Origin of the sequence: Lysinibacillus alkalisoli, assembly GCF_014643595.1 — a bacterium.
Taxonomy (GTDB): Bacteria; Bacillota; Bacilli; order Bacillales_A; family Planococcaceae; genus Metalysinibacillus; species Metalysinibacillus alkalisoli.
Genome location: NZ_BMJT01000014.1, coordinates 1 through 45,985 on the forward strand (window position 1 = coordinate 1; position 45,985 = coordinate 45,985).

Sequence of the window (45,985 nt, forward strand, 5' to 3'; positions counted from 1 at the left end):
CGTTTTATTGATTAACGTTTTGCTTGTTCAGTTTTCAAAGGTCATGGTGTTGCTTGCGACAACTTTTATATAATAACATGTTACCATTATTGTTGTCAACATTTTTTAAAATTCTTTTTTATTAAGTAACTACTCAATAATACTCTATTTAACTTTGTTAGTCAAATCTTTTTTATTGGTTAGTTGTTTTAAAGACAATTAATAATTTACCATGTTATTAAACATAATGCAATACTTTTTTAATGAATAAAATGAAAAAAAGCAAATACCTTAGAAAAGGTATTTGCTTATATATAAGAAGTTACTTTGTTGTATGACGCATTGTTGGGAATAATAATACATCACGAATGGATTGCGAATTTGTTAATAACATAATTAAACGGTCAATACCAATACCTAAACCACCTGTTGGCGGCATACCATACTCTAATGCTTCAATAAAATCATTATCCATTTCATGAGCTTCATCGTTGCCTGCTTCTTTTTCTTGCATCTGTGCTTCAAAACGCTCTCTTTGGTCAATTGGATCATTAAGCTCTGTAAATGCATTGGCATGTTCACGACGCACAATAAATAACTCAAAACGATCTGTGAAACGCTCGTCTTCTGGATTTTTCTTAGCTAACGGTGAAATTTCAACTGGGTGACCAAAGATAAACGTTGGTTGTAGTAATGTTTCTTCAACAATTTGCTCAAAGAATTCATTAATGACATGACCAACACCCGTATGAGATGGTGCTAACTCGACATTATGTTCTTTAGCTAAAGCTTTGGCTTCTTCGATTGTCATCGGTGTAAAGAAATCTACTCCAGTAGCTTCTTTAACTGCATCCACCATATGTTGACGTTTCCAGCCTGGTGCTAAATGAATAGTATCCTCACCATAAATCACATCTGTTGTACCTAAAACCTCTTGTGCAACATGAGCAATTAAATTTTCTGTTAAGTTCATAATATCATTGTAATCAGCGTAAGCTTCATATAACTCAATCATTGTAAATTCAGGATTATGACGCGTGGATACTCCCTCATTACGGAAGACGCGTCCAATCTCGTAAACTTTCTCTAATCCACCGACAATTAAACGTTTTAAATGCAACTCAATTGCTATACGCATATATAGTTCCATATCTAAAGCGTTATGATGTGTAATAAATGGGCGCGCTGCTGCACCACCTGCAATTGTATGTAGCATAGGTGTTTCAACCTCTAAGAATCCTTGACCATCTAAATAACGACGAATGGCACGTATAATTTGTGAGCGTTGGATAAATGTTGTTTTACTATCTTCATTTGTCATTAAATCTAAATAACGCTGACGGTAACGTTGTTCAATATCTTGTAGGCCATGGAATTTCTCTGGCATTGGTCGCAAAGCTTTTGTTAGAAATGTAAATTGTGTTGCCTTAACAGATAATTCACCAACATTTGTACGGAATACGTTACCTGTCACACCTACAATATCACCAAGGTCTGCTTGTTTGAATAGTTCGTAAGCTTCTTCACCTATAGCATCTTTACGCACATAAATTTGAATTTGCCCTTTTAAGTCTTGAATATGAGCAAAACCAGCTTTACCTTTACCACGTTTTGTCATAATACGTCCTGCAATTGTCACTTCTTGTGGCGTTTCTTCTAGTTGTTCCTTTGTTAACTCTGCGAATTGTTCGCGAATGTCTTGTGATGAATGTGTACGCTCAAATTTTGCGCCAAACGGATCCAAACCATTTTCACGAATCGTTGTCATCTTCTGACGTCTCACCAATAGTTGGTCGTTTAATTCTTCATTGTTTGACACGTTTCTTCACTCCTTATATTTTTACCGCTCTTGCAGTCCATAATGTACTCATTGTACACAATTTCTTGTGGACGTTCACGTTTTTTATAATTTTCCACATCTTATATGAAAAATGCCATCATTTTTAAAATGATAGCATCTCTTTTAGATAATTAATTGCGAAGGCCCTTCGCTTTGATGTTGCTCATAATCATAAACAAGTTGGTGTAACAAATTTGTTAGTTCTCGTGCGGACTCGGTTTGATTAATCGCATTACGCGCTTTACCATTACCACGTACACCTTTTAAATACCAAGAAGCATGTTTACGCATTTCACGTACAGCAACGACTTCACCTTTTAGTGCCATTAAACGTTCAAAATGGAGTAAACAAACATCAATCTTCTCACGCACAGAAGGCTCTGCAATCAGCTCACCTGTTTCTAAATATTTCACGGTACGATACATCATCCATGGATTACCTAATGCTGCGCGACCAATCATCACAGCGTCTACTCCTGTCTCATCTAACATGCGTTTAGCATCCTGCGGCGTTTCGACATCACCATTTCCGATAAATGGAATTTTTAATTCTTGCTTCACTTGACGTAAAATATCCCAGTTCGCTTTACCTTCATACATTTGTACACGTGTACGACCATGCATAGCAATCGCTGATACACCTGCTCTTTCAGCCGCTAATGCGTTTTCTACAGCAAATACATGCTCATCATCCCAGCCAATACGCATTTTTACACTGACAGGTTTATTTACCGCATCTACAACCGCTGCTACCATCTCATAAATTTTGTTAGGGTCAAGTAATAAACGAGCCCCCGCTTCACATTTAATAATTTTATTTACAGGACACCCCATATTAATATCAATGATATCGGCTGTTGTATTTTGGTCTACATATTTAGCTGCCTCTACTAAGGTTTCCTTATCGCCACCAAAAATCTGTAAGGATAAAGGATTTTCGCGTTCATCAATATAAAGCATATTTAGTGTTTTTTCGTTTTTATAGACGATACCTTTATCGCTAATCATCTCTGCATAAACTAAACCTGCACCGAATTCTTTCACGGTTAAACGGAAAGCCGAATTACAAATACCTGCCATCGGTGCTAATACAACACGATTATCCATAACGATATCGCCAATTTGAAACGGTTTTTGTTCCATTGTTATTGCCTCCTTTTCTTTTATGTTAGCCATGATGCCACACTTTGCTGTTGCTTAACGTGGCGCACGCCTTCTTCTTGTATGTGTAGCCCGTCAAATTGTTGACGAGCTTTATCAATTTGAGGTGATTGTGTCATAATGACATCCATTAATGGTACTAATACAAAGGCACGCTCGTACATACGTGGATGTGGCACAATCAATGTCTCTGTTTCAATATTTTCGTGATTATACAGTAAAATGTCAAGGTCGATTACTCGAGGACCCCACCGAATGTTACGCACACGCCCTAACTCCTGTTCAATATTTTGACATACTTCGAGTAAAGTTTGCGGACGTAAAGTAGTTTGTAAATGTACAGCAATATTAAGAAAATCGGCTTGGTTTGTATAACCCACTGCTGTAGTTTCATATACAGCTGATACTGTACAAAGTGAAATCGCATCATGCCATGCTAACATCTCAAGTGCAGCACGCAAATTTTGTTCACGCTCTCCCATATTCGTGCCTATCGATAAATATACGTCATTCATCCAAATTCACCTCTCGTTATCGATACAGCTACCTCTTTATAATGCCCAGCGATTGGAGGGTCTGGTTTGATGACTTCGACTTGTACACCTTTAACGAGTGAGAAGCGTGTTAAAATTGTCGTCGCAATAGTATGGGCTAACGCCTCAATTAATTTATAAGGTTGTCCTTCTACAATGGCTTGGCATGCTTCATATACTTCAGCATAGTTAACGGTATGATGCAATGCATCACTCTCTCCTGCTACCTGTAAATCGACTGCCATTGCCACAGTGACTCTAAACCGTTGCCCTATCATGTTTTCTGCTGCTAGTACACCATGATAACCATAAAATTGCATATCTCTTACATGAATATAATCCACTGTTAATCCTCCTCGTACACTTGCTTTCCTGTTAATACGTCTGTCATATGAATAGCTCTTTGCATGGGCGCAATATCATGTAACCGCATCATGTGGCAACCTTGTTGTATGCCATACACTACAGTTGCCATCGTTCCTTCTAAACGTTCTTCAGTTGGTAATGCAAGTACATTGCCAATCATTGATTTACGTGATGTCGCTAATAAGACAGGATACCCCATCTCTACCAAGGAAGATAAACATTGCATCATTTGAATATTTTGGGTTGTTGTCTTTCCAAAGCCAATGCCTGGGTCTACTAAAATATGGTGATGAGGTACACCTGCATTCACTGCAATATCAATACTTTGCATAAGATCAGCTTTTACATCATGCCAAAAATCTTCATAATGTGTGTGATTGCGATTATGCATTAAAATAATTGGCACCTGATATTTTGCAGCAATATGCGCCATATTCTCGTCTGCCTTAGTCCCCCAAATATCATTAATCATGTGAGCACCTGCTTGAATTGCTGCCTCTGCCACATTAGCCTTGTACGTATCGATAGATAGAATAACGGGTAAGGTACACAGTGCCTTAATAACAGGGACAACACGTGCAATTTCTTCCTCTTCCGAAATTTGTGCATGACCTGGTCTTGTAGACTCACCACCAATATCAATAATCTTTGCGCCTTCAGCCATCATTTTTTTTGCTTGTTTGACAGCTTGGTCAATGGTCGTAAACTGACCACCATCTGAAAAGGAATCAGGTGTAACATTTAAAATCCCCATAATAAAAGTTTCTTTTGTGTAATCTAATGTCACCCCATTAATAGTTAAAGGTGTAGGATAATGCTCTAACATTGCTGTCGCTCCTTCTTTACTTGTTCAAAAGCATTAAATAATTGTTGATAAACTTTGCCCTCTCGACCAACATAATTGTTATTCTCTAGTTGTTTAATAGGCACAAGTCCTTGTATAGCTGTTGTTATAAAAATTTCATCTGCCTCTAAAAGAGCTGTAGGCTTAAATTCGCCTTCTATTACCGTTGTCATTTGCAGAATCAATTGGCGCATAATGCCACCTAAAGCTCCTGTCGCAAGAGACGGTGTATAAACTTGACCATCTTTCACCCAAAAAATATTGGATGTGACGCCTTCTACTACATCGCCATTATGATTTACAAACACACCTTCATCTTGTTGTAATGATGGCAACTCAAAGCGAGCTAGAACATTATTACCATAGTGATGTGACTTAAAGCGCTGTTGTTGTTCAGGTTGATTACGTACAGTTTGTAAAAATGTCAGTGTTTTTTCGCTATGAGCTGGCGCTAACATTAAAGGTTTACGAAATAAAATAACATTTGGTTCGTCATACCGTTGGGGCTTTAAACCAATATCATGCTCTCCAGCTGAAACATTTAAACGAAAATAGCCATCCCCCTCTTCTCGCTGATTCAGCTCTTTAACAATGTCTTTAAGTTGCTCCATGGTGTAGGGCATTGCAATGCGATATGTGGCCAATGCCTGTTGTAGACGAGCATAATGTTCTTGTAAAAATAAAGGTTGCCCTTGATATGTTCGGAATGTCTCAAAAAAACCTAAGCCATATAAAAAACCATGGTCAAAGGGCGAAATACGTAAATCGGAGGCTAGTTGATAATCACCATTGATAAAGCACCACATTACTATTACTCCTTCACATATGTTGTAATAAAATTTTGTAACAATTGTTTACCATGCGTTGTCATAATGGATTCAGGGTGATATTGTACACCTTCAATCGCATATTCTTTATGGCGAATACTCATAATCTCACCTGAAGCTGTTTGTGCCGTCACTTCTAAACATGCTGGTAGTGTAGTCGGCTCGACAATTAAAGAATGGTAACGCGTTACGTTAAAAGGGGAAGGTACTGCTTGATATAATGTATCACCTGTATGAGTAATGGCAGAAACTTTACCATGCATTAACTGTGTGGCTTGTACTACATCACCACCAAAAGCTTGTGCAATAGTTTGATGCCCTAAGCACACACCTAAAATGGGGATTTTCCCTTTAAAATGCGTCACCACTTCTAAGCTAATACCAGCCTCATTAGGTGTACATGGCCCTGGTGAAATGACTAACATATGTGGCTTGATTTCTTCAATTTCTTCAATAGTAATCTCGTCATTCCGCTTCACTTGGATTTCTTGCCCTAACTCACCAAAATACTGTACTAAATTAAAGGTAAATGAATCATAATTATCGATTAGTAAAATCATTGTTGTCCCTCCGCTAATGCCTTTGCTTGCCACATCGCACGCGCTTTATTTAATGATTCCTCATATTCACTAATCGGGTCTGAGTCAATAACAATACCAGCGCCTGCTTGAATATGTGCGATTTTATTTTTAATATACGCTGTACGAATGACAATATTAAATACCATATCACCAGTAAAACCTAACCATCCTATAGAGCCTGTATATAAACCACGTTGATATGTCTCTAACTCTTCAATAATTTCCATTGTACGAATTTTAGGAGTCCCTGTAATCGTCCCCCCTGGGAACATGGCACGTAATATTGCTGTATTACTTACTTGATCTTCTACTGTCCCACGCACATTAGATACTAAATGCATCACATGTGAATAACGTTCAATCACCATAAGCTCATCCACTTCAACAGAGCCATATTGAGCTACCTTACCTAAATCATTACGTTCTAAATCAACGAGCATAATATGTTCTGCACACTCTTTTTCATTCGTTAATAGCTCTTGTTCTAATGCTTGATCTTCGGTAACAGTCGCTCCTCTTAAACGTGTACCACCAATTGGTCTTGTAGCGATTTTATTATTTTGTCGCTCAATCAATAATTCTGGTGAACCTGATACAACAGCAAAGTCTTCGTGTTGAATATAGGCCATATAAGGTGACGGATTTAATGCACGTAAAGCCTCATACAATACAATGGGCTCAACAGCTAAAGGACGAGACTGACGCACAGATAAATTTACTTGAAACACATCACCTGCCTGAATATAAGCTTGTACTTGCTTCACAGCACTTGCAAACTCTTCACGTGTACATGATACTGTAGGCGGGACATCATCAATAACAGCATAAGAGGCCTGTGCCGTTATAAACTTTCGCTGTGCCAAGCCTGTAGTAGCCGCCTGTTGCCATTGCTCTTTTGTTGATTGTAATGGCTGTAATCCCATAAGATAAACGCGTTGTTGTGCTTTATCATAAATAGCCCACTCATCAAATAAATAGAAAAAAATGCGTGGCGTCTGTAAATCATTGGTTGTTAATGAGGGTAACTTTTCTATCTCGCGTGCATAATCATATGAGATAAAGCCAATAGCGCCTCCTTGAAATAATGGGAGATCAGGCAGTGCCTCGAAACGATATCTCGCGACTATTTCTTCTGCTAAAGCTAGGGCGTCACCTATTACATGTTCTACCTGACCACTACGCCATGTGATGAGTAAACCCTCATCAGTGGCTTGCATTACAGCTAATGGATTTCTTGCTGCAATATGCATATCGCCCGCTCTGCCACTCTCTAAAAAAATATGTTGTGTATCCTTTTTAGTTTGTTCTTTATAGCTATAAAAAAAGGCGTCTTCCGCCATCTGAAATGATGTCGTAAATAATTGTGTCAAGATACTTCCTCCTAAAATCAAATCTCTTTCATCTTAACTTGAAGTACCCTTCACTGTCACGATTCTTATATTAATTTTCACTAACCTTTATTCTATGAGTAAAAAAATGCCCCAGCTCTTAATTAAGAGTGGGACATCTGTAAAATTAATGATTAATCGAATTGGTAAAGAGGTGTGGATAGGTAACGTTCACCGTTTGATGGCACAACTGCTAAAACATTAGTCCCCTTACCTAAGCGTTTAGCTGTTTCAATCGCTGCATAAATGGCTGCTCCCGACGAAATACCACATAAAATACCTTCTTCACGTGCTGTTTTACGCGCTAACTCAAAAGCCGTTTCGTTTTCTACAGGGAATATAGATGTATAAATATCCGTATCTAATACTTTCGGCACAAAACCTGCGCCAATGCCTTGAATTTTATGCGGGCCTGGTTCTCCACCTGATAACACAGCTGAATCTTTTGGCTCTACAGCAATAATCTCAATATTGGGATAGTGTTGTTTAAGCACTTCACCTGCACCTGTAATTGTACCACCTGTACCAATACCTGCTACAAATGCATCTAATTGTACACCCTCAAAAGCTTCTACAATTTCAGGGCCTGTTGTTAAACGATGCACCTCAGCATTTGCAGGGTTATTAAATTGTTGAGGTAAGAAATAGCCTTTCTCTTGTGCCAATTCTTCAGCCTTAGCAATTGCACCTTTCATTCCTGCTGGGCCTGGTGTTAAGACTAAATCAGCGCCATAAGCACGCAATAAATTACGGCGCTCTAAGCTCATCGTCTCTGGCATAACTAAAATGGCTTTATAGCCCTTTGCTGCAGCAATCATCGCTAAACCAATTCCTGTATTACCACTTGTTGGTTCAATAATTGTTCCACCTGCTTGTAATGTACCATCCTTTTCAGCCGCTTCAATCATTGCTAAAGCTAAACGGTCTTTAACTGAGCTACCTGGGTTAAAATACTCTAATTTCACATAAACATTTCCTTCTTTTTCTGTTGTAGCATGTTGTAATTTAACAATGGGTGTATGGCCTACTAACTGTGCAACTGAATCATATAATTTACTCATTTTGCATTGGCTCCTTTTAATTCATACTATTTTAATAGGTTTAAATATTTTAATTTTATCAATGTCATACCGTACTGTCAACTAGCAGCCTTATAAAATAAGAGTTGTAGCGAACTACAACTCTTATCCTTTGCCCTATTTATTCTCGCCATAAAACCATTCTACTTTAAATTCTTTCCAAAATGATTCTGGTGCTACAGTTTGTGTCAACTGTTCCATGCCTAATTCTACTTTGATATGGTCTTTAACTTCTTCAAATGTAAATGATTGACCTGGAATAACTTCTAACACTTGTAAAATACCATAATTGCCATTATCCATTTGAATGGGTTCACTTAAAGATTTTGTTTTAATACTATCCAAAGCATTTAGTAAGTTTTTATCCATGCCTGGTTGGTCTACAGAGACAAAACCAATATCGCCACCTAAACTAGCTGACGCTACGTCAATCGACATCTCACGCGCTAAAACAGAAAAATCAGCACCACCTTTTAATTCTTTAATGGCATTCTCTGCTTTAGCTTTACTATCTACGACAATTAAGTTTGTGCGATAGCTTGTTGGGACTTCAAATAAAGAAGTATTATCTTTATAGTACTTTTCCACTTCTTTATCTTTAATAATAATATCTTTCGTTAGTACTTTGCTGAGCAATAAGTTGGTATACACTTTGTTGCGCAATTGTTCCACAGATGAAGTTTTCATTAAATTGCTAAATTCTTCTGGTGTAGAACGCATAAGTGCCAATTCTAAGTCTATTTCTTCCTTTGAAACTTCGATCTTGTACTTTTTAGCAGCTTTTTTCATAACCGTATCATTCACTAAATCACGTAATGTTTCTTTGCCATAGTTTTCTTCCATTGCAGCCATCCATTGTTGTCTCGATATTTCTGTTTTGTCTATAGTTGCTACAATTTCTTTCTCAGCTGAAGGAGCTGAGCTATTAGGTAGGAGCCAAGCGATAAACCAGAGAATATTACCTAGCAAAAGAACACCAGCTATAATGAGCGCTGGCTTAGCTTTTACTCTTAAATCCGAGAGCGACTTTTTTGGCTTGTTAGTCATGCAATAAAGCCTCTAACTCTTCTTTTGAGAAGTCATACGTTTGCAAACAGAAATGACATTGTGCCTCAGCACCACCATCTTCTGTTATCATCGCTTGAATTTCATCATTACCTAGACCTGCGATGGCATCGCTAAAACGTTCTTTTGAACACTGACATGTAAATGCTACAGGCATACGATCCAAGATTGTGACATTATCCTCGTCTACTACCGCTTGTACAATCTCCTCTGGTGTTAAACCTTTTTCAATCATTTTCGAAACAGGCTCTATTTGATTTAGTCGTTGCTCAATAAATGCAATTACTTCTTCCTCGCACCCTGGCATCAATTGCAAGATGAAACCACCTGCTGCTAAAACCGTATTATCCGGATTGACAAGCACACCTAATCCAACAGATGAAGGCACTTGCTCAGATGTTGCAAAATAATACGTAAAGTCCTCAGCAATTTCACCTGAAACAATCTCGGTTTGACCACTAAACATCTCACGCAATCCTAAATCTTTTACAATCGTTAATGTACCTGTTGAACCAACACCTGCACGTACATCTAATTTGCCTTGTGTATTCAAGTCAAAATGTACATGTGGGTTTGTTACGAATCCACGTACCTCACCTTTAGCATTACTATCAATAATCATCGGGCCAATAGGGCCATCACCTTCAATTTTTATCGTGATTTTTTCTTCGCCCTTTAACATAGCGCCCATCATTACACCTGCAGTCATAGAACGACCGAGTGCCGCTGAGACAACTGGCCATGTGTTATGGCGTCTTTGTGCTTCTGCCACAGTGTCTGTTGAGCGCACCGCCATAATGCGCACCATTCCATCAAAGGCTACGCCTCTTACTAAATAATCATTCGACATTTTTATTCCTCATTTCTGATTTCGTTCATAAATTATATTAAGCCCTTTTAACGTTAATGTCTCGTCTACGACATCAATCGTTGTTGTATCATGGGCAATTAAACTTGCAAGACCACCCGTTGCAATCACAAGTGCTGGCTTAACATAATCTTTTGCTAGTTGTTTTACTATGCCCTCTACTTGCGCAAGTAAACCATAATACACACCCGACTGCATGGCATCCACAGTTGTTTGTCCGATAGGCTGGCGAGGTTTGACAAACTCAATACGTGGTAACCGCGCTGCATGTTCATATAATGCTTGCATGGCAATTGTCACACCTGAGGTAATAATACCACCTAAATAATGGCCATGTTCATTGATATAACAATAAGTTGTTGCTGTTCCAAAATCAATAATAATACACGGTGTTTTTTGATATATGTGTAAAGCAGCTACGGCATTCACAATACGATCTGCGCCTACTTCTCTTGGATTCTCATATTTAATATTTAATCCTGTTTTAACACCTGGCCCTACAATTAAAGGTGTAATATGAAATAATCGCTTACATACCATTGTCATAGTATGCATAATCGGTGGTACCACTGAGCTAATAATCGCTCCCGTTACTTGTTGTATATCAAATTGTGCTGTCATAAAAAAAGTTTGAATCCCTGCTGCATACTCATCTGTTGTTTTATTCACATCTGTTTGCATACGCCAATAATGCACTATATGTTGCCCGTCATAAAGACCAATTTTAATATTTGTATTTCCAATATCCATAACAAGTCGCATACTATCACCTCACATGAGAAAAGCATACCATAAAAGGCAATTATTTTTGCACAAAAAAACTACTGATAAGGTTTAGTCTTATCAGTAGTTTGAGAAATTATTTTCGTTCTTCTTGAAAACCTGTACGTTCATCTGAGCCAACAACATCTTCCTTTTGTAAGTCTTCCGTTGTGGGATCTGCTTTCGTATTTGTTACATGAGCTTCAACAGAAGGCGTGCCTTCTTTTTCAACACGTACTTGTGATGATTCTACACTTGTTGTTTCTTCTTCTGGCTTTACAGAAGGCTCTGCGATACGTACTGGTAATTTTCCAGTATCACGCAGACTTTCAATTTGCTCAGCATCAAGTGTCTCAACTTCAAGTAAAGTAGTCGCAATTAAGTCAAGTAACTCACGATTTTCTGTAAGGATTTGACGAGTACGCTCATATTGCTCAACAATGATGCTTTGCATTTCTTTATCAATTTCAAATGCAATAGACTCTGAGTATGATTGTTCTGAACGCCCGCCACCTAAGAAGTTACCTTGACTCGATTTAAATTGTAGTGGCCCAATCGCATCACTCATACCATATTCCGTTACCATTGAGCGAGCAATAGCCGTTGCACGTTCAAAGTCATTATGCGCACCTGTTGATACTTCACCAAAAACAATATCCTCAGAAACTCGTCCACCTAATAAACCGGCGATTTTATCAAGTAATTCTGGTTTCGTCATAAAGTAACGATCTTCTTTAGGTAACATTACTGCATAACCACCCGCTTGCCCACGAGGCACAATCGTTACCTTATGCACTTTTTCAGCCTGATCTAGCATTAAGCCCACAACTACGTGACCTGCTTCATGGAAAGCAACGATATTACGTTCTTTTTCAGAAATCACACGACTTGTTTTTGCTGGACCAGCAATTACGCGGTCAGTTGCTTCATCTAGGTCAAACATATCGATTTTCTTTTTATTACGACGAGTTGCAACTAATGCTGCTTCGTTTAATAAGTTTTCTAAATCCGCTCCAGAGAAGCCTGGTGTACGCTGTGCCACTGATTTTAAATCAACAGAATCAGCTAATGGCTTATTACGAGCATGTACTTTAAGTACTTCTTCACGCCCTTTAACATCTGGACGGCCAATTGTAATTTGACGGTCAAAACGGCCTGGACGTAATAATGCTGGGTCTAACATATCTGGTCGGTTTGTTGCTGCAATAATAATAATACCTTCATTATCGCCAAAACCATCCATCTCAACTAGTAGTTGGTTTAACGTATTTTCACGTTCTTCACCACCACCACCGATAGAAACACCACGGCGACCACCCACTGCATCAATCTCATCAATGAAAATGATACATGGCGAATTCTTTTTAGCAGTTTCAAATAAGTCACGTACACGAGAGGCACCAACACCTACTAACATTTCAATAAAGTCTGAACCTGAAATTGAGAAGAAAGGTACATTAGCTTCACCAGCTACTGCACGTGCAAATAATGTTTTACCTGTACCAGGAGGCCCTACTAAAAGTAAACCTTTTGGTACGCGTGCACCCATCTCTGTGAATTTACGATGATCTTTTAAGAAATCAACCACTTCGACAAGTTCTTGTTTCTCTTCTTCCGCACCTGCTACATCATTAAAGCGCACTTTTTTCTTGTCGCTCTCGTATAACTTAGCTTTACTCTTACCAAATGATGACATACGATTGCCGCCACCTTGAGATTGACTAAGTAAGAAGAAGAATAAGAAGATAATTACGATAAATGGAATAATGCCCATTAAAAATTGTAACCATCCACCTGTTTCTGGTGCAGGTAAATAGGCAATCTTTGTATTATCTTCAACTGCTTTATCTAAACGATTCATTAACTCTTGGTTATTAGTTGGTAAATTAACGACAAATTTCTCTTGGTCGTCATACCCTTTCATCTTACCTGTTACAACAAATACTGCCTTATCTGGTTGTATCGTTGCCTCAGTAACATTGCCACTATCTAACTCTGTAATAAATTCTTTATAATCGATCTCATTTGTTGCTAATTTATTACCATTAAATGTACCAATGGCACCGATACCTACTAATATAATTAATACAAATATAATAGTATATCGAAGTGTTCGATTCATTCCTAGCCTCCTCAATAACATACAGAAAAATTATAAGTAAAATCTTAACATATCATCATTCTAGCATTCAATGAAAAGCCCTCTATTTAAACTGTTTCATGCTGAAACTATGACAAGTTTGCCAATGCTTATTAGAAAGAATATACTTCACGTTTTAAAATGCCAATGTACGGTAAGTTACGATACTTTTCTGCGTAATCTAATCCATAGCCTACTACAAAACCATCTGGTACTTCAAAGCCAACAACATCTGCTTTCAAATTAACTTTGCGGCCAGAAGGCTTGTCTAATAAAGTAACAATCTTAATTGATTTTGCCTTACGATACTTAAATAAATCAACTAAATAGCTTAATGTTAAACCACTATCAATAATATCTTCAATAATTAAGATATCGCGACCTTCTACACTTGTATTTAAATCTTTTACAATTTTAACTTCACCAGATGAAACGGTGGCATTGCCATAACTTGTTACATCCATAAAATCAAGTTCTACATATGTGTCGAAACGCTTCATTAAATCAGTCATGAATGGCATAGCGCCTTTTAAAACGCCGATTGCTAATGGATATTGACCGCGGTATTCTTCTGTTAATTCTGCACCTAAGTCACGTATACGTTCTTGAAGTTGCTCCTCTGTAATAATGATTTTTTCAATGTCGTTCTGAATCATCAATGATTCCTCCTCAGATTTATCGACTCACAGCTTTTACGAGTAAAACCATATCATCTTCTGCACGTGGTACAGTAGAAAAATACCCCCCCATACGCACACCACAAACCGCCACTACTTCACCGTTAGCAATAATTAGCGGTATAGAGTCACGGTCATAAATAGGTATTTTCTCATCAATGAAAAGACGGGATAAACGCTTAGGCGATGCCATGCCTTTTAATTGAATACGGTCTCCATCTTGTCTTGCACGCACTGTAAAAGGTAGCTGGAGTTGTTTAGAATTAAAATAATACCTTGCTACAGTGTCATTTGGTATACTTTGTTTGTCTGTTACATACAAAGCGATACCATGTTGGCAATCTAACCATTCATTTACTTGCAATATTTGAGTTTTTTGCTGTTGTACTTTAATCCCACGCATAATATGTACAGCATGATAGCTCCGTTTTGCTTGCCAACCACTAGGTAAGTGCAAAACTTCGCTACCTTCTTCATGTTGGCACAGTGTGAGTAATGCTTGTAATGAAGTTTGACGATACGCTACATTTTGTGGGGAATAAATATAAGTTAATAGTATTAAAACAATCCTTCTTTGTAAAGCAAGGGGCTCGTTTTTAAATGCTACTATGTCAATCTTGTAACACTCGTCCTCTAATTGAGTAATAATAGCGGGAAATAATTCACTTGCCTGTTGGTCTAAATACTGTTGGTCTTCTCGCAATAACGTTGTCCAATATAAAATATTTTCAGCTATAGCAGGGTTCTCTTGTTGCATAAAAGGTATCAGTTGATGTCTAACACGGTTGCGTAAATAATAATTAGCCTCATTACTTTTATCTTCTCGATATACTATATGATGTTGCAACATATAATGATAAATCTCTTGTTTTGTTAGGGCTAAAAGCGGCCTAATTACTGACATATTATCTAAAGTTCTTATCGGTTGAATACCTTGCATTGATGTTGGAGTGGCATCGTGTATCAAAGCCATCATAATAGATTCTAACTGATCATCTGCATGATGTGCAGTCGCTAATTTGGTTGCCCCTATTTGTCCATAAACTTCTTTTAAAAAAGCATATCGTTCTCTACGACAAATAGCTTGTACATTGCCCTGTTCTTGTTCCACAATTTGTTGTATTGGTATCTTCTTACTATAAAAAGGAATCTGGTGTTCACTACAATAGTTAGCGACTAATTCTTCATCAGCATCTGATGCACTACCTCTTAACATATGATTGACGTGGGCTACTGTAATCGGATAAGGCGACAACATATGTAGTAATGCCATGGAATCTGCACCACCAGACACCGCAATTAAAATATGGTCATCACTATTAATCAGCTCAAATTTTTCAATATATTGTAAGATTTTTTCAATCATAAAATACCTCCGCTTCTACATAGTTTATCGTACTTTTATAATAATTGCTAAAAGTATATTGACTTATTGTTTAAAAGCGGATATGATTTATTTTGTCGTTAATTGGCGGTGTAGCTCAGCTGGCTAGAGCGTACGGTTCATACCCGTAAGGTCGGGGGTTCGATCCCCTCCGCCGCCACCAATTACGGCCCCTTGGTCAAGCGGTTAAGACACCGCCCTTTCACGGCGGTAACACGGGTTCGAATCCCGTAGGGGTCATTTTATTGTAGCGCTAAAATTTAGTGCTACTTTTTTTATGCCTTTTTATAAACAAACACCTTGCACCATCATATTTCCTTAAAAGTGGTATGATATTGATTGTAATTCACTTTCAACATTACATTGGTATAACAATAATGATTACTTATTTAATAGAATAACGATTGGAGGCTGTAAATGAATCCCTTAACACGTTTATTTTTACTTACTGCTCTTGGTTGGATTTTGATTATTCTAGCATTAAATTTACCTGTGCCACCTGTTTTCCAACTAGTTATTTTATTCATTGGCTTAGGTGTTAGCATTTATGCACTCTTACTTATCATTAAACAATTAAGAACGAAATAAAAGGCGAGGTTTGCCTAGGCAAACCTCGCCTTTTATTTCAATTTTATACTACGTTATAGCCAGCAAACTTAACCTCGTCTTGCTCCACGACCACCACGTTTTGATTCTGTTGCACGCTTTAGTGTCGCTAAACGTTCATCACTATCTTTTAAGAAACGTGCCATTTTTGATTCGAAATCTTCTTTTGGACGATGATTATTATTTCTATCATTTGAGCGATTATTATTACGAGGACGCTGTGGACGTTCTGGGCGTTCTGCTTGAGGCTTCGCTTTACGAATAGATAAGCCGATTTTACCATCTGCTTCAACATTCATCACTTTTACTTCTACTTCGTCACCAACTTTTAAATGTTCGTTGATGTCCTTAACATAATTATCAGCGACTTCACTAATGTGTACAAGACCTGTTGAACCTCCTGGCAACTCAACGAATGCGCCAAAATTTGTGATGCCTGTTACTTTACCTTGTACTTTGCTGCCTACTTCGATTGACATAAAAAAAATGCTCCTCCTTAAATTTTAAAAGACTCACATCTGAGTCAAATATTCAAATTATTTCTATAGTACTTCTCTCATTATAGCCGACAAAAGGGGTGTGTCAACAATGCAAAAATCACGAAACAACGAATTATTTGCTATTTTCTTCCTCTTCTTTTGGCATTATAAAAATAATTTCACCATCTTCTGAGAGTAAATATTCTTTGCGTAATAATTTTGCAATATAATCATCATCTTGCAATTGCTGAATTTGAACTTTTAATTCTTTTTGTTTTTCCTTATGTGTATCAAGCTCTTTCCCAACTTCTGCTTGTAAAGCTTGTTTATTATCTAACATTTCTTGTTGTTTAATTAATGTAATTACAATAACAACTAGTAAAATAATTGGTACGATACTGTAAATACCTATACGGCGCCAGACACGTACACGATGTTTTTTTTTCAACTCAGATTGTCTATCTTTATGTCGAACATATTCATTATTTATTTTACGTACATCTTCCTTGGTCATGTCGTCCCTCCGTTTACATAGATATTGATAATCTATACCCTATTTTTAAAGTTATAAACACTGTTTACTTTATATCGGTTAAAACAACATTTTCTTCAGTCCTCATCATCAATAAATGCAGGATCAATTTGCGCTAATCGTTCTTCTTTAATGATAGTAAACATTGTTGCGGCATCTTCTTTTTTAGCACTTTCTTGAATGCGGTCTACACTCGCTGTAACGATTTTTTGTCCAAAGCGGATGGCTAATTCATCGCCTTCTTTAACTACCGTTCCTGGTTTTGCCACTTTACCATTGATGGTAATACGACCTTGTGCAGCTACTTCTTTAGCTAATGTACGTCGCTTAATTAAACGTGATACTTTTAAAAATTTATCTAAACGCATTATGCTTTCTCCTCCTGTTTTGCTTCTTGCCAATATTGTTCTAATTCTTCTGCTGTACTTGTAGCAATCGTTTTGTTAGCATTTGCTACACACGCTTCGACATGGCGAAAACGTCTTGCAAACTTTGCATTCGCATATTGCATTGCTTCTTCTGGCGATACTTTATAAAAACGCGCAATATTAACAAGGGTAAATAATACATCGCCTAATTCGTCTGTTTGTGTTTGACTCGTTCCATCTTTAGCTTCTGCCTTAAATTCTGCGAGTTCTTCATTAAATTTAGACCATGCACCTGACACGTCATCCCATGTAAAACCTTGTTTAGCAACAGCCTTTTGGTAATTATACGACGTTTCTAACGATGAGGTTGCACGATATTGATTATCTAATATACTTTCTTGCGTTGTTGATTTTTCTTGCTCTTTAATGGATTGCCAATGCTCCATTACTTCCTCAACAGAATGCAATTCGACATCACTAAAAACATGAGGGTGTCTGCGCAACATCTTATGTGTAACACTCTCTAATACTTCTTCCAACGTAAAGTACCCCATATCTTCACCAATTTGAGCATTTAAAAAGACTTGTAATAATACATCACCTAGTTCTTCAACCATAGCAAAATCATCTTGCTCATCTACTGCTTGTAAATATTCATGCACTTCTTCTAAGAGATATTTTTTTAAACTTTCATGCGTTTGTTCTTGATCCCAAGGACAACCATTAGGCCCTCTCAACACACTAATAATCTCCCTAAATGTACGCCAATCCTTTGCGCGCTCCGCATACCTTGTAACAGGTGGCACATATAAGGTTGTCAGGTTATTAATTGTTGTCACTTGGTCAATTTCATGTAAGGGGACTATTTGTAATTGCTCTTGTTCAGAACCTGCTGCTGTTACAATCGTTACAAGATGGTCAGCATCATACTTCTCTAATAAGTGCAATTTAACATCTGATGCACTAAACGCATCATACACTTGTGCAATTAAAATATGTTGTGTCATATTCACATCATGTACAGATAAGGCGGTACCATCTAATAATTGAAAGCCTTCAATTGGGTCAATTTTAAGTGCTGTGAAAATAGGGTCTAAAAAACTTTGTCCCCCTTCAATTTGTAAACATACTTTTCCCTCTGCTTGTGCTTTGATTAAAAGCTGTACTGTCATTTCAGCGACGAGTGGGTGCCCTGGAACAACGTAAACAATGGAATCTTTCTGCACTTCTTGCAAAAGTGTGGCTACAATTTCTTCATACACAGGTTCAAATTGTTCATGTTTTTCATAAATAGCATCAAAACTTTGAAACGTCATGCCCTCTTTTATTAACTGTGCAATCACAGGGTGGTCTACTGTTCTAGCATAACTTATCTTTGTTTGTTGTAATTTGCGATACACGCCTAAAGGGAGTTGGGCTAAATCTCCTGCGCCTAACCCTAATATTGTAATTGTATTCAAAACTCGACACCTACTTCTTTTGATTTAACCATAATTGATAACGAGCCATCCTTCTACCAAAAGGCAATAAGAACCACTCTTTCTCTGATAATAACTTTAACTTTGCAATGCTTGTAATAAAGGTAAAAGCGCCTAAGCCAATAGCTAACAACCCTACTAGCGCTGCGTTTTTACGTGTCTCCTGTGCTTGAATTCCACCTTGAACTAAACAAACAACTAGCGCCATCATAACTAAAGATAAAAGAAGTTGGCGATAAAAATACAAAGGAATATGCATGTTTATAAAACGACGGCTATAAAGCATTAGCCAAATAGCTGTAATAAATAAGCCTACATTACTCGCTATCGCAGCCCCCATAATAGAAAAGATAGGCACTAACATCACATTTAATACCGCTTTTATAAGAAAGCCCACACTTAAAATAATAGCTGGCATTTTTAACTTATGCATCCCTTGTAAAATACCTGTAAATGTTAATACTAAAGATAATGGGATGATTTGAAGCATATAAAAAGCTAAAACATCGCTTGCCACATCTGTTTTAAATAACATCATATTTAAATTAGGCATGACCAAAAATAAACCTAATGCAGCAGCAGAGCCAAATACTAACGCCGTACGATACGTTAATTCAATAAAAGGCTGAGCCGAACGTCCACCCTCACTTTGGCTTTTCATTTGATGAGCAATTAAAGGCACGATAGCTAATGTTAATGAGGAAGCAACAACAATACCTAGTTGAACGAGAGGCTGACCTCTATCAAATACACCTTTAAGTTCCTTAGCTAGTTGCATATCCATACCTGCATGCAAAAGACTAGTAAAAATAGTGAATGAATCTACAAATTGATAGCTCAATAACAATAAACTGCTCATACTCACACTTAAACTGAGTAATGTCACTTGTTTAATCACTGGCATAATTGGCATGCGATAAAATAAATGTTGGTAGCCAAATTGACGCCAATACCAAAGCAATAATAATACTAAACCTACTGCTTCACCAATCACTGTACCTAAAACCGCTATGTGTCCAGCGGCATAAAGAGATGTTGTATAACGCATCACTATAACAGTGCCTAGTAAGATAATACCTACACGCACCACTTGCTCGACAACTTGCGCATAAGCAATTGGTGCCATCATTCCCCTGGATTGGAATGCGCCTTTAAGTGTTGCGAAAAGCGGCATAATAAATACGATAAATGAACCTGTTTTGAGAAGCGGAGCTAGCTCAATATCTCCCATAATTAAAGCAATAGGGACTGCGCCAAAATATAAAATTATAAAAAATAAGCACGCTATAATCAATAAATAACCTGTAACAATTACCATAATGGTGTTGCGTTTTTGTGCTCGTATATAAGCAGAAGCCTCTGCATCATTGTCAGCTAATAATTTTGAAATGGCCACAGCTACACCGCCTGTAGTCCATACTACAAAAATAGCAATGAAAGGATAGACTTGTTGGTAAATATAAAACCCTTCATCACCAACAATATTTTGGAAAGGTATACGATAGACTGCACTTAAAATCTTTACAATCAAGGCCGAAATGGTTAATAAAGCAGCGCCTTTCATATACGTTTTCATCCCAAATGGTTGTGACATACATTTACTCCTTACTGCTAAAAGTTATGCCAATAGTATAGCATAGAACACTTTTAACGCTTTACTACAGCCTCCACTACAATTAAAACTTAAATCATTAGTAAAGAACCACTAAATATAATACATTTGATTCATTTATTATAAAATAGGTTTATATTCTCTATTTATGAGCAAAAATTATTATAATAGGGAGGCGATCTTATGTATATTACTCATGTACAACCTTTAGCTAAGTCCTTTCCAGACCATCAGCGTCACTTTGCCACACACTTAGCTTTATATCCGACATACCGTAATAAAACAGCTACACCTACAACGACGTTTACACCGTTTAACATAGCACCACATCTAACTAACGAACAAACCTCATCACGCGTAGTTACAGAATCGTTACGTCAACAACTCAATTATAAAGATGGTCTTCATTACCTAGTAGAGCGTCCATATCAATAAACCTTACGGGTGTACGAAAAAAATGTGGCATGATTTTTAGCAATCATGCCACATTTTTTATATTTCAGCATAGTCGATTTAGCGCCTCTATACTGTTTTTAAAGATTGTGAGGCTTGCTTCGTTATGCCTTCCATAATAGTGAGAGGGGTTTGTTTAGTACAACGCTTCTTTTGAATGCTAAAAATTAATTTTTGTCCATCCATACCAAAACCAACAGCATTACCATAGGTTAATGAGTGTTCTACTAATTTACCACCATCTACAAGGTTAGTTCCTTGTTCACTGAAAAGAATACGGATAACTTGGTCGCGCTCTTTAATCGACTCAATCCCTGCAGTTACACACCATGCTTTAATACGTGCAATGCGTAACAGTGTCTCTGTTTCTTTTGGTAAATCACCAAATCGGTCTAATAACTCATCTGTAATTTCCATATAATCTTCTGCTGTCTCCATCGCTTTAATACGTTTATACATCTGAATTTTTTGATAACCGTCTGCAATATAAGTATCTGGAATATAAGCATCCATATGCACAATAATCTCCACTTCTGGTTTCGCTGTTTTCTTTTCGCCTGTTTGTTTTTCTTCAATAGCTGCTTGCAGCATTTGTGAATACAAATCGAAACCTACTGAATCAATGAAACCATGTTGTTGTGCACCTAGTAAATTACCTGCACCTCGAATAGATAAATCACGCATAGCAATTTTAAAACCTGAACCTAAATCTGTAAATTCTTTAATCGCTTGTAAACGACTCTCTGCTACTTCCGTCAACACTTTATCTTGTTGATACATAAAATAAGCATATGCGACTCGACTCGAACGACCCACACGTCCACGCAATTGATACAATTGCGATAAGCCCATCTTATCTGCATCATGCACAATTAACGTATTTACATTCGGCATATCCACACCTGTTTCAATAATCGTAGTTGTCACAAGTACATCAAACTCGCGATCTAAAAAACCAAGCATAACTGACTCTAATTCATTTTCACTCATTTGACCATGTGCATAGGCAATACGTGCATCTGGTACCATTTGCTGAATAAAATCGACTCGGCGTTCCATATCTTCTACGCGATTGTACAAATAAAATACTTGTCCACCACGAGCCATCTCACGCTCAACAGCTTCTCGAATTAAACCACCGCTAAACTCCATAACATAGGTTTGTACAGGGAAACGGTTAACAGGTGGTGTTTCAATGACAGATAAATCCCTAACACCTACCATAGACATATGCAATGTTCTTGGGATAGGTGTTGCGGTTAGTGTTAAAACATCTACATTGGTCTTTAATTGCTTAATACGCTCCTTATGCGTAACACCAAATCGCTGTTCTTCATCAATGATAAGTAAACCTAAGTCACGATACATCACATCTTTTGATAGAACACGGTGTGTACCTACCACAATATCAACTGTTCCGTTCTTTAAACCATCAATTGTTAACTTTTGTTGTGCTTTTGTACGGAAGCGTGATAATAAGCCAACTTTCACAGGAAAATCTTGAAAACGCGCTAACATTGTTTCAAAATGTTGTTGTGCTAAAATCGTAGTTGGGACTAAAAAGGCAACTTGCTTACCATCCAATACTGCTTTAAAAGCCGCTCGAATGGCAACTTCTGTTTTACCATAACCTACATCACCACAAACAAGTCGATCCATAGGGCGTTCACGCTCCATATCTCGCTTCACTTCAATAATAGTACGCAATTGATCCTCTGTTTCATTATAAGGAAAGGCTGTTTCAAACATACGCATTTCGTCACTGTCTGGTGTAAAAGCAAAGCCCTTTTCTGCTTCACGTTGTGCATATAATTTAATTAAATCCTCAGCAATATCTTGTACAGCATGCGATACTTTTGCTTTTGTTTTCTTCCACTCTACGCCACCGAGTTTATGTAACTTAGGCTCACGCTCCTCAGATGGCACGTATTTTTGAATCAAATCAATTTGATCTACAGGTACAAATAACTTGTCATCTGCACGATAACGGACATGCAAATAATCTTTATGTTGCCCGTTCACTTCTAGCGTCTCAATCCCAATGTAACGGCCAATTCCGTGATGCTCATGCACTACATAATCGCCAGGTTTCATCTCGGTATAACTTTTAATGCGCTCCGCATTAGTCATTTTTTGCTTACGCACTTTTTTACGCGCTTGTTGTTTAAATAATTCATCATCCGTTACGACAGCGATGCGTTGTAACGGCAATTCAAAACCAATAGATAATGTACCATTGACTAAATAAATGCCTGCTGTTGTAGGCATACCTAAGTTGGCATGAATATGATAATCTTCTAATAATGCCTGCATTTGCGCTAATCGCTCGGCACCTTGTGCCACAAATAACACTGTAAACTTGCCTTGTTGCCAACGACTAATCTCGGCTTGAAGCATAGCCATTTGCCCTTGGAATTGTTGCATTGGCTTACATGAAAAGTTTGTCGAACGTTTAATAGAAATACCACTAAATGATCGTGTAAATAATGATAAGTAAAGTTTTTGCTGCGTAATATGTTGTGACATTTCACGCAATGTACGTGACATTTTAACAGCATGTACCATTTTGCCTTCTTCAATTAATTCTAAGTACCATGTTTCTTCTTCTGACTGCCATGTATCGACTACTTCTTGAATACGAGCTAGTTCATCAAAGATCACAATACCTTTTTCATCAAAGTAATCATCAATATAATGCTCTGTCTCATAAAGTAATGAACCATATTTCATCACATATGATGGCAGGTCACCTTGTTGTAATAAAGCAATATCATGTTGAATATTTTCTGTTAAACGAATTTTCGTTTCATCTTGTGCTACTTTTTGTAGGCTGTCTGCCAATGCTTGTTCCAGACGATGAGCTAATGCGATACGTTGTGTCTTATCCAATACAACTTCTGTTGCAGGTAAAATACGTATCTCTTCCATACGTTCAATAGAACGTTGGTCATCAGCTGAAAATGTGCGAATTGAATCGATAGTTGTATCAAAAAATTCGATTCGAATAGGGTCTGCTGCATAAGGTGGATAAATATCTAAAATACCGCCCCTCATAGCAAACTCGCCAGGCGTTGTTACCATCTCGGCTCTTTTATAACCAAATGTAACAAGTTGGTGTAAACATTGTTCCACGTCATCTACTTCGGCATCAATAATAAAATTCATCATCGCAGACTGCCATATTTCTTTCGGTGCAATTACTCTACGCAGTGCTGCAATAGGAATAACGTAAATACCCGCTACATTACGACTTAATCTATCGAGTGTGACAATACGTTCAGCTCGTAACTCTGGTGAGGCTGTTGTAATATCTGCTGCAATAAAATCGTCTGCTGGATAATAATTAACATCATCTTCACCTATAATTTGTGAAAGCTCCTCTACTAACTTTTGAGCATGTAGTAAATTTGGTGAAATCATATACACAGGACGCTTTGTATAATCATACATCACATCAAGCAGTACGGTTTTAGCGCTACCTGTTAAACCGGTAATCATTTCATCTTGTGCGTTATAGTTTTTGACATCTTCTAAAAAACGTTTAATCCCTTTATCTTGTAAAAATAATTCACGTAATTGTTGCATCTTTTCCCTCCTTAACAAGCGGAAAAAGCCTTGAGCGCATTTAAGCCCCAAAGCTCCCACTATCTTTTTTCATTCCTAACCGTTATAGCGATTCATTACATCTAAAAATGGTCTAGATAAAGACGCTTCTAATGCTTGCACAGTTTTATCTACGGCTGATTTCATTACTACTTGTTCTTCGTTAGAAAATCGTGATAACACATAATCGGCTACTTTCATACCTGCTGGCGGGCGGTCTACACCTATACGTATGCGGTCAAATGTTTGTGTACCTAAGTGTTGAATTAAAGATTTAATTCCATTATGCCCACCAGCACTCCCTTTTTGACGTAGACGTAACTTTCCTGTTTCTAAATCTAAATCATCATAAATCACAATCAAATCTTCTTCTGCAATCGAAAAATAATCCATAAATGGTCGTACACATTCACCAGATAAATTCATATATGTTAAAGGTTTAAGCAAAAAAACTTTACCCTCAGGACGATGTACAGTTGCAAATTGTCCTTTAAATTTGCTTTGATCTAGTTTAACTCCCCATTGGTTCGCTAATTCATCTATTACTTGAAACCCAATATTATGTTTTGTGTTCTCATAGGGTTTACCAGGATTGCCTAATCCTACGATTAATTTCATCGCACAACATCCTTCCTGCGCAAAACTTCATTTAAATTCTACCATACCTTGTAGCGAACAAGAACAAAAAAGGAGTTAAAGTGGTTATTCCCACTTTAACTCCTTATACAAAATGAATACCTTACAAGTTATTCTTCAGTCTTTTGTTCTTCTGTACCTGTTTCTTCATCATCAGAAGCTGCTTCTACTGTTGGAGCTGTCACTGTTGCCAATGTTAACTCATCTTCACTAATAATTTCGAAATCGAATTTATCACGAACGGCAGCAATATCCAATGTGTCGCCTATTTCTAGTGCAGATACATCTACTTCAATCACTTCAGGAATATCTGAAGGTTTTACTTTAATTGTGATTTCACGTGTTGGCTGCATCACAATACCGCCTTCACGCTCACCTGCTGCTGTGCCAATTAATGTTACTGGCACTTCTGTCTCTAGCTCTTCTTTCATATTAACTGCTAAGAAGTCTAAATGTACGATTTGACCTTTTAACGCATCTCGCTGTAATTCTTGAATCATAGCATTAACTTTGCTACCTTCAAACTCAACTTCGATTACGCCATTTTGTCCATTTTTTTGCACATAGCGTTGAAAATCGCTTGCGCTTAATTGGATCGGTGTAGTTGCTTTACGATTATAACCATACAACACACCTGGCACTAAGCCGCCCTTTCTAAGTTGGGTTAGTGTTGAACGATGCCCAGCTTCACGTTTTTCAACTTTTAATACTGTATTCATATTCATAGTCCCCTTCCAAGAAATTAAAATTTAACAATTCGACTTTAATGTTATACCCTTTCTCTCTGTCTGAAAACATCGCAGTAAAAGCCACACATCAGTCTCTTATAGTATATAGAACTTTTCACAATAAATACAATAATCGCTCTACACCTTCATTTTTCAATAAAAAAAGAGTTAGGGAATCACTTCCCTAGCTCTCTCATTAATCAAATAATGTACTTACAGATTTATTTTCATATACACGTACAATTGCATCTGCCATTAATTTGGCTACAGATAATTCTTTAATTTTTGGCGACTGCTTGTCTTCTGATAACTGGATTGTATTTGTAATAACTAACTCTTTAATTGCTGAGTTATTAATACGTTCAATTGCAGGTCCTGATAATACAGGATGTGAACAACAAGCATATACTTCCTTGGCTCCTGCTGCACGCAATGCATCAGCACCAATCGTAATTGTACCAGCAGTGTCGATAATATCATCAATTAAAATGGCTACTTTACCATCAACATTACCTACAATGTTCATAACCTCTGCTACATTTGGTTTTGGACGGCGTTTATCAATAATGGCAATCGGTGCTTTTAGACGCTCTGCCATCTTACGTGCTCTTGTTACCCCACCATGGTCTGGTGAAACAATGACAATTTCGTCCTCTGGAATATTTTTAGTTTTAAAGTAGTCTGACAATAAAGGCACTGCCATCAAGTGGTCAATTAAAATATCAAAGAAACCTTGAATTTGTGGTGCATGTAAATCTAATACGATAACGCGTGTCGCTCCTGCTGTTTCTAACAAGTTAGCCACTAATTTAGCTGTGATTGGCTCACGAGCTTTTGCTTTACGGTCTTGACGTGCATAACCATAATATGGCATTACAACATTCACTGTACGAGCAGAAGCACGTTTACATGCGTCTACCATAATTAAAAGCTCCATTAAATGTTCATTTACGGGTGCACTCGTTGACTGAACGATAAATACGTCACAACCACGAATACTTTCTTCGATACTAATTTGAATTTCTCCATCGCTAAAGTGTTTCACAGAAGATTTTCCTAATTCAACACCCATTTCTTGTGCAATCTCTTGTGCAAGAGGGTTATTTGAGTTTAGTGAAAATAATTTTAATTGTGAGTTAGCATATTGATATGGCATGATGGCCTCCTATAGGGTTTTGTTTATTTTAAATTTAACTTGCTTACATAATTTAATTTATTTTCCTGACGTGCACGTGCAATAGCTAATGCATCGTCTGGTACTTCTTGGGTAATTGTTGAACCTGCTGCAATAAATGCACCATCTCCTACTGTTACTGGCGCTACAAGATTTGTATTACAACCAATAAACGAATCTTTACCTACAACGGTTTTATGCTTATTTTTACCGTCATAGTTCACTGTAATTGTACCACAACCAACATTAGCATTCTCACCAATTTTAGCATCACCAATATAACTTAAATGAGATACTTTTGCGCCATCAGCCAAAGCGGATTTTTTCACTTCTACGAAATTACCTACTTTGACATGGCTGCCAATTGTAGAATCTGGTCGAATATGTGCAAACGGCCCAACTGCTGTAGATTCAGCTATAACACTATTTAATACAACAGATGAATGTACTTTAGTTCCATTGCCTACTTTACTATCGACAATTTGTGTATTAGGGCCAATAATGCAATCTTCACCAATCTCTACGGTGCCTTCAAGCATGGTACCTGGTTGTAAAACCGTGTCGCTACCAATGACTGTATCCGCACTAATATAAGTAGACATCGGATCAATAATCGTTACACCACTACGCATATGTTGTTCATTAATACGTGCACGCATCAATGTTTCTGCTTGCGACAATGCAAAACGGTCATTTACCCCTAATGTTTCATTAAAGTCCGAAGTAACATATGCTGAAACAATTTCACCTTCATTCTTTAAAATCTCAATCACATCTGGCAAATAATATTCACCTTGTGCGTTGTCATTATTTACTTTTGTTAAAGCATCGAATAAAGATTTATTATCAAAACAGTAGGTACCTGTATTGATTTCTGTTACTTTTTGCTGTTCTATTGTGGCATCTTTTTGTTCAACAATTTGATTCACTTGCCCATCTTCGCCACGTAGAACACGCCCATAACCAGTGGGGTCTTCTGCAATTGCTGTTAAAATTGTTGCTTTAGCTTGGTTAGTATTATGGTGCTCCAATAAAGCTTGCATTGTTTCAGGACGGATTAAAGGCGTATCGCCACAAATCACTAAAGTTGTACCTTCTAAATCCTCTAAAATAGATTTAGCTTGTTCAACTGCATGTGCCGTTCCTAATTGTTCTGCTTGTAATGCGTATTCACTTTGTTCACCTAATTGTTCACGTACTTTTTCAGCACCATGACCAACAATGGTAACAATGCGATTCACACCAACAGATTGGACATGATTGACAACGTGCTCTACCATAGGCTTTCCACATACGGGGTGCAGTACTTTATAAAGTTTAGATTTCATTCGAGTACCTTGCCCTGCTGCTAGAATAACCGCGTAAATATTGCTCATGAGTGAGCCCCCCATTAACCTCAATTTCTCTTATGACTATATAGCAATTAGTAAGCATTTTCAAGGTTTGGAAGCTTGACAAATCATTGACAAGATGATTGTTGCTTTTTTGCCATATAAATGCGAGATATTTTGTATTTTAATCTTTATTTATAGATTTTACGCACAAAAAAAGTTGTGCTTTTATAATTTTAGCACAACTCATAACAATCCTATAAAAAATTACACATTTACTTCTTCTAATGCTGTTTCTGATTCATCAGTCTCATAAGCTTGTAAAATACTTTCTTGCACTTTATTACGCATTTCTGAATTAATTGGATGCGCAATATCTCTAAATTCACCATCTGGTGTACGTTTGCTTGGCATTGCTACAAATAATCCTGTATTCCCCTCGATTACACGAATATCATGAATAACAAACGCATCGTCCAATGTAATAGAAGCAATCGCACGCATTCTGCCATCTGTTTGCACTTTTCGAAGTCTTACATCAGTTACTTCCATTTCATTCACCACCTCTCCCCACGTTGTCTATTCAACTATTATATTCGATATAGCAAAATATTTCCTCATTTATTTTTAAAATTTTCAAATTATTTATAAAAAGTTATAAATATGCCTAATTTTCGTCATATTTATGAATAAAAGCTGTACATATTTGTATATATGTACAGCTCCTATGGAAACGCTTTCTTTTCATTATTATTTTACTAGTGCAATTACTTCAATTTCTACTTGCACATCTTTTGGTAACCTGGCAACTTCCACAGCAGAGCGCGCTGGCTTATGGTCATCAAAATAAGAAGCATACACTTCATTCATTGCTACAAAATCATTCATATCTTTCATAAATACAGTTGTTTTGACTACTTGATCTAATGATGTACCAGCCTCTGCTAAAACTGCCTTAATATTAGCGAAAACTTGGTGGGTTTGGTCAACAATATCGCCTTCGATTAGTTCGCCTTGAGGTGTTAATGGGATTTGACCTGAACTATAAAACATATTATTAACAATGATTCCTTGAGCGTATGGCCCAATCGCTGCTGGTGCTTGATTTGTCATGACGGTTTTCATTTTTATAACTCTCCCTTAGCAAAATAGTTACCTTCACTTAAAGCAATTGTACGATCACGTTCATTAACAGCTTGCAACTTAATGAGTGAATAATAATCATCCACTAATGTTTCATCTGCATGTTCTGCCTCTACTAATACGGCAATCCCTGCCAATTCACAATCAAATTCCTCAAGTAAATTCTTCATACCATTCATTGTGCCACCGACTTTCATAAAGTCGTCTGTAATTAAAATACGTTGGCCACTTTGCATACTGCGTTTTGATAATACCATCGTTTGGATACGACGAGACGAACCAGATACATAATTAATACTAACTGTAGAACCTTCTGTTACTTTACTATCTCGGCGCACTACTACTACAGGAACATTCAAATGTTTTGCAATAGCATGTGCAATAGAAATACCTTTTGTAGCTACTGTCATAATGGCATCTATTTGTTGATCTGCAAAAGCGGATGCAAAAACTTTACCAACTTGATTAATTAGCGTCGGGTTACCTAATAAATCTGTCATAAATAAATACCCGCCAGGCAATAAGCGGTCTGAATGACCCAACTCATCCATTAAATTTTTTATTACTTCACGTACTCTTTCTTCAGACATTTTTGGTATATACTTCACCCCACCTGCAGCGCCTGGTACTGTTACTAAAAGTCCGATTCCTTTTTCCTCAAAGGTTTCTTTCACAATCGTTAAATCTTCACTAATGGAAGATTTAGCAGATTGATAGAGCTCTGAAAAATAAGTTAACGGGATTAATCGGTGGGGATGTTCTAATAAGTAGTGTGTCATATCTACCAAACGTTCACTACGCTTCCACTTCATACAACCCTCTCCTAAAAAACGAATATTTATCTGTAAATTAACACAATTGTACGGTTCTAATCAAGTAAGTTACGTTCACCTACTAGTCGTACAGCATATACTTCATCACAAAAACCACGCAAGCCGTTTACAATACGACTCACTCTAAGTTCTGTATCCACTAGACCATATACTGTTGGCCCGCTTCCACTCATCAACACAGCATCTGCACCAAAGCGTTTAATTTGCTCCTTTAATGAAACGACTTCGGGGTATAAATGAAATGTTACTTGTTCCAATGCGTTGCCTAAGTTTTGGCACATTCCTTCATAATCATCGTTGTCTATAGCTTCTAACATCGCTTGTGTATTAGGGTGTTTAACTTGATCTATTTGTAAGCCACCATAAATCTCTGCCGTAGAGACACCAATTTTAGGCTTAGCTAACACTACCCAACAACTAGGTGGGGCAGCAATCTCTTGAATCTTTTCGCCACGACCTGTTGCTAATGCTGTACCGCCATAAACACAAAATGAAACATCTGAGCCAATCTGAGCACCTAGTTCAGCCAATCTATCTAGTGATAAATTCAGTTTCCAAAGTGTATTTAACCCTCTTAACGTAGCAGCAGCATCACTTGAGCCACCTGCTAACCCAGCAGCAATAGGAATTTCTTTTTCAATTGTAATGGTCACACCTTGTTTGACGCCATATTTAGTTTGAAGTAATTGAGCAGCTTGATAGGCAAAATTACGTTGGTCATTAGGGACAAATTGATCTGTTGTAGCAATCAGGATTTCTCCATCTTCACGATTCTCCAATTTTATACGATCTGCTAAATCTACAGTAGTCATTATCATTTCTACTTCATGAAAACCATCATTTCTCTTATGAAGTACATCTAGTGTTAAATTAATTTTAGCGGGTGCTTTTACATAAAGCATCTCGTAGCCTCCTTGCTCATCAACCTATGCAATTGATAGTCAATCATTTTCAATAATATCTTACCTATTTTACCATAGGTGAGGCGAGACATTTATGTGAAATTATCACGAAAGAAAAAGAAGGCTGCACATTCATCAAAGAATGGCACCTTCTAAAATAAAATATAAAAAACAAGTACTATGTTTATTTCGCACCTATTACTTGTGCTTCATCTAAAAAAGTTACTTCAACAGATTCTGTTAAAATATCTGTGTAGCTGTATGAAACACGCTTCAATTCATCTTCTTTGCGCTCTAACTCTACAACGAAGATCGCATTGTATGTTTCACGTAAAACCCCTGCGAACTCAACCGTTTTTTTACGACCACCATTCGCTCTTACTCGTAAACGTTTACCTAAATGTGCATCTAACGATTGTTTAATGTCTGCTAATGATTTTGGCATGTTCTTTTACACCTCACTATTTCATAGTTTAACACACCAAAGCAAAACAGTCAATAAAATATAATATTTTAACAGCGTTTAACTCACATTGCAACTTTTTTTTCTCGTTTTTTTACTTTTTTTAAAACTTCTTGACAATGCAATGAATCTTTATTCATTATTTTTTAAATTCCACATATAGCGCATTAGATAATGCTCCAAATTCTTCAATACTTAATGTTTCACCACGTCTTTTAGGATCAATATTCGCATTGTCTAAAGCATTTAAAATACAATCCTTTTTCGACTTTCCATTAGGTAAACCATTTTGTAAATTATTTAATATTGTTTTGCGGCGCTGTGCAAAACACATACGCGCAACCTCAAACAGAAAATCTTCATCTCGCACATTAACAGGTGGGGTATCTCGTTTAATTAAACGAATTACAGCAGAATCTACATTAGGTTGAGGCATAAATACCGTTTTAGGTACAATCATAGCTACTTCTGCTTCAACATAATATTGAATAGCAATAGATAGCGAACCGTATGCTTTTGTTCCAGGCTTCGCTGTAATACGATCCGCTACTTCTTTTTGCATCATCACAACAAAACCACGTATTGGCAAGCGATCATGTAATAATTTCATTAAAATTGGCGTTGTAACATAGTAAGGAAGATTAGCCACTACCATGATGTCTTCAACATCTGCTAAATGTGCAGCAATAACTTTTTCAACGTCTGCTTCTAAAATATCCCCATGGATAATCTCCACATTAGGATAAGGACTTAATGTATCTTCTAATACAGGCAACAAGCGCTGGTCAATTTCAAATGAAACTACCTTTTTTGCAGAGCGTGCTAAATGCTCCGTTAATGCACCAATACCAGGACCAACTTCAATGGCTCCACTTGTTTCTGTTAAATTTGCATGGCTCACAATATTGCGTAAAATATTAGGGTCTATTAAAAAGTTTTGACCCAAACTTTTTTTAAAGGAAAAGCCATATTTTTTTAAGATCTCTTGTGTTCGAATAGGTGTTGCAATATCTTTATTCATGTTGTTCCTCCAAATTTAATTGTGTTACGGCTTCTCCAAACTCTTCTGCACTAATTTGAAACATTTGGAGCCTCTTATGCAACTGCTTAGCATTTGTTTCTCCAATCATTAATATTTCACCTAAGCGTGTTCTACGTGCCTTAGCTTGAGGGTTACCTAATAAATTAGCCATTATTAAATCTTCTCGTGTAATAATCTCTTCTATGTCATATGCATGGGGGGTGTATACTTCTCTCAATGCTTTTTGAATGGCTTCATTACTTGCATGTTCTACACCAAGCCCATTGCCATTTTTCGCAATTGCCTTTTCTTTCGATAAAAAAGCGTGCTTTACATTCGGGACATGCTGCTCAATAATTGCCCGTATACGACGACCTGGATAGTCAGGGTCTGTAAAAACAATGACACCTCTTTTTTGTTGAGCATGTTTAATACGTTGAAGCGTCTTTTGATTAATAGCTGAACCATTTGTTTCAATCGTATCTGCATCTACAGCTCGTTTAATTGCTACTGTGTCATCTTTACCTTCTACAACAATGAATTCTTGAATTTTCAAAATCACTTGCCCCTTTCTCCTTCTATTTTACAACGAGAAATCATGATGCGTCATTACATTCTCATAAAACAACAAGACTGTTGAGAAAACACCCTCAACAGTCTTATTAGATTTCCTATCATTTACGTGATAGATTATTTAGTTTAATACTTTAATACGAACTTGGCGTCGACCCCAACTGTAAGCTTCTTCTTTTGTTTGAACAAGCAAGTCGATAATATTACCTTTAATAGCACCGCCAGTATCTCCAGCAATCGCATAGCCGTAACCTTCAACCCAAACTTTAGAACCTAAAGGAATCACGTTTGGATCTACAGCAATTAATTTCAATCCAGGGTTTGAACGTAAATCTATCCCTGCTGCTGAAATTCCTGAACATCCATCACAGTACGGTGTATAAGCTGTCGCTTCTACATAAAACTCTTGTCCACCAGCTGGTGCTCCCGAACCTGAATTATCTGTTGATGCTGCTGTTGCTTGTGCGGTACCACGTGAAACTTGAGCACCTGGCTCTTTTGTGCCTAAAGCTACCACTTTTTTAACAGGATCTTTTAAAACATCCTCTTTTTGTAGGTTACGCGCTACTACTTTACCATTTTCTACAACAACTTCATATGTGCGTTCTACTTTACCATTTTCACCTTCAGTAATAACTTTCTGCTCTCCTTGAGCAAGATCACCATCATTACGATTTTCAGTTGAAAATTCAATCTCTTCTTCGACAGTATCTACTTTTTTCTCTACACGAACAATTGTCAACTGTTGACCAGATTTAACGATGTCTGACTCTTTAACATTCAAACGGTCAAATTTATTTAACTTAACTCCTTGTTCTTCTAAGAAATTAGCAACTGTAGTGCGTGTAGACCACACTTTCTCTGCTTTTTTAGTACCATCTGTCAATGTCAGTTGGAATGCTTTTTGTACATCAACTGTTTCACCTGGCTTTAACTTCTCATCTAAAGCAAGTGATACTTTATCATTGGCTGTAACATTAACTCCTGCTTCTTGTAAAACATCTTCAACACGCTTTTCTGTAGTAATAACTTGTTGTTCTTTGCCATCAACTACAACAGCATATTCTTTAGCCTGTTCCCATTTAATTGTCATATCATTAACAATCTTTGTGTCCAGTGAGGGTGATACTTTATCTTTATCCGCAATTACAATGTTTTCATCTTCCAAAACATCGGCTACTGTTTTCGCATGCGTTGAAATTTCTAACTGCTTTCCGTCAGCATCTAATGCGACAGATTTCTTTGTTCCTTCGTAAAGAACGAAAGAAATAACCGAAACAAATACTACAAGTGATAAAATTCTTATAAACATTTGTTTCTTCCTCATTGACCCTAAGAACAAGTTTTTCATGGGTTTATTTGACATGAAAAAAACGCCTCCTCAATACTCGCTGAATTATACGGACAAGTTTTTTGGCTGTCAACTCTAAAGTTTTCCTTTTTATTTTTATTGCCAATCAAATGATTCCGAAAAGCTAGTATTGACGGCGTTTAATGACGCGTCAATTTATTTTAAAAATATTTTTCGCATTCATTGTTGTTTGATGTGCTACCTCGTCTACAGAAATACCTTTTAAACGCGCTATTTCCTGTGCAACAAGGGGGACTAAGGAAGGTTCATTACGCTTCCCTCGATAAGGATGCGGCGCTAAATAAGGCGCATCCGTTTCAATCAATAAATGTTCAAGACTAATATCAGCCGCTACTTCTTTTGGTGTCCGAGCATTTTTAAATGTGACGGGACCGCCTAAACTAATCATAAAATTCATCGCGATACATTCACGAGCCGTTTCTACACTACCACCGAAGCAATGCATAATACCACCCACTTCTGCAGCATTCTCTTCTTTCAAAATACGCACAACATCTCCTGTGGCATCACGATTATGAATGATAATAGGCAAATGTAATTTTTTAGCTAACTGAATTTGCTTTCGAAACCATTTTTGTTGTACTTCTTTTGGTGACTTATCCCAGTAATAATCTAACCCTGTCTCACCAATACCCACCACTTTTGGGTGCTGAGTCAAGTTTTCAATCCACTGCAAATCTTCCTCTGTGCAATCAATGGCATCAACAGGATGCCAACCAATCACAGCATAAATAAAATCATATTGCTCAACTAAAGCCATCGCACGTTCAATTGTTTTTTTATCGAAACCCACAACAACCATTGTTGACACTTTATTTTCCAAAGCTCTATCGATCACTTCTTGTAAATCTTCTTCATACTGATCTGCATTCAAATGAACATGAGTATCTATAAACACATTATCCACTCCTTTAAAGATTTTAGTCTCTTTTTTCATTTCATTCATTACAATAATATTACAGAAATATTTCAACAATGATTTTACCATTTTCTAATACTTCATTCGCTCACTACGGAGTAGTCTTTTATACCTAATAATCACTACTATTAACTATATTGAAATAATGAATGTATAAATATTAAAGACCTGTAATGGATTTTTCTATCATTACAGGTCTCATTGTATGCCTTATTTCACTTTCGCACCATTTTCAAGCTTCTCATCTACTGTAGCTAACTTAAGTACACCATTTTCCTCTCCAGCTAAAACCATACCTTGTGATAACTCCCCACGCAGTTTAACTGGTTTCAAGTTGGCTACCACTATTACTTTTGTTCCCACCAATTGTTCTGGCTGATAGAATTTCGCAATGCCTGATACAACTTGTCGTTGCTCATAACCTAAATCTAACTGCAGTTTTAATAATTTATCTGCTTTAGGAACAACTTCACATGCTGTAACTGTTGCAACACGCAAATCCACCCTCATAAAATCATCAATTGTGATTTCTTCTATATTTTCTTTTATAGTACTTTTTTCTACAATTTCTGTTTCTTGATTTGTTTTTATCGAACGTTGCATTTGTTCACGAATATAAGTAACTTCTTCTTCCGTTTCCAAACGTGGGAAAATAGGTGTTCCTTTTTCTACCACTTTGTTACCTTTTACAATAACATTATTAAATGTCTCAATTGTCTCCCACTGCAATGCGCTTTCTGGTAATCCTAATTGATTTATCATTTGTTTTGGAATAGTTGTCATAATAGGCTGTAACATAACTGCAATATGTCGTAAGCTTTCTGCCAAATGTACCATGACAGATGCTAGTTTTTCTCTATTTTCTTCCTCTTTTGCCAAAACCCATGGTTGTGTTTCATCGATATATTTATTTGTACGTGAAACCAATTTCCATAATTCCGCCAAAACAATGCTAAATTGCATGTTTTCCATGCCATCGATATATTTTTCTTTTGTATCTTCTGCAAACTCTCGCAATTTACTATCAAATTCTGTTTCAACTAGTTTACCTTCTGGAATCACACCATCAAAATATTTATTCATCATAGATACAGTACGGTTTAACAAGTTACCTAGGTCATTAGCTAAATCGTAATTTGTACGTTCAACAAAAGCTTCTGGTGAAAAGACACCATCAGAGCCAAATGGCAATTCACGTAATAAGAAGTAACGTGTAGCATCTAGTCCATAACGTTCTGATAACATTTCAGGATAAATCACATTTCCTTTAGATTTTGACATTTTACCGTCTTTCATCATAATAAAGCCATGTGCAAATACTTTTTTAGGTAATGGTAAATCTAGAGCCATTAAAAAGATCGGCCAATAAATCGTGTGGAAACGAACAATATCTTTACCTACAACATGAACATCTGCAGGCCAATATTTTTTGAATTTAGCATCTTCATCTGTTGTATAACCTAACGATGTAATATAGTTTGTTAACGCGTCTACCCAAACATAAATAACGTGTTTAGGATCCTCTGGCACTTTTATTCCCCAATCAAAGGACATACGTGATACAGATAAATCCTCCAAACCTGGTTTAATAAAATTATTAATCATTTCATTTTTTCTCGATACAGGTTCAATAAATGTTGGATTCTCTTCATAATATTGTAATAAACGATCCGCGTACTTTTTCATATTGAAGAAATAGGATTCTTCTTTCACTTTTCGTACATCGCGTCCACAATCTGGGCATTTACCATCAACTAATTGGCTTTCTGTAAAATAAGATTCACATGGTACACAGTACCATCCCTCATATTCTCCTTTATAAATATCACCATTATCTAAAAATCGCTGGAATATTTTCTCAACAGCCTTTTTATGTTTAGGATTGGTGGTACGATAAAATTCATCATAACTAATATCTAGTTCATTCCATAAATGAATAGCATTCTCTGCAATTTCATCTACATATGCTTGCGGCTCTTTACCTTCTTCTTGTGCCTTCTCTTGAATTTTTTGCCCATGTTCATCTAATCCTGTTTGAAATAATACGTCATAGCCATGTAACCTTTTATAACGTGCCATAGCATCTGCAGCTATTGTTGTATAGGCTGTTCCAATATGAAACTTTCCGCTTGGGTAGTAAATAGGTGTTGTAATATAAAATGTTTTATTTTCATTCAATTTATTTTCCTCCAATTAATCTATCTTCTCTTATTTTATAGTAGTATGAAATGCCTTTCAATGTTAGCTCACATGCACAAGTAAAATAATAGATGTAAATTTAACTTTCATCATGACATATCCTCATTTTTTTGTAAATTAATAATGATAAACGGTGCTATCTTACAATTTTAATAAAAAAATTGGGATTTTAGCACATTTTTTGTTCTATTTAATTGACGTTTATGGCATTACTTGGTATGATAACTTCTAGACAAAGGATTTGTCGAATTTTGTCGAATAAAATATACTAGGAGGAATTCTGTCATGAAATCTACAGGTATTGTACGTAAAGTTGATGAGTTAGGGCGTGTAGTTATTCCAATCGAACTACGACGCACATTAGGCATCGCAGAGAAAGATGCTTTAGAAATTTACGTAGATGATGATAAAATCATTCTAAAGAAATATATGCCAAACATGACTTGTGCTGTTACTGGTGAAGTTTCAGATGATAACTTACGTTTAGTAGGTGGCAAACTAATCTTAAGCCCAGAAGGCGCTCAAGAATTAGTAAAAGAAATTCAAGCTAACTTAAAATAATTAAATTAGCATTTCATGTTTTAGAATAGGTGAAAGAAGGCTACCACTAAGTGGTAGCCTTCTTTTGTGATTTAATTAATATGATATGCTTGGTAAACATCTCGTTTTGATATTCCTCTAATTTTAGCTACTTCTTTAATAGCTTCTTTAGAGGAAATTTGAGTTTCTTCTATTATATGTTGCACATGCTCAGATACAGAAAAATGTTGCCAAGGCTCTTCTTCTGACACAATATCATTAGTTCCTTCTATTATGATACAAAATTCTCCTCGCACTTCACTTTCATTCACCCAACACACAGATTCCTCAAGTGTCCCTCTTAAAAATTCTTCAAATTTTTTAGTAAGCTCTCGAGCTAAGACCACTCTCCGATTTCCGAATTCTTCAAAAGTATGCTGTAGCATTTCTTTCAAACGATGAGGAGCTTCGTAGAAAATCAATGTTTCTTGGCGTTTAGCTAACTGTTGTAATTCTTTCTTTCGCTCTTTTTTCTGACGAGATAAGAAGCCATAAAAATAAAATGGTTGAGGTGATAAACCGGACGCAATTAAAGCTGTAATTCCGGCATTAGCACCTGGTAAGGGCACTACAGCATAATTCATAGCGAGCGCTTTATTGACAATATCAACACCCGGATCAGAAATGCATGGTGTGCCAGCATCACTCACTAGCGCGATCGTTTTACCTTCCGCTAATAAATGAAGGATTTTATCGCCACCCGTCTCTGTATTATGTTCATGATAACTCATTAATGGCGTTGTAATTTCAAAATAGTTACATAGTTTTTTTGTATTTCTTGTGTCCTCTGCTGCTATAATATCTGCTTCTTTTAAAATACGTAGCGCTCTCAATGTAATATCTTCCAAATTACCAATTGGTGTTGGTACTAAATACAAGCAACTCGTATTTTCAAACATAGCACTTTTTTGTGATTTCATCTTAGTTCACCTCTCATATATTGCTTCTTTTTTTCTCTAGAAAGTTGTTTAAACCAATATTCCTGTTGCATTGCCTCTCTCTTACTAAAATATATCTCGAAATAATAGAGTACTACAGGTATGCGGCTTCTTGTATACTTTGCCCCTTTTTTACTATTATGACATGACAATCTCTTTAGCAAATCTGATGTATAACCTGCATAGAAACTATTATCACTACATTTTAACACATAAAAATAATGGTAATTATTCACCATACAGCATTTCCTTAATAGGCGCTGTATATTCCCCATTATGATCATACACATATAATGGAGGTAAGATCTTTACATCTGGCTTGCCATCTTTAATAGCTTCGATTAATAAAATATTCGCCTCTTTACCCTCTTTTGGATAAACGAATTGAATACGCTTTACTTCTAAACGATGCTTACGCATAAGTGTAATAATATCAACTAGACGACCAGGTCTATGAACAAAAGCAGCCTTCCCCCCTTGTTTCAGTAATTTACTTGCTGCTATAATAGCTTCTTCTAAACTTAAGCATACTTCATGACGAGCAATAGTATAATGCTTGTTTTGATTTCGTTCGCTATTTTCATGGGCTAAAAAATAAGGTGGGTTACATGTCACGGTGTCACACATGACATTATCCATTAATTTATCAGCTTCTTTCACATCTCCATGGACAATATTAATTTGATCTTGCAAATTATTATATACCACACTACGAGTTGCCATATCATAAAGCCTTTCTTGCAACTCAATACCTGTGATTTTTGCATGCGTACGAGCACTTAAAAAAAGAGGAATTACACCATTTCCTGTACATAGATCAATAATATGCCCTTTTCGTAAAGGTATACTAGCAAAACGAGCTAGTAATACAGCATCTAACGAAAATGAGAATACTGAAGGACTCTGTATAATTCGTAATGATTCAGCAAGTAAATAATCTAATCGCTCATCTCCTTGTAATATTAAATCCACTAGCGACTACTCCTTTCCATTATAAAAGACTGACTACACATAATGTGGAATCAGTCTTATTTTATACATTTTGTTTGTTTAAAAAGGCTAGACAGAATAAACAATCTTCATCTTTTCTAGAGCTACCAAAATGCACATGACAAACATGATAACCTTCATAATACAATCTTGCTAAATTATCATAACCCTCACTAATATCTGTGTGGCTTGTTTTTTCTGTACTTTCTTTTTGCACGGTTTGTTTCGAAAGCACTTCTTCTAGCCTTGTACGTAAATGTAAATTTTCTGTTTGTAATGCTTGTTGTTCCTCCATCATAATTGCGACAAATTGCTTAAACGCACCGAATTGTTGCTGCATTGCTTCTAATTGTTTTTCGAATTCAATGACAGTATCAAGTATATTACGGTCCTTCACTCAAGCCACCTCATTACTCTTATCTATATCAATTTTTTTCATACTGTAATAATTCCTCAAGAGAATATTCTACAACACGCTCTAAGTTTTGTAAGTAAACTTGAATTAGTCTTTCTAAGACATTAATGTTGATAACCTTTCCTTGTCCCTCTGGCGTTTCAATAATCTCACCAATATCTGGCATGCCTTTTTTTGCTGCCTCGTACTCGTCATTCTCATATTTTAGACAACACATCAGTCGACCACATAATCCTGAAATTTTAGTAGGATTCAAAGATAAGTTTTGATCTTTTGCCATTTTAATAGATACGGGTTCAAAATCGCCAAGATATGTAGAGCAACATAACATACGGCCACATGGACCTATACCACCTAATAATTTAGCCTCATCACGAACACCAATTTGTCTAAGCTCAATACGCGTTCTAAAAATTGCTGCTAAGTCTTTAACTAATTCCCTAAAGTCTACTCGTCCTTCAGCTGTAAAATAAAATATAATTTTATTGCGATCAAATGTATATTCTACATCAACTAATTTCATCTCTAATTTATGTTCTGTAATTTTTTGAGTAGCTGATACAAAAGCTTGACTCGACTCTCTGCGATTTTCTTCTACTTGTATATGATCGCGTTCGTCGGCTGGTCTTACAACTTGCTTTAAAGGAAGTACAATTTCATCTTTGGATACTTCCCTAATCGGAATAACGACCTTTCCATACTCAATACCACGAGCTGTTTCAACAATGACATATTGCCCAACCTCTAATTGAAAAGTTGTTGGGTCAAAATAATATATTTTACCCGCTTTCTTAAAGCGAATTCCTACCACTTTACACAAATAAATACCCCTCCTGCAGATTCAGCATTAGCTGCTCCATCAATAATGCACGATTCATATTACGTTGGAGTTGTTCTCTTGCTTTTAAAATCGCCTGCATTTGCATCGATAGTCTTTCATACGTTGATTTTGATGCAATTTTTTTAAATTCTTCAATCTTATCAGGAAATGCTGGCACATGTGTAACATTTGCCTTTATAGCAACTACATCACGATATGCAAATAATAATAAATCTAATGCACGCTCAAACTCATCACGCTCTTTAAAAGTAGGCAACCATGCCTCATGAACATACAAAAGTGCCTCTTGTACATGTTGTTGAATAGTACCTATTAAGTGTAACACTGTTTTTCGTGTCTGTACAAATTGTTCGTCACTACATAATTGAATGGCTTCATCAATATTATTAGTAAGTAAACTTACTGTAGCTGCCATCGATTTTGTAATAGCTTGTTGCATTAATTGTTGCATGATTTGCTCTCTAGGTAAAGCTGTAAATGTAAAGTGTTGACACCTTGATATAATGGTTGGCAAAATAGCTTGGTACTGTGTTGTTAATAAGATAGCTGTTACGTGACCAACAGGTTCCTCTAAAAACTTGAGTAACATATTAGCTGATGCACTATTCATCTTGTCTGCATCATAAATAATATACACTTTCCGCCCAGCTTCCATCCCCATCATTTTCATCTCATTTAATAATTGGCGAATTTGCTCCACCTTAATTGTTTGACCATCAGGATAAATATGATGGACATTGGTATGATTATTAGAAGCCAGTAGTTGGCATTGTCTACATGTGCCACATGGGATATTATTTGTTACTTGAGTACACAGTAACAGTTGTGTAAAGTATTTTGCGATCTCTGCTTTTCCAGTACCTGCATTCCCCTCAAATAAATAAGCATGGGCAACACGCTTTCTTTCATATAATTGCTCTAGCTGCCGCATAACAACTGGTTGAATTTGTTTCAATTCGGATTGTGTTAACATTATCCACCTCTATTACTTTGTAAAAAAACCTGCGCCTATAATAAGACACAGGTTTTACATATAAAGATTAATTAATAATCCTTTTATTTCACCGATTTTATCTAATAAATCGATTGTATCTTTTTCTTCATCTAAAATGTCCTGTGCTAATTCAATAAGGCGTTCATCAATTGTATTAATTATCTTTAAACGACGTCCTTCTCCAAAACGATTCCATGTGTGCGATTGCTTTAACTCCATACCATATTCTACCGTTTCTTGTAAAAAGCGTTTTACCAACATTTTAAATCGTGTAAGTTCTCGTAAGTTACGTGATTTAGCCACACGATCTCCAGCTGTCGATATATCTCCTAACAAACGTGTGAGCTGTTCGGTTTGAAGTTTTGTTCCTTGTTTAACTAAAACATCGCCAAAACGATTTTGAGGATTTATGGCATTCGGCATTTTTTGATTTGTAGCCATACCTACTCGAATATCTTGATTAATTTTCATTTAAGCCGACACCTCCTCATAATTAAAAGTGATGAAATTGCTCTATTGGCAATACAAACACGATAGCTCCGCCAACTTCCACTTCTACAGGATATGGAATATATGAATCTGCATTTCCACCCATTGGTGAAACTGGTGCTACCATTTGTTCTCTAGCACGACAATTATCTCGAATAATATCTAGTAAATGAGGTACACGATCATCATCTACACCAATCAAAAATGTAGTGTTTCCTGATCGTAAAAAACCACCTGTACTTGCTAATTTTGTAGCGCGAAACTCATTTTTAGTTAAACCATTTGAAAGACGATTACTGTCTTGGTCTTGTACTACTGCAATAACTAATTTCATTCGTCTCAACCCCTTCATTTGAATAGGTGCTACCATTATATCACAATGTTTAACTTCACTTCATATCATTTTATATGAGTTTTTTGAGGAGTGCTTGCCAAACATCCTCAACCACCTTAGTTATTTCTTGATTAGCATCAATGATAACTATTCGTTCTTTATCTTTAGATGCTAATTGTAAGTATCCTTCTCTCACTTTTTGATGAAAAGCCAAATGCTCTTGATCTAAACGATTATTTTCTCGTTCTTGATTAGCTGTAATACGAGACAAGCCAATTTCTGGTGGCAAATCAAATAATATTGTAATATCAGGAAGTTTATCCCCTATCGCAAAACTATTGATTTTCCTTACATTATCTATCCCTAAACCACGTGCGTAACCTTGATATGCTAATGAAGAATCAATAAATCGGTCACACAATACTAAAGTACCTTCTTTTAATGATGGTTCTATTTTTTCAAAATAATGTTGACTACGTGCTGCTGCATATAATAGAGCTTCTGTGTGTTCATTCATCTCTATATGATCAGGGTTTAAAATAATATCTCTTATCTTTTCTGAGATTGTAATTCCCCCCGGTTCACGTGTTACAAGTATTGCTTTATATTTTTCTTTTAAACGTTGCGCTATAATAGCAAGCACCGTTGTTTTCCCTGCACCTTCTGGGCCTTCAAACGTAATCAACTTTCCATCTAACACTTGATTACCTCCTATTTAACTACTTTAATTTCTTTAGTATTTCTATTTTCTCTTTGAAAATTAGCCCCTGCTAATTGTAACATTTCTAAGTTTGTTAACATAGACAATGTAATTTTTTCACCAGCGACAAATAAAGGAATACCAGGAGGATATGGAATAATTGTCTCTGCTGCAATACGATGTAATGCTTGAGTATAATGAATAAATTCGGACGCCTGCTTTTTCACCTCAAAAGGTGAGTATATCGGCTCTATAACAACAGGTTCGTCATAGTGTTCTATTAATTCATAATTCACGGTAGCCGTTTGTATAAGTTGAATATAAGCATATTTTATAGCTTTTCTAATAGCAATAAACGATGTTTCTTCATTAACTTTTACTAATGGTAATATACAAACTACTTGATACAGATCAGCAAGCTCTACATAAACATGTTGGTGTTCTAAAGCTGATTGTAGCTGAAAACCTGTATAGCCAGGTGCTCTAAGTAACAATTTTAAAGGGTCCTCTACTTCTATAATTTCCAAACCTCTTATAGATCGTAAACTCTCGATAAATAATTGGCGCTTCTCCATAAAATAATGACTATCAGCTAATGTATAATTAGCTTTATAATGACGTGCATCATCTAAAGAAGCCATAATTAAATAAGATGGACTACTAGATTGTAGTATAGATAAATTTTGCCTTACTTTTTCTAATGAAATGCTCTCACTATTTACATGTAAATAAGCTCCCATCGTCATTGCAGGTAATGTTTTATGTGCGGATTGTACAACCATATCTGCTCCGTAACGCAACGATGATTTAGGAAAATGTGGTGAAATATCAAAATGTGCGCCATGGGCCTCATCGATTAATACAATAATATCATGAGCATGGCAATACTGAATAATCTCTAATAACTCTTTATTACATTCGCCATAATAAGTTGGTGTTGTTAATAAAATAGTTTTAACAGTAGGATATTTTAAAATTGCTTGTCGTATCGTATCTAAAGAAATAGATACCATCGTTTGTGTTCGTTGATCCCATTGCCCACCAATATAAATAGGATTGATTTTTCCTAACTCTAACGCATTAAATATGGATTTATGAGCATTTCTTTGAATAAAGATCTTGTCGCCCATTTGACAATTAGATAAAAGCATAATCAAATTACCAACTGTTGATCCGTTTACTAAAAAAAAGCTCTCTTTTGTGTTATGTAATTCCGTCAATAACTGTTGTGATGTCAATAAAATGCTAGTTGCATGATATAAATCATCTAATCCATTTAATTCTGTAACATCATAAGCTAATGAATCTTTTATAGGCTGTGGTAATTTAGATAAAGTGCCATGTTTATGTCCTGGTACATGTAAAGAATAATTTCTTTGTTTAACAAAGTTATGCATTGCTTCAACTAACGGTTTCTGATGTTGCATCGTAAAATAACCTCCTTATTTAGTAGATTAGAGTAAATATAAAACCCCTGTTACGAAAATCGTAACAGGGGTTTTAACAAGTGCCTAGCAACGTTCTACTCTCGCAGGACCTACATCCAACTACCATCGACGCTAAAGAGCTTAACTACTGTGTTCGGTATGGGAACAGGTGTGACCTCTTTGCCATTGCCACTAGACAAATTATTCGTTCAAAACTGGATAAACGCACATTGAAAAGTTGGTTAAGTCCTCGACCGATTAGTATTCGTCAGCTGCATATGTCGCCATACTTTCACGCCGAACCTATCTACCTCATCGTCTTTGAGGGGTCTTACTTACTTGCGTAATGGGAAATCTCA

At 36.5% G+C, this 45,985-nt stretch carries 48 protein-coding genes, 2 tRNA genes and 2 rRNA genes; 5 read left to right on the forward strand and 47 right to left on the reverse strand.

Annotated features, from left to right (window positions below):
• Positions 1–301: 301 nt before the first annotated feature.
• The 15 genes from lysS to tilS all read right to left on the reverse strand — a co-directional run bounded on the left by lysS (position 302) and on the right by tilS (position 15,476).
• Positions 302–1,798 carry a lysine--tRNA ligase gene (lysS, locus tag IEW44_RS14850; protein ID WP_188615853.1) on the reverse strand — a complete coding sequence of 499 codons (1,497 nt, stop codon included), beginning with the start codon at positions 1,796–1,798 and terminating at the stop codon, positions 302–304.
• 144 nt (positions 1,799–1,942) lie between these two features.
• Positions 1,943–2,962 (reverse strand): tRNA dihydrouridine synthase DusB, encoded by a 1,020-nt coding sequence (gene dusB, locus IEW44_RS14855; protein WP_188615854.1) that lies wholly within the window; start codon positions 2,960–2,962, stop codon positions 1,943–1,945.
• Positions 2,963–2,982: 20 nt separating this feature from the next.
• Positions 2,983–3,495: a 2-amino-4-hydroxy-6-hydroxymethyldihydropteridine diphosphokinase gene (folK, locus tag IEW44_RS14860; RefSeq protein ID WP_188615855.1), complete on the reverse strand. Its 513-nt coding sequence runs from the start codon at positions 3,493–3,495 to the stop codon at positions 2,983–2,985.
• Entirely contained in the window at positions 3,492–3,857 is a 366-nt protein-coding gene (gene folB / locus IEW44_RS14865) for a dihydroneopterin aldolase (protein WP_188615856.1), read from the reverse strand. The genes folK and folB overlap by 4 nt, the downstream gene beginning before the upstream one ends.
• A gap of 2 nt (positions 3,858–3,859) precedes the next feature.
• Positions 3,860–4,705, reverse strand: a complete 846-nt coding sequence (folP, locus tag IEW44_RS14870) for a dihydropteroate synthase (protein WP_188615857.1) — start codon at positions 4,703–4,705, stop codon at positions 3,860–3,862.
• A complete protein-coding gene (locus IEW44_RS14875; RefSeq protein ID WP_188615858.1) occupies positions 4,699–5,529 on the reverse strand; it encodes an aminotransferase class IV in 831 nt (276 codons plus the stop codon). Before IEW44_RS14875 ends, folP begins: the two co-directional genes overlap by 7 nt.
• Positions 5,530–5,534: 5 nt before the next feature.
• Positions 5,535–6,110 (reverse strand): aminodeoxychorismate/anthranilate synthase component II, encoded by a 576-nt coding sequence (pabA, locus tag IEW44_RS14880; RefSeq protein ID WP_188615859.1) that lies wholly within the window; start codon positions 6,108–6,110, stop codon positions 5,535–5,537.
• Positions 6,107–7,501, reverse strand: a complete 1,395-nt coding sequence (locus IEW44_RS14885) for an anthranilate synthase component I family protein (protein WP_229704265.1) — start codon at positions 7,499–7,501, stop codon at positions 6,107–6,109. The genes pabA and IEW44_RS14885 overlap by 4 nt, the downstream gene beginning before the upstream one ends.
• 152 nt (positions 7,502–7,653) lie before the next feature.
• Positions 7,654–8,580 carry a cysteine synthase A gene (gene cysK / locus IEW44_RS14890; protein WP_188615860.1) on the reverse strand — a complete coding sequence of 309 codons (927 nt, stop codon included), beginning with the start codon at positions 8,578–8,580 and terminating at the stop codon, positions 7,654–7,656.
• A gap of 135 nt (positions 8,581–8,715) precedes the next feature.
• Positions 8,716–9,645 (reverse strand): peptidyl-prolyl cis-trans isomerase, encoded by a 930-nt coding sequence (locus IEW44_RS14895; RefSeq protein WP_188615861.1) that lies wholly within the window; start codon positions 9,643–9,645, stop codon positions 8,716–8,718.
• The gene (hslO, locus tag IEW44_RS14900; protein ID WP_188615862.1) at positions 9,638–10,513 is read right to left on the reverse strand and encodes an Hsp33 family molecular chaperone HslO; all 876 of its coding nucleotides are present in this window, start codon (positions 10,511–10,513) and stop codon (positions 9,638–9,640) included. Before hslO ends, IEW44_RS14895 begins: the two co-directional genes overlap by 8 nt.
• A gap of 9 nt (positions 10,514–10,522) precedes the next feature.
• Positions 10,523–11,293: a type III pantothenate kinase gene (locus IEW44_RS14905; protein WP_188615863.1), complete on the reverse strand. Its 771-nt coding sequence runs from the start codon at positions 11,291–11,293 to the stop codon at positions 10,523–10,525.
• Between the two features lie 97 nt (positions 11,294–11,390).
• Positions 11,391–13,415 carry an ATP-dependent zinc metalloprotease FtsH gene (gene ftsH, locus IEW44_RS14910; protein ID WP_188615864.1) on the reverse strand — a complete coding sequence of 675 codons (2,025 nt, stop codon included), beginning with the start codon at positions 13,413–13,415 and terminating at the stop codon, positions 11,391–11,393.
• 131 nt (positions 13,416–13,546) lie between these two features.
• Entirely contained in the window at positions 13,547–14,089 is a 543-nt protein-coding gene (hpt, locus tag IEW44_RS14915) for a hypoxanthine phosphoribosyltransferase (protein ID WP_188615865.1), read from the reverse strand.
• A 19-nt stretch (positions 14,090–14,108) separates the two neighbouring features.
• Positions 14,109–15,476, reverse strand: coding sequence for a tRNA lysidine(34) synthetase TilS (tilS, locus tag IEW44_RS14920; RefSeq protein ID WP_188615866.1), 1,368 nt, complete (start codon positions 15,474–15,476; stop codon positions 14,109–14,111).
• A gap of 104 nt (positions 15,477–15,580) precedes the next feature.
• Between tilS and IEW44_RS14925 the strand changes: the two genes are divergently transcribed.
• The 3 genes from IEW44_RS14925 to IEW44_RS14935 all read left to right on the forward strand — a co-directional run bounded on the left by IEW44_RS14925 (position 15,581) and on the right by IEW44_RS14935 (position 16,082).
• Positions 15,581–15,657: transfer RNA gene (locus IEW44_RS14925), tRNA-Met, on the forward strand.
• A 5-nt stretch (positions 15,658–15,662) separates the two neighbouring features.
• Positions 15,663–15,734 (forward strand) — tRNA-Glu (locus IEW44_RS14930).
• A 177-nt stretch (positions 15,735–15,911) separates the two neighbouring features.
• On the forward strand, positions 15,912–16,082 hold the full coding sequence (locus tag IEW44_RS14935) for a hypothetical protein (RefSeq protein WP_188615867.1): 171 nt from the start codon (positions 15,912–15,914) through the stop codon (positions 16,080–16,082).
• A 68-nt stretch (positions 16,083–16,150) separates the two neighbouring features.
• Here IEW44_RS14935 and IEW44_RS14940 read toward each other — a convergent pair whose 3' ends face one another.
• The 5 genes from IEW44_RS14940 to IEW44_RS14960 all read right to left on the reverse strand — a co-directional run bounded on the left by IEW44_RS14940 (position 16,151) and on the right by IEW44_RS14960 (position 20,551).
• Positions 16,151–16,579 carry a S1 domain-containing RNA-binding protein gene (locus tag IEW44_RS14940; protein ID WP_188615868.1) on the reverse strand — a complete coding sequence of 143 codons (429 nt, stop codon included), beginning with the start codon at positions 16,577–16,579 and terminating at the stop codon, positions 16,151–16,153.
• A gap of 133 nt (positions 16,580–16,712) precedes the next feature.
• Entirely contained in the window at positions 16,713–17,093 is a 381-nt protein-coding gene (locus IEW44_RS14945) for an FtsB family cell division protein (RefSeq protein WP_188615869.1), read from the reverse strand.
• Positions 17,094–17,188: 95 nt separating this feature from the next.
• Complete coding sequence (locus tag IEW44_RS14950) at positions 17,189–17,479, reverse strand: RNA-binding S4 domain-containing protein (protein WP_188615870.1); 291 nt, start codon at positions 17,477–17,479, stop codon at positions 17,189–17,191.
• Positions 17,479–18,939, reverse strand: coding sequence for a bifunctional methyltransferase/pyrophosphohydrolase YabN (gene yabN / locus IEW44_RS14955; RefSeq protein ID WP_188615871.1), 1,461 nt, complete (start codon positions 18,937–18,939; stop codon positions 17,479–17,481). The genes IEW44_RS14950 and yabN overlap by 1 nt, the downstream gene beginning before the upstream one ends.
• Positions 18,940–18,949: 10 nt before the next feature.
• Positions 18,950–20,551 (reverse strand): putative polysaccharide biosynthesis protein, encoded by a 1,602-nt coding sequence (locus IEW44_RS14960; RefSeq protein WP_188615872.1) that lies wholly within the window; start codon positions 20,549–20,551, stop codon positions 18,950–18,952.
• A gap of 201 nt (positions 20,552–20,752) precedes the next feature.
• On the opposite strand from IEW44_RS14960, the gene IEW44_RS14965 reads away from it, so the two are divergent.
• Complete coding sequence (locus IEW44_RS14965; RefSeq protein ID WP_188615873.1) at positions 20,753–21,004, forward strand: hypothetical protein; 252 nt, start codon at positions 20,753–20,755, stop codon at positions 21,002–21,004.
• 87 nt (positions 21,005–21,091) lie between these two features.
• On the opposite strand, the gene mfd is transcribed toward IEW44_RS14965, so the two are convergent.
• The 15 genes from mfd to metG form a co-directional block, all read right to left on the reverse strand.
• Entirely contained in the window at positions 21,092–24,607 is a 3,516-nt protein-coding gene (gene mfd / locus IEW44_RS14970) for a transcription-repair coupling factor (RefSeq protein WP_188615874.1), read from the reverse strand.
• Positions 24,608–24,682: 75 nt separating this feature from the next.
• A complete protein-coding gene (gene pth, locus IEW44_RS14975; protein ID WP_188615875.1) occupies positions 24,683–25,243 on the reverse strand; it encodes an aminoacyl-tRNA hydrolase in 561 nt (186 codons plus the stop codon).
• Between the two features lie 128 nt (positions 25,244–25,371).
• Entirely contained in the window at positions 25,372–25,980 is a 609-nt protein-coding gene (locus tag IEW44_RS14980) for a 50S ribosomal protein L25/general stress protein Ctc (protein ID WP_188615876.1), read from the reverse strand.
• Positions 25,981–26,185: 205 nt separating this feature from the next.
• A complete protein-coding gene (locus IEW44_RS14985; protein ID WP_188615877.1) occupies positions 26,186–27,145 on the reverse strand; it encodes a ribose-phosphate diphosphokinase in 960 nt (319 codons plus the stop codon).
• Between the two features lie 23 nt (positions 27,146–27,168).
• On the reverse strand, positions 27,169–28,539 hold the full coding sequence (gene glmU / locus IEW44_RS14990) for a bifunctional UDP-N-acetylglucosamine diphosphorylase/glucosamine-1-phosphate N-acetyltransferase GlmU (RefSeq protein WP_188615878.1): 1,371 nt from the start codon (positions 28,537–28,539) through the stop codon (positions 27,169–27,171).
• 222 nt (positions 28,540–28,761) lie between these two features.
• Positions 28,762–29,046 carry a septation regulator SpoVG gene (spoVG, locus tag IEW44_RS14995; RefSeq protein ID WP_188615879.1) on the reverse strand — a complete coding sequence of 95 codons (285 nt, stop codon included), beginning with the start codon at positions 29,044–29,046 and terminating at the stop codon, positions 28,762–28,764.
• Between the two features lie 198 nt (positions 29,047–29,244).
• The gene (locus IEW44_RS15000; protein WP_188615880.1) at positions 29,245–29,619 is read right to left on the reverse strand and encodes a RidA family protein; all 375 of its coding nucleotides are present in this window, start codon (positions 29,617–29,619) and stop codon (positions 29,245–29,247) included.
• A 2-nt stretch (positions 29,620–29,621) separates the two neighbouring features.
• Complete coding sequence (gene purR / locus IEW44_RS15005) at positions 29,622–30,449, reverse strand: pur operon repressor (protein WP_188615881.1); 828 nt, start codon at positions 30,447–30,449, stop codon at positions 29,622–29,624.
• Between the two features lie 56 nt (positions 30,450–30,505).
• Positions 30,506–31,372, reverse strand: a complete 867-nt coding sequence (gene ispE / locus IEW44_RS15010) for a 4-(cytidine 5'-diphospho)-2-C-methyl-D-erythritol kinase (RefSeq protein ID WP_188615882.1) — start codon at positions 31,370–31,372, stop codon at positions 30,506–30,508.
• 184 nt (positions 31,373–31,556) lie between these two features.
• Entirely contained in the window at positions 31,557–31,817 is a 261-nt protein-coding gene (locus IEW44_RS15015; RefSeq protein WP_188615883.1) for a Veg family protein, read from the reverse strand.
• A 157-nt stretch (positions 31,818–31,974) separates the two neighbouring features.
• Positions 31,975–32,856 carry a 16S rRNA (adenine(1518)-N(6)/adenine(1519)-N(6))-dimethyltransferase RsmA gene (gene rsmA / locus IEW44_RS15020; RefSeq protein WP_188615884.1) on the reverse strand — a complete coding sequence of 294 codons (882 nt, stop codon included), beginning with the start codon at positions 32,854–32,856 and terminating at the stop codon, positions 31,975–31,977.
• Complete coding sequence (rnmV, locus tag IEW44_RS15025; RefSeq protein WP_188615885.1) at positions 32,849–33,412, reverse strand: ribonuclease M5; 564 nt, start codon at positions 33,410–33,412, stop codon at positions 32,849–32,851. The genes rsmA and rnmV overlap by 8 nt, the downstream gene beginning before the upstream one ends.
• 138 nt (positions 33,413–33,550) lie before the next feature.
• On the reverse strand, positions 33,551–34,741 hold the full coding sequence (locus IEW44_RS15030; protein ID WP_444543220.1) for a ubiquitin-like domain-containing protein: 1,191 nt from the start codon (positions 34,739–34,741) through the stop codon (positions 33,551–33,553).
• 190 nt (positions 34,742–34,931) lie between these two features.
• Positions 34,932–35,699, reverse strand: a complete 768-nt coding sequence (locus IEW44_RS15035; RefSeq protein WP_188615887.1) for a TatD family hydrolase — start codon at positions 35,697–35,699, stop codon at positions 34,932–34,934.
• A 231-nt stretch (positions 35,700–35,930) separates the two neighbouring features.
• Complete coding sequence (gene metG / locus IEW44_RS15040) at positions 35,931–37,898, reverse strand: methionine--tRNA ligase (protein WP_188615888.1); 1,968 nt, start codon at positions 37,896–37,898, stop codon at positions 35,931–35,933.
• Between the two features lie 306 nt (positions 37,899–38,204).
• Between metG and abrB the strand changes: the two genes are divergently transcribed.
• Positions 38,205–38,480 carry a transition state genes transcriptional regulator AbrB gene (abrB, locus tag IEW44_RS15045; RefSeq protein WP_188615889.1) on the forward strand — a complete coding sequence of 92 codons (276 nt, stop codon included), beginning with the start codon at positions 38,205–38,207 and terminating at the stop codon, positions 38,478–38,480.
• Between the two features lie 71 nt (positions 38,481–38,551).
• Here the strand turns inward: abrB and rsmI are convergent, their stop codons facing one another.
• The 12 genes from rsmI to IEW44_RS15105 all read right to left on the reverse strand — a co-directional run.
• The gene (gene rsmI, locus IEW44_RS15050; RefSeq protein ID WP_188615890.1) at positions 38,552–39,418 is read right to left on the reverse strand and encodes a 16S rRNA (cytidine(1402)-2'-O)-methyltransferase; all 867 of its coding nucleotides are present in this window, start codon (positions 39,416–39,418) and stop codon (positions 38,552–38,554) included.
• Positions 39,415–39,675 carry a GIY-YIG nuclease family protein gene (locus IEW44_RS15055; protein WP_188615891.1) on the reverse strand — a complete coding sequence of 87 codons (261 nt, stop codon included), beginning with the start codon at positions 39,673–39,675 and terminating at the stop codon, positions 39,415–39,417. The genes rsmI and IEW44_RS15055 overlap by 4 nt, the downstream gene beginning before the upstream one ends.
• Positions 39,665–40,408: a tRNA1(Val) (adenine(37)-N6)-methyltransferase gene (locus IEW44_RS15060; RefSeq protein ID WP_188615892.1), complete on the reverse strand. Its 744-nt coding sequence runs from the start codon at positions 40,406–40,408 to the stop codon at positions 39,665–39,667. The genes IEW44_RS15055 and IEW44_RS15060 overlap by 11 nt, the downstream gene beginning before the upstream one ends.
• A gap of 61 nt (positions 40,409–40,469) precedes the next feature.
• Entirely contained in the window at positions 40,470–40,823 is a 354-nt protein-coding gene (yabA, locus tag IEW44_RS15065) for a DNA replication initiation control protein YabA (protein WP_188615893.1), read from the reverse strand.
• Between the two features lie 28 nt (positions 40,824–40,851).
• Positions 40,852–41,661: a PSP1 domain-containing protein gene (locus tag IEW44_RS15070; protein ID WP_188615894.1), complete on the reverse strand. Its 810-nt coding sequence runs from the start codon at positions 41,659–41,661 to the stop codon at positions 40,852–40,854.
• Positions 41,654–42,655 carry a DNA polymerase III subunit delta' gene (gene holB / locus IEW44_RS15075; protein WP_188615895.1) on the reverse strand — a complete coding sequence of 334 codons (1,002 nt, stop codon included), beginning with the start codon at positions 42,653–42,655 and terminating at the stop codon, positions 41,654–41,656. The genes IEW44_RS15070 and holB overlap by 8 nt, the downstream gene beginning before the upstream one ends.
• Positions 42,656–42,709: 54 nt before the next feature.
• Complete coding sequence (locus tag IEW44_RS15080; protein ID WP_188615896.1) at positions 42,710–43,147, reverse strand: YaaR family protein; 438 nt, start codon at positions 43,145–43,147, stop codon at positions 42,710–42,712.
• 22 nt (positions 43,148–43,169) lie between these two features.
• Positions 43,170–43,499 carry a cyclic di-AMP receptor DarA gene (gene darA / locus IEW44_RS15085; protein ID WP_188615897.1) on the reverse strand — a complete coding sequence of 110 codons (330 nt, stop codon included), beginning with the start codon at positions 43,497–43,499 and terminating at the stop codon, positions 43,170–43,172.
• A gap of 70 nt (positions 43,500–43,569) precedes the next feature.
• A complete protein-coding gene (tmk, locus tag IEW44_RS15090) occupies positions 43,570–44,199 on the reverse strand; it encodes a dTMP kinase (RefSeq protein ID WP_188615898.1) in 630 nt (209 codons plus the stop codon).
• Positions 44,200–44,210: 11 nt separating this feature from the next.
• Positions 44,211–45,626, reverse strand: a complete 1,416-nt coding sequence (locus IEW44_RS15095; RefSeq protein ID WP_188615899.1) for an aminotransferase class I/II-fold pyridoxal phosphate-dependent enzyme — start codon at positions 45,624–45,626, stop codon at positions 44,211–44,213.
• A gap of 82 nt (positions 45,627–45,708) precedes the next feature.
• Positions 45,709–45,823: ribosomal RNA gene (rrf, locus tag IEW44_RS15100) — 5S ribosomal RNA — on the reverse strand.
• Between the two features lie 41 nt (positions 45,824–45,864).
• Positions 45,865–45,985 (reverse strand): 23S ribosomal RNA (locus IEW44_RS15105); the annotation flags it as partial.

What these genes read in the sequence shown, in the direction of transcription:
- folK (WP_188615855.1), bottom strand. Translation starts at nt 3,495, where the DNA reads ATGAATGACGTATATTTATCGATAGGCACGAATATGGGAGAGCGTGAA.
- glmU (WP_188615878.1), bottom strand. Translation starts at nt 28,539, where the DNA reads ATGAGCAATATTTACGCGGTTATTCTAGCAGCAGGGCAAGGTACTCGA.
- IEW44_RS14950 (WP_188615870.1), bottom strand. Translation starts at nt 17,479, where the DNA reads ATGCGTTTAGATAAATTTTTAAAAGTATCACGTTTAATTAAGCGACGT.
- IEW44_RS14945 (WP_188615869.1), bottom strand. Translation starts at nt 17,093, where the DNA reads ATGACCAAGGAAGATGTACGTAAAATAAATAATGAATATGTTCGACAT.
- folP (WP_188615857.1), bottom strand. Translation starts at nt 4,705, where the DNA reads ATGTTAGAGCATTATCCTACACCTTTAACTATTAATGGGGTGACATTA.
- ftsH (WP_188615864.1), bottom strand. Translation starts at nt 13,415, where the DNA reads ATGAATCGAACACTTCGATATACTATTATATTTGTATTAATTATATTA.
- pth (WP_188615875.1), bottom strand. Translation starts at nt 25,243, where the DNA reads ATGAAATTAATCGTAGGATTAGGCAATCCTGGTAAACCCTATGAGAAC.
- cysK (WP_188615860.1), bottom strand. Translation starts at nt 8,580, where the DNA reads ATGAGTAAATTATATGATTCAGTTGCACAGTTAGTAGGCCATACACCC.
- rsmI (WP_188615890.1), bottom strand. Translation starts at nt 39,418, where the DNA reads ATGAAATCACAAAAAAGTGCTATGTTTGAAAATACGAGTTGCTTGTAT.
- IEW44_RS14875 (WP_188615858.1), bottom strand. Translation starts at nt 5,529, where the DNA reads ATGTGGTGCTTTATCAATGGTGATTATCAACTAGCCTCCGATTTACGT.
- rsmA (WP_188615884.1), bottom strand. Translation starts at nt 32,856, where the DNA reads ATGAATAAAGATATTGCAACACCTATTCGAACACAAGAGATCTTAAAA.
- IEW44_RS14960 (WP_188615872.1), bottom strand. Translation starts at nt 20,551, where the DNA reads ATGTCACAACCATTTGGGATGAAAACGTATATGAAAGGCGCTGCTTTA.
- IEW44_RS15055 (WP_188615891.1), bottom strand. Translation starts at nt 39,675, where the DNA reads ATGGTGAATAATTACCATTATTTTTATGTGTTAAAATGTAGTGATAAT.
- IEW44_RS15080 (WP_188615896.1), bottom strand. Translation starts at nt 43,147, where the DNA reads ATGAAAATTAATCAAGATATTCGAGTAGGTATGGCTACAAATCAAAAA.
- IEW44_RS14905 (WP_188615863.1), bottom strand. Translation starts at nt 11,293, where the DNA reads ATGCGACTTGTTATGGATATTGGAAATACAAATATTAAAATTGGTCTT.
- IEW44_RS14985 (WP_188615877.1), bottom strand. Translation starts at nt 27,145, where the DNA reads ATGCCATATCAATATGCTAACTCACAATTAAAATTATTTTCACTAAAC.
- hslO (WP_188615862.1), bottom strand. Translation starts at nt 10,513, where the DNA reads ATGTCGAATGATTATTTAGTAAGAGGCGTAGCCTTTGATGGAATGGTG.
- IEW44_RS15030 (WP_444543220.1), bottom strand. Translation starts at nt 34,741, where the DNA reads ATGTTTATAAGAATTTTATCACTTGTAGTATTTGTTTCGGTTATTTCT.
- mfd (WP_188615874.1), bottom strand. Translation starts at nt 24,607, where the DNA reads ATGCAACAATTACGTGAATTATTTTTACAAGATAAAGGGATTAAACGT.
- ispE (WP_188615882.1), bottom strand. Translation starts at nt 31,372, where the DNA reads ATGCTTTATGTAAAAGCACCCGCTAAAATTAATTTAACACTAGATGTA.
- IEW44_RS14940 (WP_188615868.1), bottom strand. Translation starts at nt 16,579, where the DNA reads ATGTCAATCGAAGTAGGCAGCAAAGTACAAGGTAAAGTAACAGGCATC.
- IEW44_RS15095 (WP_188615899.1), bottom strand. Translation starts at nt 45,626, where the DNA reads ATGCAACATCAGAAACCGTTAGTTGAAGCAATGCATAACTTTGTTAAA.
- dusB (WP_188615854.1), bottom strand. Translation starts at nt 2,962, where the DNA reads ATGGAACAAAAACCGTTTCAAATTGGCGATATCGTTATGGATAATCGT.
- IEW44_RS15000 (WP_188615880.1), bottom strand. Translation starts at nt 29,619, where the DNA reads ATGAAAACCGTCATGACAAATCAAGCACCAGCAGCGATTGGGCCATAC.
- IEW44_RS14895 (WP_188615861.1), bottom strand. Translation starts at nt 9,645, where the DNA reads ATGACTAACAAGCCAAAAAAGTCGCTCTCGGATTTAAGAGTAAAAGCT.
- darA (WP_188615897.1), bottom strand. Translation starts at nt 43,499, where the DNA reads ATGAAATTAGTTATTGCAGTAGTACAAGACCAAGACAGTAATCGTCTT.
- tilS (WP_188615866.1), bottom strand. Translation starts at nt 15,476, where the DNA reads ATGATTGAAAAAATCTTACAATATATTGAAAAATTTGAGCTGATTAAT.
- holB (WP_188615895.1), bottom strand. Translation starts at nt 42,655, where the DNA reads ATGTTAACACAATCCGAATTGAAACAAATTCAACCAGTTGTTATGCGG.
- abrB (WP_188615889.1), top strand. Translation starts at nt 38,205, where the DNA reads ATGAAATCTACAGGTATTGTACGTAAAGTTGATGAGTTAGGGCGTGTA.
- purR (WP_188615881.1), bottom strand. Translation starts at nt 30,449, where the DNA reads ATGAAGTGGAAGCGTAGTGAACGTTTGGTAGATATGACACACTACTTA.
- hpt (WP_188615865.1), bottom strand. Translation starts at nt 14,089, where the DNA reads ATGATTCAGAACGACATTGAAAAAATCATTATTACAGAGGAGCAACTT.
- pabA (WP_188615859.1), bottom strand. Translation starts at nt 6,110, where the DNA reads ATGATTTTACTAATCGATAATTATGATTCATTTACCTTTAATTTAGTA.
- IEW44_RS14965 (WP_188615873.1), top strand. Translation starts at nt 20,753, where the DNA reads ATGTATATTACTCATGTACAACCTTTAGCTAAGTCCTTTCCAGACCAT.
- IEW44_RS14980 (WP_188615876.1), bottom strand. Translation starts at nt 25,980, where the DNA reads ATGAATACAGTATTAAAAGTTGAAAAACGTGAAGCTGGGCATCGTTCA.
- IEW44_RS15015 (WP_188615883.1), bottom strand. Translation starts at nt 31,817, where the DNA reads ATGCCAAAATCATTAGCAGACATTAAACAATCGTTAGATGCACATTTA.
- spoVG (WP_188615879.1), bottom strand. Translation starts at nt 29,046, where the DNA reads ATGGAAGTAACTGATGTAAGACTTCGAAAAGTGCAAACAGATGGCAGA.
- IEW44_RS14935 (WP_188615867.1), top strand. Translation starts at nt 15,912, where the DNA reads ATGAATCCCTTAACACGTTTATTTTTACTTACTGCTCTTGGTTGGATT.